52 protein-coding genes (1 of these 52 only partly in view) are annotated in these 55,164 nt (G+C 67.7%); 25 read left to right on the top strand and 27 right to left on the bottom strand.

The annotated features are described in order from the left end of the window. From ACF8LI_RS15195 to ACF8LI_RS15175, 5 genes are all read right to left on the bottom strand, one after another. Positions 1 to 952 carry the 5' portion of a 2-hydroxyacid dehydrogenase gene (locus tag ACF8LI_RS15195; protein ID WP_392413200.1) on the bottom strand. The gene continues 35 nt to the left of window position 1, outside the view, so 952 of the gene's 987 nt are visible here — the first part of the coding sequence; its start codon is at positions 950 to 952; its stop codon lies beyond the left edge, outside the window. A gap of 105 nt (positions 953 to 1,057) precedes the next feature. After that, positions 1,058 to 2,017 (bottom strand): Bug family tripartite tricarboxylate transporter substrate binding protein, encoded by a 960-nt coding sequence (locus ACF8LI_RS15190; RefSeq protein ID WP_392413198.1) that lies wholly within the window; start codon positions 2,015 to 2,017, stop codon positions 1,058 to 1,060. A gap of 58 nt (positions 2,018 to 2,075) precedes the next feature. After that, positions 2,076 to 2,987, bottom strand: coding sequence for a 5-dehydro-4-deoxyglucarate dehydratase (kdgD, locus tag ACF8LI_RS15185; RefSeq protein ID WP_016448682.1), 912 nt, complete (start codon positions 2,985 to 2,987; stop codon positions 2,076 to 2,078). Between the two features lie 45 nt (positions 2,988 to 3,032). Further along, positions 3,033 to 4,010: a tripartite tricarboxylate transporter substrate binding protein gene (locus ACF8LI_RS15180; protein ID WP_012202191.1), complete on the bottom strand. Its 978-nt coding sequence runs from the start codon at positions 4,008 to 4,010 to the stop codon at positions 3,033 to 3,035. A 148-nt stretch (positions 4,011 to 4,158) separates the two neighbouring features. Beyond that, the gene (locus ACF8LI_RS15175) at positions 4,159 to 4,947 is read right to left on the bottom strand and encodes a FadR/GntR family transcriptional regulator (RefSeq protein ID WP_392413197.1); all 789 of its coding nucleotides are present in this window, start codon (positions 4,945 to 4,947) and stop codon (positions 4,159 to 4,161) included. An 82-nt stretch (positions 4,948 to 5,029) separates the two neighbouring features. Between ACF8LI_RS15175 and ACF8LI_RS15170 the strand changes: the two genes are divergently transcribed. From ACF8LI_RS15170 to ACF8LI_RS15115, 12 genes are all read left to right on the top strand, one after another. Further along, entirely contained in the window at positions 5,030 to 6,346 is a 1,317-nt protein-coding gene (locus tag ACF8LI_RS15170; RefSeq protein WP_392413196.1) for a glucarate dehydratase family protein, read from the top strand. Between the two features lie 50 nt (positions 6,347 to 6,396). Then, positions 6,397 to 7,395, top strand: a complete 999-nt coding sequence (locus ACF8LI_RS15165; protein WP_252652236.1) for a tripartite tricarboxylate transporter substrate binding protein — start codon at positions 6,397 to 6,399, stop codon at positions 7,393 to 7,395. Positions 7,396 to 7,569: 174 nt separating this feature from the next. Beyond that, on the top strand, positions 7,570 to 9,135 hold the full coding sequence (garD, locus tag ACF8LI_RS15160) for a galactarate dehydratase (RefSeq protein WP_043792259.1): 1,566 nt from the start codon (positions 7,570 to 7,572) through the stop codon (positions 9,133 to 9,135). Positions 9,136 to 9,205: 70 nt separating this feature from the next. After that, complete coding sequence (locus ACF8LI_RS15155; protein WP_046238973.1) at positions 9,206 to 10,192, top strand: YihY/virulence factor BrkB family protein; 987 nt, start codon at positions 9,206 to 9,208, stop codon at positions 10,190 to 10,192. 123 nt (positions 10,193 to 10,315) lie between these two features. Further along, positions 10,316 to 11,254, top strand: a complete 939-nt coding sequence (locus tag ACF8LI_RS15150) for a LysR family transcriptional regulator (protein ID WP_016448675.1) — start codon at positions 10,316 to 10,318, stop codon at positions 11,252 to 11,254. A 220-nt stretch (positions 11,255 to 11,474) separates the two neighbouring features. Further along, on the top strand, positions 11,475 to 12,338 hold the full coding sequence (locus tag ACF8LI_RS15145; protein ID WP_016448674.1) for a branched-chain amino acid ABC transporter permease: 864 nt from the start codon (positions 11,475 to 11,477) through the stop codon (positions 12,336 to 12,338). Further along, entirely contained in the window at positions 12,339 to 13,313 is a 975-nt protein-coding gene (locus ACF8LI_RS15140; RefSeq protein ID WP_012202200.1) for a branched-chain amino acid ABC transporter permease, read from the top strand. It abuts the gene before it with no gap. Continuing rightward, complete coding sequence (locus ACF8LI_RS15135) at positions 13,300 to 14,064, top strand: ABC transporter ATP-binding protein (RefSeq protein WP_013800137.1); 765 nt, start codon at positions 13,300 to 13,302, stop codon at positions 14,062 to 14,064. The genes ACF8LI_RS15140 and ACF8LI_RS15135 overlap by 14 nt, the downstream gene beginning before the upstream one ends. After that, complete coding sequence (locus tag ACF8LI_RS15130) at positions 14,051 to 14,758, top strand: ABC transporter ATP-binding protein (RefSeq protein WP_349614698.1); 708 nt, start codon at positions 14,051 to 14,053, stop codon at positions 14,756 to 14,758. The genes ACF8LI_RS15135 and ACF8LI_RS15130 overlap by 14 nt, the downstream gene beginning before the upstream one ends. 177 nt (positions 14,759 to 14,935) lie before the next feature. Then, entirely contained in the window at positions 14,936 to 16,111 is a 1,176-nt protein-coding gene (locus tag ACF8LI_RS15125) for an ABC transporter substrate-binding protein (protein ID WP_016452145.1), read from the top strand. A 129-nt stretch (positions 16,112 to 16,240) separates the two neighbouring features. Then, complete coding sequence (locus ACF8LI_RS15120) at positions 16,241 to 16,522, top strand: type II toxin-antitoxin system RelE/ParE family toxin (RefSeq protein WP_016452144.1); 282 nt, start codon at positions 16,241 to 16,243, stop codon at positions 16,520 to 16,522. A gap of 42 nt (positions 16,523 to 16,564) precedes the next feature. After that, the gene (locus tag ACF8LI_RS15115; protein WP_026062357.1) at positions 16,565 to 16,864 is read left to right on the top strand and encodes a HigA family addiction module antitoxin; all 300 of its coding nucleotides are present in this window, start codon (positions 16,565 to 16,567) and stop codon (positions 16,862 to 16,864) included. A gap of 92 nt (positions 16,865 to 16,956) precedes the next feature. On the opposite strand, the gene ACF8LI_RS15110 is transcribed toward ACF8LI_RS15115, so the two are convergent. The 4 genes from ACF8LI_RS15110 to ACF8LI_RS15095 form a co-directional block, all read right to left on the bottom strand. Beyond that, positions 16,957 to 17,730, bottom strand: coding sequence for an SDR family oxidoreductase (locus ACF8LI_RS15110; RefSeq protein WP_016448669.1), 774 nt, complete (start codon positions 17,728 to 17,730; stop codon positions 16,957 to 16,959). A 145-nt stretch (positions 17,731 to 17,875) separates the two neighbouring features. Beyond that, positions 17,876 to 18,682 (bottom strand): IclR family transcriptional regulator, encoded by an 807-nt coding sequence (locus ACF8LI_RS15105; protein WP_016448668.1) that lies wholly within the window; start codon positions 18,680 to 18,682, stop codon positions 17,876 to 17,878. Between the two features lie 44 nt (positions 18,683 to 18,726). Next, a complete protein-coding gene (locus ACF8LI_RS15100; protein WP_373791478.1) occupies positions 18,727 to 19,500 on the bottom strand; it encodes a ferredoxin--NADP reductase in 774 nt (257 codons plus the stop codon). A gap of 260 nt (positions 19,501 to 19,760) precedes the next feature. Then, the gene (locus tag ACF8LI_RS15095; protein WP_043780301.1) at positions 19,761 to 20,696 is read right to left on the bottom strand and encodes a LysR family transcriptional regulator; all 936 of its coding nucleotides are present in this window, start codon (positions 20,694 to 20,696) and stop codon (positions 19,761 to 19,763) included. 93 nt (positions 20,697 to 20,789) lie between these two features. Here ACF8LI_RS15095 and ACF8LI_RS15090 point away from each other — a divergent pair, with 93 nt between their 5' ends. Then, the gene (locus ACF8LI_RS15090) at positions 20,790 to 21,581 is read left to right on the top strand and encodes an SDR family NAD(P)-dependent oxidoreductase (protein ID WP_392413191.1); all 792 of its coding nucleotides are present in this window, start codon (positions 20,790 to 20,792) and stop codon (positions 21,579 to 21,581) included. 17 nt (positions 21,582 to 21,598) lie between these two features. Here the strand turns inward: ACF8LI_RS15090 and ACF8LI_RS15085 are convergent, their stop codons facing one another. From ACF8LI_RS15085 to ACF8LI_RS15070, 4 genes are all read right to left on the bottom strand, one after another. Further along, the gene (locus ACF8LI_RS15085) at positions 21,599 to 21,880 is read right to left on the bottom strand and encodes a DUF3325 domain-containing protein (protein ID WP_278537384.1); all 282 of its coding nucleotides are present in this window, start codon (positions 21,878 to 21,880) and stop codon (positions 21,599 to 21,601) included. After that, positions 21,877 to 23,586: a PepSY-associated TM helix domain-containing protein gene (locus ACF8LI_RS15080; RefSeq protein WP_392413188.1), complete on the bottom strand. Its 1,710-nt coding sequence runs from the start codon at positions 23,584 to 23,586 to the stop codon at positions 21,877 to 21,879. Before ACF8LI_RS15080 ends, ACF8LI_RS15085 begins: the two co-directional genes overlap by 4 nt. Beyond that, positions 23,583 to 23,909 (bottom strand): DUF3649 domain-containing protein, encoded by a 327-nt coding sequence (locus ACF8LI_RS15075; RefSeq protein WP_013800146.1) that lies wholly within the window; start codon positions 23,907 to 23,909, stop codon positions 23,583 to 23,585. Before ACF8LI_RS15075 ends, ACF8LI_RS15080 begins: the two co-directional genes overlap by 4 nt. Before the next feature lie 161 nt (positions 23,910 to 24,070). Continuing rightward, a complete protein-coding gene (locus tag ACF8LI_RS15070; RefSeq protein ID WP_013800147.1) occupies positions 24,071 to 24,931 on the bottom strand; it encodes a LysR substrate-binding domain-containing protein in 861 nt (286 codons plus the stop codon). A 159-nt stretch (positions 24,932 to 25,090) separates the two neighbouring features. Here ACF8LI_RS15070 and ACF8LI_RS15065 point away from each other — a divergent pair, with 159 nt between their 5' ends. From ACF8LI_RS15065 to metC, 4 genes are all read left to right on the top strand, one after another. Beyond that, a complete protein-coding gene (locus ACF8LI_RS15065; protein ID WP_046239474.1) occupies positions 25,091 to 25,627 on the top strand; it encodes a cysteine dioxygenase family protein in 537 nt (178 codons plus the stop codon). A gap of 131 nt (positions 25,628 to 25,758) precedes the next feature. Beyond that, positions 25,759 to 27,330, top strand: a complete 1,572-nt coding sequence (locus ACF8LI_RS15060; RefSeq protein ID WP_043792265.1) for a rhodanese-like domain-containing protein — start codon at positions 25,759 to 25,761, stop codon at positions 27,328 to 27,330. 191 nt (positions 27,331 to 27,521) lie between these two features. Then, positions 27,522 to 28,520: a tripartite tricarboxylate transporter substrate binding protein gene (locus tag ACF8LI_RS15055; protein WP_097204596.1), complete on the top strand. Its 999-nt coding sequence runs from the start codon at positions 27,522 to 27,524 to the stop codon at positions 28,518 to 28,520. After that, a complete protein-coding gene (gene metC / locus ACF8LI_RS15050; RefSeq protein WP_392413185.1) occupies positions 28,520 to 29,749 on the top strand; it encodes a cystathionine beta-lyase in 1,230 nt (409 codons plus the stop codon). Before ACF8LI_RS15055 ends, metC begins: the two co-directional genes overlap by 1 nt. 4 nt (positions 29,750 to 29,753) lie before the next feature. Here metC and ACF8LI_RS15045 read toward each other — a convergent pair whose 3' ends face one another. After that, entirely contained in the window at positions 29,754 to 30,824 is a 1,071-nt protein-coding gene (locus tag ACF8LI_RS15045; protein ID WP_392413183.1) for an NAD(P)H-dependent flavin oxidoreductase, read from the bottom strand. A gap of 34 nt (positions 30,825 to 30,858) precedes the next feature. Next, a complete protein-coding gene (locus ACF8LI_RS15040; RefSeq protein WP_289815026.1) occupies positions 30,859 to 32,061 on the bottom strand; it encodes a YbfB/YjiJ family MFS transporter in 1,203 nt (400 codons plus the stop codon). A 102-nt stretch (positions 32,062 to 32,163) separates the two neighbouring features. Here ACF8LI_RS15040 and ACF8LI_RS15035 point away from each other — a divergent pair, with 102 nt between their 5' ends. Further along, positions 32,164 to 33,087, top strand: coding sequence for a LysR family transcriptional regulator (locus ACF8LI_RS15035; protein ID WP_074921248.1), 924 nt, complete (start codon positions 32,164 to 32,166; stop codon positions 33,085 to 33,087). 3 nt (positions 33,088 to 33,090) lie between these two features. Here ACF8LI_RS15035 and ACF8LI_RS15030 read toward each other — a convergent pair whose 3' ends face one another. The 6 genes from ACF8LI_RS15030 to ACF8LI_RS15005 form a co-directional block, all read right to left on the bottom strand. Further along, positions 33,091 to 34,446, bottom strand: a complete 1,356-nt coding sequence (locus ACF8LI_RS15030) for a HipA domain-containing protein (protein WP_392413181.1) — start codon at positions 34,444 to 34,446, stop codon at positions 33,091 to 33,093. A gap of 7 nt (positions 34,447 to 34,453) precedes the next feature. Beyond that, positions 34,454 to 34,753, bottom strand: coding sequence for a helix-turn-helix domain-containing protein (locus ACF8LI_RS15025; RefSeq protein ID WP_016448653.1), 300 nt, complete (start codon positions 34,751 to 34,753; stop codon positions 34,454 to 34,456). 170 nt (positions 34,754 to 34,923) lie between these two features. Further along, the gene (locus ACF8LI_RS15020; protein ID WP_392413179.1) at positions 34,924 to 36,573 is read right to left on the bottom strand and encodes a YifB family Mg chelatase-like AAA ATPase; all 1,650 of its coding nucleotides are present in this window, start codon (positions 36,571 to 36,573) and stop codon (positions 34,924 to 34,926) included. Positions 36,574 to 36,739: 166 nt separating this feature from the next. Beyond that, the gene (locus ACF8LI_RS15015; protein WP_065345412.1) at positions 36,740 to 38,122 is read right to left on the bottom strand and encodes a tripartite tricarboxylate transporter permease; all 1,383 of its coding nucleotides are present in this window, start codon (positions 38,120 to 38,122) and stop codon (positions 36,740 to 36,742) included. A 1-nt stretch (position 38,123) separates the two neighbouring features. Continuing rightward, positions 38,124 to 38,549, bottom strand: a complete 426-nt coding sequence (locus tag ACF8LI_RS15010; protein WP_016448616.1) for a hypothetical protein — start codon at positions 38,547 to 38,549, stop codon at positions 38,124 to 38,126. Between the two features lie 41 nt (positions 38,550 to 38,590). Continuing rightward, positions 38,591 to 39,880 (bottom strand): hydroxymethylglutaryl-CoA reductase, degradative, encoded by a 1,290-nt coding sequence (locus tag ACF8LI_RS15005; protein WP_392413177.1) that lies wholly within the window; start codon positions 39,878 to 39,880, stop codon positions 38,591 to 38,593. Between the two features lie 118 nt (positions 39,881 to 39,998). Here ACF8LI_RS15005 and ACF8LI_RS15000 point away from each other — a divergent pair, with 118 nt between their 5' ends. Next, positions 39,999 to 41,405, top strand: a complete 1,407-nt coding sequence (locus ACF8LI_RS15000) for a PLP-dependent aminotransferase family protein (protein ID WP_013800164.1) — start codon at positions 39,999 to 40,001, stop codon at positions 41,403 to 41,405. Here the strand turns inward: ACF8LI_RS15000 and ACF8LI_RS14995 are convergent. After that, the gene (locus ACF8LI_RS14995) at positions 41,393 to 42,412 is read right to left on the bottom strand and encodes a LysR family transcriptional regulator (RefSeq protein WP_063327740.1); all 1,020 of its coding nucleotides are present in this window, start codon (positions 42,410 to 42,412) and stop codon (positions 41,393 to 41,395) included. The genes ACF8LI_RS15000 and ACF8LI_RS14995 overlap by 13 nt on opposite strands. 205 nt (positions 42,413 to 42,617) lie before the next feature. On the opposite strand from ACF8LI_RS14995, the gene ACF8LI_RS14990 reads away from it, so the two are divergent. From ACF8LI_RS14990 to aldA, 4 genes are read left to right on the top strand one after another with little or no spacing between them, the layout of a single operon-like run. Further along, positions 42,618 to 43,913: an MFS transporter gene (locus ACF8LI_RS14990; RefSeq protein WP_392413175.1), complete on the top strand. Its 1,296-nt coding sequence runs from the start codon at positions 42,618 to 42,620 to the stop codon at positions 43,911 to 43,913. A 29-nt stretch (positions 43,914 to 43,942) separates the two neighbouring features. Then, on the top strand, positions 43,943 to 45,130 hold the full coding sequence (rhmD, locus tag ACF8LI_RS14985) for an L-rhamnonate dehydratase (RefSeq protein WP_392413173.1): 1,188 nt from the start codon (positions 43,943 to 43,945) through the stop codon (positions 45,128 to 45,130). Between the two features lie 11 nt (positions 45,131 to 45,141). Beyond that, positions 45,142 to 45,951, top strand: a complete 810-nt coding sequence (locus ACF8LI_RS14980; protein WP_392413171.1) for an HpcH/HpaI aldolase/citrate lyase family protein — start codon at positions 45,142 to 45,144, stop codon at positions 45,949 to 45,951. Between the two features lie 16 nt (positions 45,952 to 45,967). Further along, positions 45,968 to 47,401: an aldehyde dehydrogenase gene (gene aldA, locus ACF8LI_RS14975; RefSeq protein ID WP_071953831.1), complete on the top strand. Its 1,434-nt coding sequence runs from the start codon at positions 45,968 to 45,970 to the stop codon at positions 47,399 to 47,401. A 21-nt stretch (positions 47,402 to 47,422) separates the two neighbouring features. On the opposite strand, the gene ACF8LI_RS14970 is transcribed toward aldA, so the two are convergent. Then, complete coding sequence (locus ACF8LI_RS14970) at positions 47,423 to 47,938, bottom strand: MarR family winged helix-turn-helix transcriptional regulator (protein ID WP_392413169.1); 516 nt, start codon at positions 47,936 to 47,938, stop codon at positions 47,423 to 47,425. A 102-nt stretch (positions 47,939 to 48,040) separates the two neighbouring features. Here ACF8LI_RS14970 and ACF8LI_RS14965 point away from each other — a divergent pair, with 102 nt between their 5' ends. Next, positions 48,041 to 49,018 carry a tripartite tricarboxylate transporter substrate binding protein gene (locus tag ACF8LI_RS14965; RefSeq protein WP_016448605.1) on the top strand — a complete coding sequence of 326 codons (978 nt, stop codon included), beginning with the start codon at positions 48,041 to 48,043 and terminating at the stop codon, positions 49,016 to 49,018. A gap of 85 nt (positions 49,019 to 49,103) precedes the next feature. Next, the gene (locus ACF8LI_RS14960; protein WP_212645501.1) at positions 49,104 to 50,432 is read left to right on the top strand and encodes a sulfatase; all 1,329 of its coding nucleotides are present in this window, start codon (positions 49,104 to 49,106) and stop codon (positions 50,430 to 50,432) included. 68 nt (positions 50,433 to 50,500) lie between these two features. Here ACF8LI_RS14960 and ACF8LI_RS14955 read toward each other — a convergent pair whose 3' ends face one another. The 4 genes from ACF8LI_RS14955 to ACF8LI_RS14940 all read right to left on the bottom strand — a co-directional run. Further along, complete coding sequence (locus ACF8LI_RS14955; protein ID WP_392413167.1) at positions 50,501 to 51,364, bottom strand: DUF4034 domain-containing protein; 864 nt, start codon at positions 51,362 to 51,364, stop codon at positions 50,501 to 50,503. A gap of 439 nt (positions 51,365 to 51,803) precedes the next feature. Beyond that, positions 51,804 to 52,109 carry a hypothetical protein gene (locus tag ACF8LI_RS14950; protein WP_392413166.1) on the bottom strand — a complete coding sequence of 102 codons (306 nt, stop codon included), beginning with the start codon at positions 52,107 to 52,109 and terminating at the stop codon, positions 51,804 to 51,806. A gap of 104 nt (positions 52,110 to 52,213) precedes the next feature. Then, positions 52,214 to 52,540, bottom strand: coding sequence for an Imm58 family immunity protein (locus tag ACF8LI_RS14945; protein WP_249343439.1), 327 nt, complete (start codon positions 52,538 to 52,540; stop codon positions 52,214 to 52,216). A gap of 4 nt (positions 52,541 to 52,544) precedes the next feature. Continuing rightward, positions 52,545 to 55,164: RHS repeat-associated core domain-containing protein (locus tag ACF8LI_RS14940; RefSeq protein ID WP_392413165.1), on the bottom strand; the 2,620-nt coding region annotated here is incomplete at its 5' end.

The raw sequence follows: 55,164 nt of genomic DNA, 5'->3' as shown, positions 1-55,164 counted from the left end.
ACCACGGCACCTCGGCCTCGGGCCGGCCCGTGGCGATGAATTGCGCCAGGTTGCGCAGCACGAGGTCGGCCATGGCGCGGCGGGTTTCATGCGTGCCGCTGGCGATGTGGGGCGCAAGCACCACGTTGTCCTGCGACAGCAGCTCGGCATGGGGGCGTGGCTCGTCCTCGAACACATCCAGGCCCGCGCCCGCGATGCGGCCCTGCTGCAGGGCCTGGACCAGGGCGGCCTCGTCGACCACGCTGCCGCGTGCCACGTTGATCAGAAAGCCCTGCGGGCCCAGAGCGTCCAGCACCTCGGCGTTGACCAGGTGCTGCGTGCCGTCGCCGCCTGCGGCCGTGATGACGAGGAAGTCGGCCCAGCACGCCAGCTCCAGCAGCGAGGGCTGGTAGAGGTGGGGCGATCCCTCGACCGGGCGGCGGTTGTGATAGGCCACCTCCATGTCGAAACCGGCCGCGCGGCGCGCCACGGTGGAGCCGATGCGGCCCATGCCGAAGATGCCCAGGCGCTTGCCGCTGGCACGCGTGCGGATGCCGAAGCGGCCCTGGCTCCAGTCGCCCCGGCGCACGAAGCGGTCGGACTCGCTCAGGCCACGCGCGGCGTCCAGCAGCAGTGCGAAGGCCATGTCGGCCACGCAGTCGTCGAGCACGCCGGGCGTGTAGCCCACGCGGACGCCCTGGCGCAGCAGGGACTCGCGGTCCAGCGCGTCAAAGCCCACGCCGAAGCTGCTCACGAAGCGCAGCCTGGGCAGGGCCTGCACCACGCTCGCGGGCACGCCCATGGCGGCCGAGGTGACCAGGTATTCGAACTGCGCGCCGTGCTCGGCGAGGAAGCGCTCGCGGTCGGGCTGCTCGGACAGCAGCGTCACCTCATAGGCCTGGGCCAGCTCGGCATCGAGCTGGGGCAGCGGCATCTTGCCGAACTGGAGAACGCGTGGACGGGAGGTCGCCATGCCTTGGAATCCTTGGAACTTGCGGGGGCTGGAAGCCCCGGTGAAAAGGGCCTGCGGTGCGCAGGCCAGCGGGAACGGCCAGGGGGCCGGCCCGTTGTTTCTAGCTCAATCAGCGGTGATTTTTCGGGTCTGGATGAGCTGCTTCCAGCGCTCCGATTCCTGGGCCTGGTAGCGCGTGAATTCCTCGGGCGTGTTGCCCACGATCTCCAGGCCCTGCTCCACGAAGCGCTTGCGGATGTCGGGCTGCTGCACGGAGGCGATGGCGGCCTTGGCCAGCTTGGCCTTCACATCGGCGGGCAGGCCCTTGGGTGCGGCCAGTCCTTGCCAGGAATAGACCTCGGCGCCTTTGACGCCGGCCTCGGCCAGCGTGGGCACATCGGGCAGCACGGGCGAGCGCTGGCTGCCGGTCACGGCGATCGCATGCAGCTTGCCGCTGCGCAGATGGGGCAGCACGGCGTTGACGTTCTGGAACGAGAAGTCCACCTGGCCGCCGATCAGGTCGGTGATGGCCGGGGCGCCGCCCTTGTAGGGAACGTGCATGCCTTCGGTGCCGCTTTGCTGCCAGAACAGCTCGGCCGACAGATGGTCCGAGGAGCCGTTGCCCGAGCTCGCGAAACTGATCTTGCCGGGGTTGGCCTTGAGCGCGGCGATGACCTCGGCCACGGTGCGGGCCTTCTGCGCGGGGCTGGCCACGAGCACGTTGGGCGCCTGCACGGGGATGGTGATGTAGTCGAAGTCCTTGCCTGCGTCATAGGGCACGTTCTTGACCAGGTGCGGCGTGACCACGAAGGGGCCCAGCGAGGCCACCAGCAGCGTGTAGCCATCGGCCGCTGCGCGCTTGACGGCGCCTGCGCCGATGGTGCCCGTGGCGCCGGGGCGGTTTTCCACCACGAAGGGCTTGCCCAGCTGCTCGCCCATGCTCAGGGCCATGGCGCGCGCCACGGTGTCGGTGGAGCCGCCGGCCGGGAAGGGCACGATGATGTTGACGGCCTTGTCCGGAAAGCTGCCGGCCGCCTGCGCCGTGAGGGCCAATGCGGCACCCAGCGCGATCAGAATCTTTTTCATGTTCTTGTCTCCTGGGGGGCGCAAGGGCCGGACTGGCCCCTGCGCCCGGTCTTGTGGCTTATTGGGGGCCGAGCTTGTCGATCAGGGCCTTGAGCTCTTCCAGCTCGGAGGGCTTGAGGTCCGTCAGCGGGGCGCGCACGGGGCCGGCGTCGTGGCCCACCAGCTTGGCGCCGGCCTTGATGATGCTCACGCCGTAGCCTTCGACGCGGTTGCGGATCTTCAGGTAGGGCATGAAGAATTCCTTGAGCAGCTTGTGCTGCGTGGCCATGTCGTCGGTGCGCACGGCTTCGTAGAACGCCATCGCCGTCCTGGGGATGAAGTTGAAGACGGCCGAGGAGTACACCGGCGTGCCCAGGGCCTTGTAGGCGGCCGCATAGACCTCGGCCGTGGGCAGGCCGCCCAGGTAGGCGAAGCGGTCGCCCATCGTCATGAAGATGGAGGACATGGTCTCGATGTTGCCCATGCCGTCCTTGAAGCCCACCAGGTTGGGGCAGCGCTCGGCCAGGATGGCCAGCGATTCGGGCGTGAAGCGGGTGCGGTCGCGGTTGTAGACGATGACGCCGAACTTCACGCTCTTGCAGACCTGCTCCACATGGGCGATCAGGCCTTCCTGGCCGGCTTCGGTCAGGTAGTGGGGCAGCAGCAGGACGCCGTGGGCGCCCAGGCGCTCGGCCTCCTGGGCGTGTGCGATGGCCGTGCGCGTGGGGCCGCCGGCGCCCGCGATGATGGGCACCTTGCCGCGGCAGGTGTCCACGGCGGTCTTGATGATCTGGCCGTATTCCTCGCCGTACAGCGAGAAGTACTCGCCCGTGCCGCCGGCCGCGAACAGCGCGCTGGCGCCGTAGGGGGCCAGCCATTCGAGGCGGGCCGCATAGCCCTTGGCATTGAAGTTGCCGTTGCTGTCGAAGTCCGTCACGGGGAAGGACAGCAGGCCGGAACTCATCACGTCTTTGAGGTCTTGGGGGGTCATGGTGCTCTCGGGAATAAGGTGGGGAAGAAAGAAAAAAGGGTGGAATCAGTCGAGCTTCAAACCGGCTGTTTGAACCACTTTTTGCCAGCGCTGGCGTTCGGTGGTCAGGAAGCGCGCGGTCTCGGCGGGGTTCATGGTCACGACCTCGGCGCCCTGGCCCGTGAGGCGGGCGCGCACCTCGGGCGAGCGGATGGCGGTGATCAGGGCCTCATGCAGGCGCTGGACCACGGCCTCGGGCGTCTTGGCGGGAACGACCACGCCTTGCCAGGTGCCGGTCTCGAAGCCGGGCACGCCCTGCTCGGCGATGGTGGGTACGTTGGCGGCCAGCGGCATGCGCGTGCCCTTGGACAGGCCCAGCAGCTTGAGCTTGCCGCTTTGCACATGGGGGTAGGTGGCCAGCATGCCGTTCATCAGCACCTGGGTCTGGCCTGCCACCGTGTCCTGGATGGACTGCACGCCGCCCTTGTAGGGCACGTATTCCCAGCGCGCGCCCGTGGCGCGCGCCAGTTCCACGCCGGCCAGGTGCGGGGCGCTGCCCGTGGCGGTGACGGCAAAGCTCAGGTCTTCCTTCTTGGACAGGGCCACCAGCTCCTGCAGGTTGTTGGCCGGCACCGAAGGATGGACCACCAGCAGGTGGGGCGAGTAGGCCAGCATGGCCGTGCCGCGCAGGTCCCGGGACAGGTCGAAGGACAGCTTGGTGTAGAGCGAGGGCGAGATGGCCAGCGCACCCAGGTCGCACAGCATCAGCGTGTGGCCGTCGGGCTGGGCCTTGGCCACCATGTCGGCGCCCAGGTTGCCGTTGGCGCCGGGCTTGTTCTCGATGACCACGGGCTGCTTGAGTTCTGCCGACAGCAGCGGGCCGATGGCGCGCGCAATGATGTCCGAGCTGCCGCCCGGCGGGTAGGGCACCACCAGGCGCAGCGGGCGCGTGGGCCAGTTGCTCTGGGCCAGCGCACCGGCGCCGGAGGCCACTAGGGCGGTGGCGCCAGCGGCGCGCAGGAACTGCTTTCGGCTCAGGGTCATGCTCTTGTCTCCAGGTTTTATGTTGTCAGTTGTCGTACAACTGAAACCGATTTTTAACCGAGATCTGCAAGCAGTGATAAAGGGTTTTCCCTTGGTTGTCTGAATTCCCGTGACAAAGCCATTGGCCCCGAAAGGCCCATGGGAGCACTCAGGCGGCGCTGGTCTTTTGCGCCAGGCGCAGGCGTTCGCGGCTGTTGGTCAGGTGGATGCGCATGGCCGCGCGGGCCGAGTCGGCGTCCTGGCGCTCGATGGCGGCGAGGATTTCCTCATGCTCGCGGTTGACGCGGCGCAGGTAGTCGGGGTCGCGCTGGGGCTGGTGGATGGAGGCGATGCGCGTGCGCGGAATCAGCTGGGCGCCGAAGTGCCGCAGGATGTCGCCGAAGTAGCGGTTGCCCGTGGCCTCGGCGATCTGGGTGTGGAAGGCCAGGTCATGGGCCACCGTGTCCTCGCCGCGCGCAAAGGCGATCTCGAAGGCCTGCAGCGCCATGCGTATGCCCTGCAGCTGCTCGGGGTTGCGGCGCAGCGCGGCCAGGCCGGCGCTTTCGGTCTCCAGGCTGATGCGCAGCTCCAGCACGGCCATCACGTCCACGGCGGCCGTCAGCTCGTCGGCATTGAGCATCAGCGTGGATGCGGGCTGGGCGGCGCGCACGAAGGTGCCTATGCCGTGGCGCGTCTCCACCAGGCCCGAGGCCTGCAGGCGCGACAGCGCCTCGCGCACCACGGTGCGGCTGACTTCGTAGGTCTGCACCAGCGACGACTCCGTGGGCAGCTTCTCGCCTTCGGCCAGCAGGCCGTTGCGGATCTTGCTCGCGAACTCGTCGAACAGCAGGGCGGCCAGATTGCGGCCGCTGCGACCGGACTTTCCTCGCAGGGGAAGCTCGATCGTTGGGGGTGATGCGGGAAATCCCTTTGCCGAACTTTCCATGGTGCTGATCATAATCGCTCCAAGTTGTACGACAACGTATCACAAGACGTCCACGCCATCGAGTTTTTTTGATCCTTCTGAACCTGCATTCCAGATGAGCACCACCCACGCGACCCACGCGATCCGCCACATACGCATCACGCCCATTGCCTTCCGCGATCCGCCGCTGCTCAATGCGGCCGGCATCCACGAGCCCTGGGCGCTGCGCTCCATCATCGAGATCGAGACGGCCTCGGGCCTGGTCGGCATCAACGAAAGCTACGGCGACCAGCCCATGCTCGATGCGCTGGCCAAGGCCGCGCCCGCGCTGGTGGGGCTGTCGCCCTGGGCGCTCAACGAGATGGAGGCCCGCGTCGCGGCCCTGGTGGCGCCGCCTGCGCTGACGGCGTCGGAGTTCCTGGGCCAGCAGGTGTCGCTGGCGCCTGGCACGCATGTGTCCAAGACCGTGGCCAAGGTGGTCAGCGCCTTCGAGGTCGCCATGCTGGACCTGCAGGGCCAGATGGCGGGCGCCCCCATCGTGGACCTGCTGGGCGGCGCCGCGCGCGACAGCGTGCCGTTCTCTGCCTACCTGTTCTACAAGTACGCCGAGCACATCGACAGGCCCTATGGACCAGATTCTTCGCCCGACGCCTGGGGCGAGGCCCTGGCGCCGCAGCAGCTGGTGGAGCAGGCGCGGCGCATGATTGCGCAGTACGGCTTCCAGAGCATCAAGCTCAAGGCCGGCGCGCTGCCGCCCGAGCAGGAGGCGGCCGGCATCCTGGCGCTGGCCGATGCCTTTCCGGGCACGCCGCTGCGCATCGATCCCAATGGCAACTGGACGGTGGAGACCAGCCTGAAGATCGTGCAGCAGCTGCAGGGCGTGCTCGAGTACTACGAGGACCCGGCGCCCGGCCTGGACGGCATGGCCGCCGTGGCACGCGAGTGCGATGTGCCCCTGGCCACCAACATGGTGGTGACGGACTTTGCCGAGTTCCGCCGCAATGCCGACATGGGCTGCCCCGTGAAGATCGTGCTCAGCGACCACCACTACTGGGGCGGGCTGCGCGCCACGCAGCGCCTGTCCACGCTGTGCCGCACCTTCGACCTGGGCCTGTCCATGCACAGCAATTCCCACCTGGGCATCAGCCTGTTGGCCATGACGCACCTGTGCGCCAGCGTGCCCCTGCTGACCTATGCCTGCGACACGCACTACCCCTGGCAGGACGAGGAAGTCGTCGAGGGCGGCCGGCTGCAGTTCGAGCAGGGCAGCCTGCGCGTGCCCACGGCGCCCGGCCTGGGTGTGCGGCTGGACCGCGAGGCCCTGGCCCGCCTGCACGACAACTACCTGCACTGCGGCATCCGCAACCGCGACGACCTGGGGCAGATGCGCAAGTACGACCCCGCGTTCACCGGCCACCAGCCGCGCTTCTGAACCCGCTTTCACACCATTCCAACGACAAGCCCTTCCCGGAGACAAGCATCATGCAACGCCGCACACTCATCCAACATTCCCTCGCCAGCGCCCTGCTGCTGGGCACGGCCCTGGCCGCCATGCCGGCCGCAGCGCAGGGCAACTGGCCCACGGGCAAGCCCATCACCTACCTGGTGCCGTTCCCGCCCGGCGGCAATACCGATACGCTGGCGCGCGTGATCGCCCAGCCGCTGAGCAAGGCCCTGGGCACGCCCGTGGTGATCGAGAACAAGGGCGGCGCGGGCGGCAGCGTGGGCTCGGCCATTGCGGCGCGCGCCCCGGCCGATGGCTACACCATCCTGGGCGGCACCATCAGCTCGCACGCCATCAATGTGAGCCTGTACGCCAAGCTGGACTACGACCCGGTCAAGTCCTTCACGCCGGTGGCCATGCTGGGCTCGGGCCCGCTGGTGCTGGTGGTGCCGGCCTCCAGCCCCTACAGGACGCTGGCCGACGTGCTGGCCGCCAGCAAGGCCAAGGCAGCGGCGGGCGGCCTGACCTCGGCCTCGCCGGGCAGCGGCACCTCCAACCACATGGCGCTGGAGCTGCTGGGCTACCAGACGGGCGTGAAGTTCACCCATGTGCCCTACAAGGGCAGCGGCCCGGCCGTGCAGGACGTGATCGGCGGGCAGGTGGACATGATGTTCGACACCGCCCTGGTCGTCGGCCCCCATGTGCAGGCCGGCAAGCTGCGTCCCATCGCCGTGACCAGCTCGCGGCGCCTGGAATCCCTGCCCGATGTGCCCACCATCGCCGAGGCCGGCGAGAAGGGCTTCGACATGGGCTCCTGGCAGGCCGTGTTCGCTCCCGCAGGCACGCCGGGGCCCATCGTGGAGCGGCTGCATGCGGAGATCATGAAGATCGTGGCCACGCCCGAGGTGCAGGCGCGCCTGAAGAACTTCGGCATGCTGCCTTCGCAGATGACGCCGGCCGAGCTGGGCGAGTTCCAGAAGGCCGAGGTGGTCAAGTGGGGGAAGGTGATCAAGGCTGCTGGAATAAAGGCAGAGTGACCCCCTGAGGCGCTTCGCGCCTTCCCCCTTCTCGCTTCGCGGAGGGGGACAACGCCGTCGGCTGGGCGCCCCCGCCGCGAGGCGGCTCTTGCTCGGCGTTCCTGAGTTGGGACGTGACGGTTGCGAGGGCTGCACTCCGATTGCGACAGGCCCCTAGAAAATTGAGACATTGCCATGAGTACCCCACTTCCTCTTTCCATCCGCATGCATCCGGCCGACAACGTGGCCATCGTGGCCAATGACGGGGGGTTGCCTGCGGGCACGGTGATGCCCGGGGGGCTGGTGCTGGTCGACAAGGTGCCGCAGGCGCACAAGGTGGCGCTGGTGGACATTGCAGAGGGCGGCGAGGTGCGCCGCTACAACGTGGTGATCGGCTATGCGCTGCAGGCCATTGCCGCAGGCAGCTGGGTGCATGAGCGGCTGCTGCGCATGCCGGGGGCGCTGTCTCTTGAGGGGTTGCCGATCGCCACGGTGCAGCCGCCCGAGCTGCCGCCGCTGACGGGCTACACCTTCGAGGGCTACCGCAATGCCGATGGCACGGTGGGCACGCGCAACATCCTGGCCATCACCACGACGGTGCAGTGCGTGGCCGGGGTGCTGGATTTCGCGGTGGGCCGCATCAAGGCCGAGCTGCTGCCGCGCTATCCGAATGTGGACGATGTGGTGGGCCTGGAGCACAGCTATGGCTGCGGCGTGGCCATCGATGCCGTGGGCGCCGAGATTCCGCAGCGCACGCTGCGCAACATCAGCCACAACCCGAATTTTGGCGGCGAGGTGATGGTGGTGAGCCTGGGCTGCGAGAAGCTGCAGCCCGAGCGGCTGCTGCCGCCGGGGTCCTTCCCCATCGTCGATGAGCGCGAGCCCGCGCTGGACGTGGTCTGCCTGCAGGACGAGGCGCATGTGGGCTTCATGTCCATGGTGGACTCCATCATGGGCCGCGCCAGGGTGCATCTGGAGCGGCTGAACGCGCGCCGGCGCGAGACCGTGCCGGCCAGCGCCCTGGTGGTGGGCGTGCAGTGCGGCGGCAGCGATGCGTTCAGCGGCGTCACGGCCAATCCGGCCGTGGGCTTTTGCACCGATTTGCTGGTGCGCGCAGGCGCCACCGTGATGTTCAGCGAGGTGACCGAGGTGCGCGACGGCATCGACCAGCTCACCTCGCGCGCCTCCAGCCCCGAGGTGGCCCAGGCCATGATCGAGGAGATGGCCTGGTACGACGCCTACCTGGACAAGGGCCGCGTGGACCGCAGCGCCAACACCACGCCGGGCAACAAGAAGGGCGGCCTGTCCAATATCGTCGAGAAGGCCATGGGCTCCATCATCAAGAGCGGCACGGCGCCCATCACCGGCGTGCTGTCGCCGGGCCAGCGTCTGGCCGACCGGGGCATCCAAAGCGGCCTGGTCTATGCAGCCACGCCGGCCAGCGACTTCATCTGCGGCACGCTGCAGCTGGCCGCCGGCATGAACCTGCATGTGTTCACCACGGGCCGGGGCACGCCCTACGGCCTGGCCCAGGTGCCCGTGATCAAGGTGGCCACGCGCAGCGACCTGGCGCGGCGCTGGCATGACCTGATGGACGTGAACGCGGGCCGCATCGCCGAGGGCCAGGCCAGCATCGAGGACGTGGGCTGGGAGATGTTCCGCCTGATGCTGGACGTGGCCAGCGGCCGCAGGAAGACCTGGGCCGAGCAGTGGAAGCTGCACAACGCCCTGGTGCTGTTCAATCCAGCGCCCGTGACCTGAGCCGCGCGCACAGGCCCCTGTCGGCACAGGCTGACAGGGCGCCGGTGCGCCGCTGCGCACAATGGGGGCCATGCCCTCAGATACCCCGGAAACTCCCCCCGCCTCGTCCTGGTCCGCACGCCTGGACCGGCTGCTGGAACTGAACCCGCTGCGCGCCATGTGGAACGCCGTGCAGCTGTGGCTGGACGCCGATGGCCTGCGCATGAGCGCCGCCATGTCCTTCTACGGCATCCTGAGCCTGGCCCCGCTGCTGCTGCTGCTGGTCGGCGTGCTGGGCTGGTGGGTGGACCGCAGCTATGTGGAGCACCAGCTCATCGACCAGGTGCAGGACGTGATCGGCGAGCGCGGCGCCCAGGTGGTGCGCGGCGCGCTGGAAAGCGCCCAGCGGCCCGACGAGGGGCGGCTGGCTTCGCTGTTCGGCTTCATCCTGCTGATGTCGGGCGCCACCGGTGTCTTCGTGGAGCTGCAGTCCGCGCTGGAAAGGCTCTGGACCTCCAACGGCGAGCCGCCGCCGCCCAAGGCCGTGTGGTGGCGCATGGCCGCGCTGCGGCTGCGCGGCCTGACCTATGTGCTGGCGCTGGGCTTCTTGCTGCTGGTGTCCATGGCCCTGTCCACGGCCATCCAGCTGATCACCAACTGGGCCGGCACCAAGCTGCAGATGCAGCCGCTGGGGCCGCTGGTCAGCCTGATCAACGAGTGCGTGTCCTTCGGCATCACCGTGCTGCTCTTCGTGGGGCTGATGCGCATAGGCGGCGGCCCCAAGCCCCGGCTGCGCTATCTGATCTTCGGTGCCATCATCGGCGCCCTGCTGTTCACGCTGGGCAAGCAGGCCCTGGCCTGGTACCTGGCCACGGCGGCAGTGGTCTCGGCCTATGGCGCGGCGGGCTCGCTGGTGGTGCTGCTGATGTGGATCTACTTTTCCTCGGCCATCCTGCTGCTGTCGGCCGCCACGGCCAAGGCCTTCAGCGATGCCGGCGTGCGCTTCACCCACCCTATCCGCTGGGCGCCGCCCGCCGAGGCGGCCAGCGCCGGGGACACTCCGGGCGGCAAGGGCTGAGTTCCCGCATTTCGACGAAGATGAACGCCTGCGCCGCGGCCCGCAAAGCCGCGGCGCAGGCGTTTGGGCAATGGAACAATGCATCAAAGTCCCCTGGCACCAAGGCCGGGGGCCAAGGACAAGATGGACCGATTGCAGACCATGCGGGTATTCCAGACCGTGGCCGACGAGGCCGGGTTTTCGGCGGCGGCGCGGCGCCTGGACATGTCCGTGCCCACGGTCACGCGCCTGGTGGCCGACCTGGAGCAGCACCTGGGCACGCGGCTGCTGCAGCGCACCACGCGAAGCGTCTCGCTGACCGAGGCTGGCGAGGCCTACCTGGAGCGCGTGCGCGGCATCCTGGCCGATGTGGAGGACGCCTTCAGCCTGGCCCAGGCGCACACGCTGGAGTTGTCTGGCGCCGTGCGCGTGCTCACGCCGCCCGTGTTCGCCGAGCATGTGCTGGCGCCGCTGGTGGCGGACTTCCACCGCCTGCATCCGCGCATTTGCATCGAGGTCTTCGTGGAGTCGGCCAGCGAGGCGGCCGTGGGCGAATACGACATCACCTTCGTCAATGCCGAGGAGGGCTACGACGGCAACGTGGTGGCCCGGCCCATCGTCACCACCTGCGGCCTGGCCTGCGCCGCGCCCGAGTACCTGGACGCCCATGGCGTGCCTGTCGTGCCCGAGGACCTGGCCGGCCACCAGTGCCTGCTGCGCCGGCGCATCCAGGGCCGCTCCGACATGCTGCGCATGCGCCGGCTCGACGGCAACGCGGGCGAGGTCGAGGTGGCCGTGCGCCCCGTGCTGGTGGCCAACCACACGGGCACGCTGCTGCGCGCCACGCTGGACGGCGCGGGCATCAGCACCCAGCCGCTGGACCTGATCGCGCGCCACCTGCGCTCGGGCCGGCTGCGCCATGTGCTGCCCGAATGGACCACGGGCCGATTCACGCTCTACGCCACCCTGCCCACGCGCAAGTTCATGCCGGCGCGCGTGCGCAGCTTCCTGGACTTCGTGGCCGAGCACACGCAGCGCTCCATGCAGGGCCTGCCCGAGAACCTGCCGGCGCTGTCCATCTAGCGTTCCCCGCTCCTGCCGGCCTGCGCCTGTCATCTAGGTTACTGCCGCAGCGGTTTGCGCCTCGGGGTTTCCCAGGTGAATTCCGCTGTGCGGAATCTTCGGGTTGATGGTGCACGGCACCGCCTCCTAAGCTGGTTCACAGCAAACAAGGAGGCAAGGCAATGCGAGAACAGACCCTGGTCCGGTGGCGGCCACCGGCGGCGGCAGGCGGGAGGCGGTGATGGACGTCTTCCTGCAGCAAGTGCTCAACGGACTGACCCTGGGCGGCATCTATGGCCTCGTGGCCCTGGGCCTGACCCTGGTCTACGGCATCCTGCACGTGCCCAACTTCGCGCACGGGGGCTTCTACATGATCGGCGCCTTCGTGGCCTTCCAGGCCATGGTGGCCTGGAGCTGGGGCTACTGGGCGGCCATGCTGGTGGCGGCGGTGGCGGTGGCGGTGCTGGGCATCGTCAGCGAGCGGCTGATCTTCCATCCGCTGCGCAAGGCCTCGCCCCTGCATCCCAAGATCGCCTCCATCGGGCTGCTGCTGTTCCTGGAGGCCGGAGCCCAGGCGCTGTGGGGCGCGGACTTCCAGCGCATGCCCACGCCCTATACCTCCATCGTGGAGATGGGCGGCATCACGGCGCCTGCGCAGCGCCTGCTGATCATCGTCGCGGCCTTTGCGCTGATGGTGGCGCTGCACCTGTTCCTGACGCGCACCACCACGGGCTCGACCATCATCGCCATGGCCCAGAACCGCGAGGGCGCATCGATGGTGGGCATCGACGCCAACCGCGTATCCATGCTGACCTTTGCCATCTCAGGCGTGCTCGCGGCCGTGGCGGCCACGCTGTATGCGCCCATCAACCTGGTCTATCCGGCCATGGGTCACCTGGTCATCACCAAGGCCTTCGTGATCATCATCCTGGGCGGCATGGGCAGCATCCCGGGCGCCGTGCTGGGCGGGCTGATCATCGGCTTTGCCGAGAGCTTCGGCGCCTACTACATCTCCACCGACTACAAGGACATCATCGCCTTCGTGCTGCTGGTGGTGATCCTGTCGCTGCGCCCTCAGGGCCTGTTCGCCAAGAGGAGTCATTGAATGAACGGATTCATCGACTCCCGCGTTGCCTGGGGCCTGCTGCTGGCCGCCGGCATCGCCTTTCCCTGGCTGGCGGGCAACGACTACCACCTCACAGTGATGAGCACGGCCTACATCTTCGCCATCGCCACGCTGGGCCTGAACCTGATCACGGGCTACACGGGCCAGCTCAATCTGGCGCATGCGGGCTTCATGGCCGCGGGCGCCTATACCGTGGGCATCCTCACGGTGGACCATGGCTGGCCGTTCTGGGGCGGGCTGGTGATGTCGGGCGTGGTGTGCGCGGTGCTGGGCTACCTGATCGGCATCGTCTCGCTGCGCCTGAAGGGGCACTACTTCTCGATCTTCACGCTGTGCGTGGGCTACATCATGTTCCTCGTGATCGAGAAGTGGGAGGGCCTGACCCACGGCACGGTGGGCATCATGGGCATCCCCGCGCCCGAGGCCCTGGGCGCGCTGAGCTTCGAGTCGCCGCTGGCGCTGTACTACCTGGTGCTGGCCTTCCTCGTGGCCTCGGTCTGGGTGATGCGGCGCATCGTCCGGTCGCTGCTGGGCCGCACCTTCATGGCCATCCGCAACAGCGACGAGCTGGCCGAGGCGCTGGGCATCAACCTCATGCGCAACAAGGTGCTGGCCTTCATGCTGAGCGTGGTCTACGCGGGCGTGGCGGGCGGCCTGTACGCAGGCTTCGTGCGCTTCATCGGTCCCGACATGGCCGGCGTGCACCACACCTTCGACATGATGATCTTCGCCATGGTCGGCGGCATGGGCACGGTGCTGGGGCCGCTGCTGGGCGCCATCGGCATGCCCTGGATCACGCAGTACCTGCAGTTCCTGCAGGAGTACCGCTTCATCGTCTTCGGCCCGATTCTCGTGATGCTGGTGATCTTCATGCCCTACGGCGTGGTGGGCAGCTTCACCGCATGGCGCGCGCGCCGCAATGCCAAGGAGGGCAAGCCGCATGCTCAAGATTGACCACCTGACCAAGACCTTCGGCGGGCTGGCTGCCGTCAACGATGTCAGCACCGTGATCGAGGAAGGCCGCATCAACGCCATCATCGGCCCCAACGGCGCGGGCAAGACCACGTTCTTCAACCTGATCAGCTGCGTGCACAAGCCCACCTCGGGCACCATCACCTTCAACGGCCAGGACGTGACCTCGCTGCGCACCGACCAGGTGGCGAAACTGGGCGTGGCGCGCACCTTCCAGACCACGGCGCTGTTCGACCGCGCCACGGTGCTGGACAACCTCATCGTGGGCCACCGGCTGCGCACGCGCTCAGGCCTGTGGGACGTGCTGCGCGGCTCCAGCCGCCTGCGCGAGGAAGAGCGCGTGTGCCGTGAAAAGGCGCGCGACGCGCTGGACTTCGTGGGCCTGTCGCATGTGGCCGGCCGCATTGCGGGCGACATCACGCAGGAGGAGCGCAAGCGCGTGGCCTTCGCGCTGGCCCTGGCCACCGACCCCAAGCTGATGCTGCTCGACGAGCCTGCCGGCGGCGTCAACCCCGAGGAGACCGAGGGCCTGGCCGAGCTGATCCGCAAGCTGGTGCGCCACGGCATCACGGTGGCGCTGATCGAGCACAAGATGGGCATGATCATGAGCCTGGCCGACAAGATCCTGGTGCTCAGCTACGGCGAGAAGATCGCCGAGGGCACGCCCGAGGAAATACGCCGCAACCCCGCCGTCATCGATGCCTACCTGGGGAGCGAGCATGCTGAAGTTTGAGAACGTGTCGCTGCGCTACGGCAGCTTCCTGGCGCTGGACGGGGTCAGCCTGCATGCCGACCGGGGCGAGCTGGTGGTGCTGCTGGGCGCCAACGGCGCGGGCAAGAGTTCGCTGTTCCTCACGGCCAGCGGCATCCACAAGGCCGTGGGCGGCTCCATCGTCTGGAATGGCAAGGAGCTGGCCGGCAGCAAGCCATCGACCATCGTGCAGTCCGGCGTGGTGCAGTGCCCCGAAGGGCGCAAGCTGTTTCCCCAGATGTCGGTGCTGCGCAACCTGCAGCTGGGCGCCTACGTGCACCGCCGCGACCCCGGACCCAGCCAGAAGACGCTGCAGGAGGTGATGGAGCTGTTTCCCATCCTGCGCGAGAAGCAGCACGACCCGGCCGGCTCGCTGTCGGGCGGCCAGCAGCAGATGGTGGCCATCGGCCGCGCCATGATGGGCCGGCCCCAGGCCCTGCTGCTGGACGAGCCCTCGCTGGGCCTGGCGCCCCTGGTCATCAAGCAGATGTTCGAGGCCATCCAGCGCATCAACGCCGCTGGCACCACCGTGCTGCTGGCCGAGCAGAACGCCTATGCGGCGCTGAAGATCGCGCACCGCGCCTATGTGATGGAAAGCGGCCGCATCGTGCGCGAAGGCAAGCCGGCCGAATTGCTGGCCGACGACTCCATCCGCAAGGCGTACATCGGCGCATGACATGACACTGCACCCCCTGAGCCGCTGCGCGGCTTCCCCCTCTCTCTCGCTTCGCGAGGGAGGGGGACGACGCCCTCGCTGCGGGGCGGCCCTTGCTCGGCGCCCCTGGTCTGGGCTGCGCCGGATTTATGCGTTGCGTCAGCAGCGATTCGTTCTTCACTATCCAAGGAGACAGACATGACAGCATTCGCACCATTGACCCGCCGCAGGGTGGGCACGCTGGCCCTGGCCTGCGCCGCCGTGGCCGCCGCCGGCCCTGCATTGGCGCAGGAGGTGGTCAAGATCGGCTACTCGGGCCCGCTGTCGGGCGGCGCTGCCCAGTACGGCAAGAACGTGCTCGACGGCATGCAGATGGCCGTCTCCGAGATCAATGCCGCAGCGCCCGAGATCGGTGGCAAAAAGGTCAAGATCGAGATCGTGCCGCTGGACGACAAGTACAACCCGTCCGAGACCGCGATCAACGCCCAGCGCCTGGTGCAGCAGCACAAGACGGCGGCCATCCTGGTGCCGCATTCGGGCGGCATCTTCGCGCTGCAGACCACCAACGAGCGCAGCAACTTCATCGTGCTGGCCTACAGCTCGGTGCCGCAGATCACCAACCGGGGCAACAAGCTGACCCTGCGCATCCCGCCCGAGTTCACCTCGTACATCGACCCGTTCTCCAAGTACGTGATGGGCCGCTTCGGCAAGAAGGTGGCCCTGGTGGGCGCCGACCACGACTACGCCAAGGCCTGGGTCGCCGCCTTCAAGCCCGGCTGGGAAAAGCTGGGCGGCACCGTGGTGGCCGAGAACGCCATGAGCTACAACCGCGCCACCGACTTCTACAGCGGCGTGAGCAAGGCCCTGGCCGAGAAGCCCGACGTGCTCTTCGTGGGCGGCGCCTCCGAGCCCACGGCCCTGGTCGTCAAGCAGGCGCGCGAGCTGGGCTTCAAGGGCGGCTTCGTGGTCATGGACCAGGCCAAGCTCGACGAAATGGCCCGCGTGGTCGGCGGCTATGCGCCGCTGGAAGGCGCCATCGGCGTCATGCCCGTCTCCGAGGACACCAAGCCCGAGAACAAGGCCTTCGTCGAACGCTTCGGCAAGGTCTACCCGGGCCGCATCCCCGGCTCGGAGGCGCAGTGGAACTACACGGCCGTGCACGCCACCGTCAAGGCCATGCAGCTGGCCGGCTCGGCCTCGGACACCAAGGCCATCCACGCCAAGCTCGACGAGGCCTACAAATCCCTGCGCCCCGACGTGAACCCCGGCGGCGTCAAGGGCGTGGATGACCGTGGCGGCACGTTGACCACGGAACGCGGTGCGGCCGTGCGCGACGGCAAGATTGAGGCGGTGATGACGGTGGCGAACAAGTAGAGCGCCGCTCAGTTTTTCGACCGAAAGCGCCTGGTGCCAGCTTGATCTGGCCCAGGCGCTTTCTTGTGGACTCAGTTGCCTGGTACTTACGTTTGACGTTACTGACGCGACGCGTTATTATTTGCTTCCATGACGATCCAGTCATTCAAGTGCCCCGACACCGAGCAACTGTTCCAGCAGAGGCGGGTGCGTCGGTGGAGCAGCATTGAAGTGGTCGCGCTGCGCAAGCTTCGGATGCTGCATGCCGCTCATGTGCTTCAGGACTTGAGGGTCCCGCCCGGAAACCGGCTGGAGGCGCTGCACGGAGATCGCAAGGGGCAGCACAGCATCCGCATCAATGACCAGTGGCGCGTGTGCTTTGTGTGGACCCATGAAGGCCCGAGTCAGCTGGAGATCGTCGATTACCACTGAAGCGAAAGCGTTGATCCTGGATCTGGCGCAGGAGTGCTGACCATGAACAAACCTTTGAACCTCCCCACGCCAGGCGAAATCCTGGCCACTGAATTCCTGGAGCCCATGGGCCTGACGCAATACCGCCTGGCCCAGGCCATCCATGTCCCGCAGACACGCATCGCGGCCATCGTCAAGAACGGCCGCTCCATCACGGCGGATACGGCGCTGCGCCTGGCGCGCTTCTTTGGCACGTCCGTGGAGTTCTGGATGAATCTGCAAAGCCAGTACGACGCCGATATCGCGCGCGAGGCCATAGGCGACGAACTGGAGTCCATCGAGCCCTTTGCTCTGCAGGCTTGAAGAAGACATGCTGAGTCGCTGCGCAGCGGCTCACGTAAGAAAGGCCCCTGCACCGCGGTACAGGGGCCTTTCTCATTGCAGGGCTGCGTTGTTTACAACAAGCTCGCTCCACCATCCAGCACCAACGCCTGCCCCGTCATGTGCCGCGATGCATCGGACGCCAGGTAGACCACGGCGCCCTTGAGGTCCTCCTCGCCGCCGATGCGTCGCAGCGGGGCGCGGGCGATGAGCTGGTCGCCGAGCTTGTCGATGAGGCCGTTGGCCAGCTTGCTGGGGAAAAAGCCCGGGCAGATGGAGTTGACGCGGATGCCGTAGTGGCCCCATTCCGAGGCCAGGGTGCGCGCCAGGTGCACGGCGGCCGCCTTGGAGGTGTTGTAGGCCACGGTGTTCATGCCGGGCGGCGTGCCCTTGAAGGCCGCGACCGAGGCCGTGATGATCACGTTGCCCCGGCCCTTGGGGATCATCACGCGCCTGGCCACTTCTCGGGTGAGGAAGAAGGGCGCGGAGACGTTGAGGTTCATGACCTTGTTCCAGGCCTCGTCCGGGTATTCCTCGGCCTTGGCGCCCCAGGTGGCGCCCGCGTTGTTGACGAGGATGTCGATGTCGCCGCAGCGCGCCAGCACGTCCTCGACCAGGGCGGGGATGGTGTCGAACTTCTGCAGGTCGTTGGTGAAGGTCTCGACCTGGTAGCCCAGGCCCTGCAGGTGGGCCTTGGCCTCGGCCAGTTCATCGGACTTGCGCGCCGTGATGGCGAGGCGGGCGCCCATCTCGCCCAGCGCCTCGGCCATCTGCAGGCCCAGGCCGCGCGAGCCTCCGGTGATCAGGGCGGTCTTGCCCGTGAGGTCGAACAATGCTTTCACGCTCATGCTGTATGTCTCCTGGCTTGGGTTTCTGGTGGTTGAGCAACACCTGCATGCTAGGGCGCCGGCACCGTGCACGCTGTCGTCTTGGCTACTTTGCCGTGCTGCGCCGTGCTGAGCGGTACCGCGCGGGCACCTGCGGGACAGGCGTTCAGGCCCTGTCGATGTCCTGCTGCAGCCGACGCACCATGCGCTGCAGCGCGGGCACGCCGTCCTGGCGCAGCGCGTCGGCCGTGACGAAGCGCGAGGGTCCGCCCAGGCTGACGGCCATCAGCGGCAGGCCGCGCCCCGGCGAGAAGGCCAGGGCGATGGCGTTGACCTCGGGCTGCCAGTCGCCGAACGAGCGCGACAGCCAGGGCTGGGGCTGGTTGCCTGCCTCCGGCCATAGCGGCAGCTGGGCCTGTGCGGCGGCCCATTGCTCGGGCGCGTGAGACTGCAGATAGTCCAGCGCGCGCTGGCGCTCGGACGCGGGGCTGGCGGCCAGCCAGGCACGGCCCACGGCCGTGGTGGCCAGGGGAATGCGCGAGCCCATGTCCAGGTCGCGGTGCATGAAGCGCGCGCTGGGGCAGTGCTCGATGTAGACCATGTTGTGCCGGTCGCGCGTGGCCAGGGCCACCTCGGCATCGGTGGCGGCCGCCAGCTTGCGCATCAGCGGGCGCGCGATCTGGCGCACGTCCAGGCGCGAGAGCATGGCGCTGCCCAGCGCCAGCGTGGCCGTGCCCAGGCGGTATTTGCCCTCTTCGGGCACATGGATGAGGTAACCCAGCGTGGTCAGCGTGTGCGTGAGGCGCGAGACCGTGGACTTGGGCAGTCCGCAGCGCCTGGCGATGTCCTGGTTGCCCAGCAGCTTCTCGCCGGAGCGAAAGCACGACAGCACGTCCAGCCCGCGCGCCAGTGCGACGATGAAGTTGCGGTCTTCGTCGCCTGGCGGGGCTGAAGGAAGGGAGGAGGGCGGCATGCGCCGATTATCGGCAGCCGCCCCGCCACGGGGTGTCGTGGGCTTTACTTCTCGACGAAGGCGCGCTCGACCACGAAGTCGCCGGGCGTGGTGGTGTTGCCTTCCTTGAAGCCGCGGTGCTCCAGCAGCTCCTTGAGTTCGTTCAGCATGGCGGGGCTGCCGCACAGCATGACGCGGTCGGTCTCGGGGTTGAGCTCGGGCAGGCCGATGTTCTGCGGGAAGGTTCCGGCCGTGATCTGGTTGGAGATGCGGCCCTGGTTGCGGAAGGGCTCGCGCGTCACCGTGGGGTAGTAGACCAGCTTGTCCTTGACGATTTCGCCGAGGAATTCATGCTCGGGCAGTTCCTTCTCGAACAGCTCCTGGTAGGCCAGCTCGTTGGCATGGCGCACGCCGTGCACCACGACCACCTTCTCGTAGCGCTCGTAGGTCTCGGGGTCGCGCGCCACGGCCAGCCAGGGGGCCAGGCCCGTGCCGGTGCCGATCAGGTACAGGTTCTTGCCGGGCAGCAGGTAGTCGATCAGCAGCGTGCCCGTGGGCTTCTTGCCGACGAGGATGGTGTCGCCGACCTGGATGTTCTGCAGGCGCGAGGTCAGCGGACCGTCGGGCACCTTGATCGACAGGAACTCGAGGTGCTCCTCGTAGTTGGGGCTGGCGATGGAGTAGGCACGCAGCAGGTTCTTGCCGTCGACCTTCAGCCCGATCATCGTGAAATGGCCGTTGGAAAAGCGCAGCGCGGTGTCACGGGTGGTGGTGAAGGAGAAAAGGCGGTCGGTCCAGTGGTGGACGGACAGCACGCGTTCTTCAAGAAAAGCACTCATGTTGGCAATACGGTGAATTCGGGGCAGGCAGTGCCCGCCGGGACGTTGCAATGAGAGGTCAGTGCCATTCAGGCACGCGGTGGCGGGAAGCACAGGGGGCAGGCGCGGTGTGCGCGTTGCCGCTGCTTCGTGGCGGCCGGTGACCGGGGCAAGGTCGCTATTGTCCGGTAAATGGCGTCAAAAGGGGCAGGCGCGAACCTTTGTCTTGATACGGATTAGTGATAAGCAAAATGACGCTGGCTGAATCGCTGCAGCGCTCGCTAGGGCTTTTCGGCCGGGCCAGCGCCAAGCGTCCAGGGCAGGACCGCTTCGGCCAGCCAATCCATGAGCACGCGCACGCGGCGCGGCAATTGGCGGCGCTGGGCGTAGATCAGGTACAGCGGCATGGGCGGCGGCGGGTGGCGGGGCAGCACCTCGACCAGTTCCCCTGCGTCCAGCAGCGGCTGCACGGCCAGGCGCGGAACCTGGATCAGGCCCAGGCCGGCCTGGCAGGCCGCGAGATACGCCTCGGCGTTGTTCACGGTGAGCGCGCCCGCCATCGGCAGGTACCGGGGCTGGCCATCCTCCTCGTACTCGAAGCCCAGCGGCCGCGCGCCCAGCGTGCGCTGGTAGTGCACCAGCCGGTGACCGCCCAGATCCTGCAGCGTGGCGGGCAGCCCGTGGGCCTGGACATAGCCGGGGCTGGCGCAGGTGGCCAGCGCCACCAGGCCCAGAGGGCGTGCCACCAGGCCGGGCTCGTCCACGGGGCCCAGGCGCAGCACGCAATCAAAGCCTTCGCGCACCAGGTCCACGCGGCGCTCGGTGCAGCTCAGCTCCAGCTCCAGCGCCGGATGGCTTTGCAGCAGTTGCGGCAGCAAGGGCATGACGACGTGGCGCGCCAGGCCCGTGGTCATGTCCAGCCGGACCTTGCCCTGCAGCGGCGCGTCGCCGGCCTGCTGGAACTGGCCCTGGAACTCGTCCACGTCGGCCAGCAGGTCCTGGCAGCGTTCGTAGCAGGCCTGGCCGTCCTGGGTGAGCTGCACGCGCCGCGTGGTCCGGTGCAGCAGCCGCGTGCCCAGCCGCGCCTCCAGTTGCTGCACGGCCTGGGAGACGCTGGCCTTGGGCAAACCCATGCTGTCGGCCGCACGCGTGAAGCTGGCCATCTCGGCCACGCGGCTGAAGATCTGCATCTGCTCCAGAAGCTTGATTGTTTGCATGAGGCGAACAAATAAATCAGAAACAGCCAATTTATCCAAAAATCGACCTTCAATACAGTCGCTGTCATTGCAAACCACCTAACGAGGTCCGCCATGACAGCTTCTCCTTCGACCGCTTCTTCCCCTGCCGCCCGCCGCATCGTCCTCATCACGGGCGGCAGCCGCGGCCTGGGCCGCAATACGGCCGGGCACCTGGCGCGCCAGGGCCTGGACGTGGTGCTGACCTACCGTGAGCGTGCCGACGAGGCCCAGGCCGCCGTGGCCGCCATCGAGGCGCTGGGCGGGCGGGCCGCCGCCCTGCAGCTGGACGTGGCGCGCAGCGCGGGCTTTGCGGACTTTGCGGCCCGCGTGCGCCAGGCGCTGGCCGATACCTGGCAGGCCGACCGCCTCGATGCGCTGGTGCACAACGCCGGCATCGGCATCAACGCGCCATTCGCCACCACCACCGAGGCGCAGTTCGATGAATTGGTCGCCATCCACCTGAAGGCGCCGTTCTTCCTGAGCCAGCACCTGCTGCCCCTGCTGCGCGATGGCGGCAGCATCATCCATCTGTCCAGCGGGCTCACGCGCTTCACCCAGCCGGGCTATGCGGCCTATGCATCCATGAAGGGCGGGGTGGAGGTGCTGACGCGCTACCTTGCGCGCGAACTGGGGGCGCGCGGCATTCGCGTCAACACGGTGGCGCCGGGCGCGATCGCCACGGATTTTGGCGGTGGCCGTGTGCGCGACGATGCGCAGATGGGCGCCGCCCTGGCCAGCCAGACGGCGCTGGGCCGCGTGGGCCAGCCCGACGACATCGGCCCCGTGATGGCCGCCCTGCTGCAGCCCGGCATGGGCTGGGTGCAGGGCCAGCGCGTCGAGGCGTCGGGCGGCATGTTTCTCTGAAGGCGCCGGGAGGGCCGTCAGCGCAGCCGCTCGCGCGCCACCATGGACAGCAGCACGATGGCCGCTGCGGTGGCGATGTGGCCGAACCAGGCCACCAGCCCCAGCGACCAGGGCTCCACCTGCAGCGCCGCCCACAGCGACAGCGCCAGCAGCACCCAGCCGGCCGCGCGCAGGCGCCGTGTGTGGGCAGATGGCAGTTCCTTGCCGAACAGGTCGCTCTGGTGGCGGTCCATGGCCAGGGCCAGGCAGGCGAAGGCGCCCAGGGCCAGCAGCTGACAGAACAGATGGGCCATGCTCATGCGCTGGTCTCCGCTGCGGCGGCCACTGCCGTGGCGGCTGCTGCAGTGGCTGCCTTGGGCGCGGGCCGGGCGGCGCGCACCGGTTTGGCCTTGGGCTGGTGGCGCTGGGTGCGCAGGGCCAGATGGGCATGCAGTGCGGCCAGGGCCAGCAGCATGAGGTCCATGCCCGCGAACACCCAGTCGCCCGCGCGCAGGCTGGTGATCAGGCCGCGCTCCGTGGTCAGCGCGTTGACCACTGGCAGCAGGGCCAGGGCGGCGGCGCCGGCCCACAGCAACTCGATCCAGGCCCGCTTGGCGGGCCGGCCCATCGCCCAGAACAGGGTGGCGCCCCAGGCGATGAACATGGCGTGCACCTCCCACTCGGCGCGCTGCGCCATCTCCACCGGCAGCAGGCGATTGGCCCAGAGCATGCCGGCCATGCCGATGGACAGGCCGGCGATGGTGGCGATGTTCAGCCGTTCCACGAGCCGGAAGCCGAAATGCGGCCTGTCCGGATCAGGCAGCTTGCTGCGCCGCTTCACGTTCCACAGCACCAGTCCCGTTCCCACCATGGCCGTGCCCGCAAGGCTGACGATGAAGTACAGCCAGCGCGTGGGCAGGTCGCCGAAGCGGCCCATGTGCAGCGCATAGAGCACGCCGCGCGTCTCGGCGGCGGCGCCCACGCTGTCCTGGGCCTTGAGCAGTTGGCCGCTGACGCCGTCGAACGTCATGAACTGCGGGCTGATGGAGACGCGGCCGTTGTCGCCGCGCACCACGACCACGCTGGCCTTGGCATCGCCGGGCAGGTTGACGTTCAGGCGCTCCACCTGGCCCGCGCCCCAGCGCTGCTCGGCCTGGCGCACCATGTCGGCCAGCGGTGCCAGGGGCGCGGCCTGCCCCGAGGGCTTGCCAGCCGGAACGAAGGCGCTGAGCTGCTGGCCTGCCACCACGCGCTGCTCGGGCGTCATGGTGGTGGCCAGGCTGGCCCAGGGCATGTACATCAGGGCCAGCGTCACCAGGCCGGTGTACGTGATCATCAGGTGAAAGGGCAGGCCCAGCACGGACAGCGCGTTGTGCGCGTCCAGCCAGGAGCGCTGGCCCTTGCCCCAGCGGAAGGTGAAGAAGTCGGCAAAGATCTTCTTGTGCGTGATCACCCCGCTGACGATGGCCACCAGCATGAACATGGCGCACAGCCCCGCCAGATAGCGGCCCCAGAGCACGGGCATGTAGTGGAACTGGAAGTGGAAGCGGTAGAAGAACTCGCCGCCGCGCGTCTCGCGCACCGGGCCTTCGAGGCGCGTGCCGGTGGCCGGGTCGAAGCGGCCGTTCTCGAAGCGGCGCCTGGCGCCCTTTTCGGTCTGCGGCGGGCTCCAGAACACCGTGGCCACCGTGCTGCGCGCATCGGGCAGGTTGATCAGCCATTGCGGGCTTTGCGGCGCCACATGCGCCATGGCGTCGCCGATCCGCTGGGCCACGAGCGCGGGCTCGCTCGCCTGGCTCTGGTGCGGCTGCTCGGGCTGCATCCACTGCGTGATCTCGTTCCTGAAATAGCTCACCGTGCCCGTGAGGAACATGGCGTAGAGGAACCAGCCCAGCAGCAGGCCGACCCAGGTGTGCAGGTCGGACATGGTCTGGCGGATGCCGGGTGCCTTGGCCGCTTTCGCAGGCTTGGCGGGCTTGCCTGCCATGTTCGTGGTGTCCGCGGTGTTCGTGGTGTTCGTGTTCATGCGCCCAGCCCCTTGCCCCAGGTCCACCACGCGGCAGGCGCCAGCACCAGGGCGGCGACCAGCAGGCCGGCCCAGGCGCGCGTGGCGCTGCGCACGGCAAACACCCAGATCACCGCGCCCGCGTAGACGGCAAAACTCAGCAAGGTGCCCGAGATCGCCGCCTGCGTGCGGTCTGCGGGCAGGGCCAGCACGGCCACGCTGGCCAGCGCCGCCACGGCGTAGCCGCCAAACAGCGCGGCGAGGATGCGGGAGATCAGCGGCCCGTAGTCACGGAACCAGTCACGGAACCAGTCATGGGTGCGGGCAAGAGTGGGAGATGGCATGGCACGGGGCCTGGAAAGGCTCGAAAAACGCCGGCCGGAGGGGGCGGCGGTGGCGCGGATGTTATTTGAGAATAAGTCCCATTACAAGCGGTGCAGTCAAGTGCGCCGCCACATCCAGCGCCGCCACATCCAGCGCTGCTGCGTGCCAAGCGCCCCGGCGCTCAGCCCGCCGGCTGGCGCATGCGGGCCTGAAGGTTCTCGAAGATCTGGCGTGTCACGGGGCTGATCACATGGCTGCGGATGTACAGGCGGTAGGCCAGGTCCGGCAGCGGCGGCATGCCGTCGCCCGCGCCCAGCACGCGCAGGCCCGGGTCGAGCTGCTCCACGCCGCGTGCCGTCACGCCCAGGCCGGCGCGCAGCGCTGCGCGTATGCCCACCAGGCTGGTGCAGGTGTGGCGCGGCGTCCAGGCAATGCCGGCCGCATCCAGCGCATCGCAGCCCAGGCGCCGGAAGATGCTGGGCCCGTCGGCCATGACCAGGGGCACGGGCTTGCCCGGGTCATGGGCATAGCCCGCGCCGCACAGCCAGACCGTGGGTGTGGAGCGCAGGGCAAAGCCCTCGAAGCCTTCATCCTCGCGGTTGGAGATGGCCAGGTCCAGCTCGCCCTGCTTGAGCGACTCCATCAGGAACGGGCTGCGCCCCACATGGATGTCGATCTGCATGCCCGGAAAGTTCAGCGCGATCTCCTGCAGCACGGGCGGCAGCATGTTGTCGGCCGCGTCGTGCGGTGCGCCAATGCGCACCAGGCCCTGCACCTGGCGGTGCTGCAGGTTGCGCAGCGCCTCGTCGTGGATGGCCAGCATGTGGCGCGCATAGCCCAGCAGGCGCTGGCCGTGGTCGGTGAGGCGTTTTTGCCGGCCCTGCTTCTCGAACAGCGCGTGGCCGATCTTCTCCTCCAGCCGCTGCATCTGCTGGGTGATGGCCGATTGCGTGCGGCCCATCTGCACGGCGGCGGCGGCAAAGCTGTCGTGGCTGGCAATGGCGGCCAGGGTGCGCAGCAGGTCCAGGTCAAGCGTCTCCATACTTCAATTTTATTGAAGTATTTGTTGAGGGTGCGTGGATTGTTGCGGGCCGGACGCCTCACTACAGTGGGCTTCAACGACGACAAGGAGTCCCCTTTGAACACCACCACCACCATCACCGAACAGCGCAGCGCCGCCGTGACAGCGGCCATCGACCACATGAAGCAGGCCATTGGCGAAGGCGCTGCCACGCGCGCCAGCCTGGACGCCGTGCTCCAGCAGCTGCTGGGCCTGGCCGCGCGCCGAGACTTCTGGCAGCAGGCCGACTACGCCGCGCCCGAAGAGGGCGAGCACCAGGCGCGCTACCTGATCGCCGAGGACGCCGACCAGAGCTATGCGCTGTACCTCAACGTCATGCGCCCGGGCAAGCGCATCGTGCCGCACAACCACACGACCTGGGCCTGCATTGCCGCCGTGGAAGGCACGGAGCACAACCGCGTCTACGAGCGCACCGACGACGGCTCCGTCCCCGGCAAGGGCACGCTGCGCGAGACGGATCTCGTGGTGGTGGCGCCAGGCCAGGGCATCGCCCTCATGCCCGAGGACATCCACTCCGTGGAGATCCAGGGCGAGCAGGTCATCCGCCACCTGCACATGTACGGCCGCGCGCTGGAGACGCTCAACGAGCGCACCAGCTACGACCTGGCCGCCGGCACCTGCCAGACCATGGCCATCGGCGTGCAGACGCGCCGCTGAGCCCCGGCCTTCCGGCCGCTACCTCCCGCTTCCTGCCTTTTCCCTGTCCATGCCGCAGCGCGCCCCACGGGGCGCGCGTGGCAGGGCTTTGCCCGAAATTCCTTGCCGATCTTTTTCCCGGACCGCATGCAATGACCGCATCCATTGACGCCCACACCCTCAAATCCTGGCTGCACGACGGCCAGGAGATCGCGCTGCTCGACGTGCGCGAGCACGGCCAGTACGGCGAGTCGCACCTGTTCTACGCCACGCCCCTGCCCTACAGCCGGCTGGAGCTGGATGTGCCCCGCCTGGTGCCGCGCAGGCAGGTGCGCGTCGTCACCTACGACGGTGGCGAGGGCGATGCCAGCGCGGGCGTGGCCGGGCGCGCCGCGCGCCGCCTCGAAGCCCTGGGCTACACCCAGGTGTCTGTGCTGGAAGGCGGCACCCAGGCCTGGAGCGCGGCAGGCTACACGCTGTTCGCCGGCGTGAACCTGCCCTCCAAGACCTTTGGCGAACTGGCCGAGCACGCCTACGGCACGCCGCGCATCACGGCCCAGCAGCTGGCGGCGCGCCAGGCGGCGGGCCTGCCCCTGGTGGTGCTGGACGGCCGGCCCGTCTCCGAGTTCCACAAGATGAACATCCCCGGCGCCATCTGCTGCCCCAATGGCGAGCTGGCGCTGCGCGTGAGCCGCCTGGTGCCCGATGCGGCCACGCCCATCGTGGTCAATTGCGCGGGCCGCACGCGCTCCATCATCGGCGCGCAGACCTTGATCAACCTGGGCATTCCCAACCCCGTCTACGCGCTGGAAAACGGCACCCAGGGCTGGTACCTGGCCGACCTGCCGCTGGAGCATGGCGGCACGCAGCGCTATGGCGACGACTCGGCCAGCAGCGCGCTGCAAGCACAGGCCCGCGCCCTGGCCGAACGCTTCGACGTGCCCGAGGTCGATGCCGACACCGTGCGCGCCTGGAGCCAGGATGCTGCGCGCACGCTGTTCCTGTGCGATGTGCGCACGCCCGAGGAATTCAAGGCCGGCTCGCTGCCCGGCGCCCAGCACACGCCCGGCGGCCAGCTCATGCAGGCCGGCGACCAGTACGTGGGCGTGCGCGGTGCGCGCCTGGTGCTGTTCGACAGCGATGGCGTGCGCGCCCCCGTGGTGGCCAGCTGGCTGCGCCAGCTCGGCCATGACGCCTGCGTGCTGCGGAGCGGCCTGTACAGCGGCCTGGACCTGGCACCGGCCCAGCTGCCCCAGGCCCCCGCACTGGCAGGCATCGCGGTGCAGGCCCTGCACGAACGCATGCGCCAGGACGAGGTGGCCGTGGTCGATCTGCGCGCGGGCATGAAGTACCGCGCAGGCCACATCGCCGGGGCCCGCTGGTCCATCCGCCCGTGCTTGGCCAGCGATCTGGCCGGCGAGACGCGCCAGATCGTGCTGGTGGCCGACGAGCCCGGCATGGCGCAATGGGCCGCGCTGGAGCTGCAGGGCGCCGCGCCGCTGCTGCTCGAAGGCGGCCTGGCCGCATGGCAGCAGGCCGGCCTGCCCGTCGAGGCCACGCCCGACAGCCCCACCGACGCCGAATGCATCGACTACCTGTTCTTCGTGCACGACCGCCACGACGGCAACAAGGAAGCGGCACGCCGCTACCTGGCCTGGGAGACGGGCCTGGTGCCGCAGCTCGATGCCCAGGAACTGGCCGCCTTCCGCCTGCCGAGTGCATGAAGCTCCCCCTGAGCGGCTTCGCCGCTTCCCCCTCTCTCGCTGCGCGTGAGGGGGACGGCACCCTCGCTGCGGGGGCGGCCCTTGCTTGGTGCCCCTGGCCAAAGTCGCGTCAGTTGCAAAGGCAGCGCCATATATCGCTGACTTGCCGTAGAGCGACATAAATCAGATCACATAACGACAGGAGACAAGACATGTTCGCAACTCTCAACCTTGCCAGGATGCTGGCCGCCAGCCTCGCGGCCCTGGCCATGCTCTCGCAGGCCACGGCCGAGCCGCTGGCCGCACGCAACGGCTATCCGGCCCAGCCGATCCGCTTCATCTCGCCCTTCCCGCCGGGCGGCGGCAACGACGCCAGCACGCGCTGGGTCACCACGCGGCTGACCGAGGCCACGGGCCAGCCCTCCGTGGTGGAAAACCGGGGCGGCGCGGGCGGCAACATCGGCGCCAAGGCCGTGGCCGAGGCCAAGCCCGATGGCTACACCGTGCTCACGGGCCAGGTCTCGCTGATGGCGGTGAACCCCGCGCTCTACAGCGCGCCGGGCTTTGATCCGCTCAAGAACTTCGTGCCCATCACGCAGATCAACGCGGCGCCGCTGGCCATCGTGGTCGCCTCGGCCTCGCCCCTCAAGAGCTTTGCCGACCTGGTGGCGCGCAGCAAGGGCGAGCCGGGCCGCGTCACCTATGCCACGCCCGGCAACGGCACGCTGTCGCACCTGGTGGGCGTGGTGCTGTCCAAGGAAAACGGCGTGCCCATGACCCATGTGCCCTACAAGGGCGCGGGGCCGGCCATCAACGATCTGCTGGGCCAGCAGGTCGACGTGCTGATCACCTCCACCTCGTCCGTGGCCGGCATGATCCAGGCGGGCCAGGTGCGTGCGTTGGCCGTCACCAGCCCGCGCCGCATCGGCGTGTTCGGCAAGGTGCCCACGCTGGAGGAACTGGGCCTGCGCAATGCGCGCTTCGAGGACTGGTACGGCTTCTTCGCACCCGCCGGCACGCCGCCCGAGCGCGTGGCCTATCTGCACGACGCCATCGTGCGCACCCTGCAACTGCCGGAAGTGACCAAGCTGGTCGTCGATGGCGGCAGCGAAGTCGTGGCCAATACGCCCGAGGCCTTTGCCGCCCAGCTGCGCCAGGACATGGAGCGCTGGTCGCGCGTGGTCAAGCTCTCGGGCGCGAAGATCGACTGATGGCTGCCGAACACGCCCCCGTGCCTGGCGCATCCGCCCCTGACGCCCCCGCGCTGGACCTGCAGACCCGGCTGCTGCATGCGGGCAAGCGCCCGGCCTATGCGGGCGGCACGGCCGTCAACCCGCCCCTGGTGCGCGCCAGCACCGTGCTGTTCGAGAGCACGGCACAGCAGCGCGAGATGCGCGAGCGCCGCGCCGGCGAGCGCATCTTCAGCTACGGCGCGCGCGGCACGCCCACCGGCTTTGCGCTGGAAGATGCCGTCAGCGAGCTGGAAGGCGCCCACCGCACGCGGCTGCTGCCTACCGGCCTGGCGGCCATCGCCATGGCCCTGCTCAGCTACCTGCGCCCCGGCGACCATGTGCTGCTGACCGACAGCGCCTACCAGCCTGTGCGCCACCTGGCCGGCCAATGGCTACGGCCCTACGGCATCGAGTACGACTTCTTCGCGGCCGATGGCAGCGACGCCCAGGCGCGCATGCGCCCCAACACCCGCATGGTCTATGCCGAATGCCCGGGATCGCTGGTCTACGAAATGTGCGACCTGCCCGCGCTGGCGGCCATGGCCCATGCGCGCGGCGCCCTGGTCGTGGCCGACAACACCTGGGGGTCGGGCTGCCAGTACCGGCCGCTGGCGCTGGGGGCCGATGTCTCGGTGATGGCAGCCACCAAGTACCTGTCGGGCCACTCCGACGTGATGATGGGCACCGTGGCCACCACCGAGGCCGCCTGGGAGCCGGTGGCCGCGCGCTGCGATGCCTTCGGCATGGCGGTCAGCCCCGACGATGCCTGGCTGGTGCTGCGCGGCATGCGCTCGCTGGCCGCACGGCTGCAGATGCACGAGGCGCATGCGCTGGAGGTGGCGCACTGGCTGCAGCAGCACCCGGCCGTGGCCACCGTGTTCTGCCCCGCGCTGCCCACGCACCCCGGCCATGCGCTGTGGCTGCGCGACTGCCAGGGCACCAACGGCCTGTTGTCTCTGGAGCTGCAGCCCGGCACCGCCGAGGCCGCCGTGGACCGCTTCATCGACGGCCTGCGCCTCTTCGGCATCGGCGCCTCCTGGGGCGGCTACGAGAGCCTGGCGACGGCCGCGCACATGGCGCAGGCGCGCAGCGTCACCGACTGGAGTGCGCGCGGGCCCGTGGTGCGCCTGCACATCGGCCTGGAGTCGCCGCGCGACCTCATCGCCGACCTGGAGCAGGGGCTGGCGGCGCTGGACATGCCTGCCTGAGCGATCAGGCCCTCTGAGCGCGCGCCAGTTCGCCGGCCAGCGTCTGCACCAGCGCAGCGGCCGGCATCTCGCGCGCCAGCGGCGCACCCTGGCCCGCCCAGTGGGCTGCGTAGTCGGAGCTGCCCTGGGCGGATGCCGCCTGGTGCAGCGCCTTGCCCGCGTCGTAGACGCGCGGGTAGTCGGGCAGGGGCTGGCCATGGCTGGCGCCCAGCGCATGCAGCCGGTTGACCATGCCGCGCGCCGGCCGGCCCGAGATGGCGGCGGTGATGCCTGTGTGGTGGGCGCGTTCGCTGCGCAGCTCGGCACGGTAGGCCGGGCTGGCGGACGATTCAGGGCAGAGGATGAAGGCCGTGCCCAGCTGCGCCGCGCAGGCGCCCAGGCCCAGCGCGGCCGCGATGCCTTCGCCATCCATGATGCCACCGGCCGCGATCACCGGCAGGGCCGTGTTGCGCGCCAGCACGCGCACCAGGGCGAAGGTGCCCATCATGCGGTCCTGCGCGGGATCGAACGTTCCGCGGTGTCCCCCGGCCTCCACGCCCTGGGCCACGATGGCATCGACACCGGCCTGCTCCACCTGGCGCGCCTCGTCCAGCGACGTGGCGCTGGCCAGGGTCACGACGCCGGCCGCGCGCAGCGCGTCGATGAAGCCCTGCTCAGGCAGCCCGAAATGAAAGCTCACCACGGCGGGCCGCTCCTGCAGCAGCATGGCCTGCAGCGCGGCGTTACCGACGGCGGTGGCGTAGATCTCGTTGAGCGTGGCAGGCGGCGTGGCGCCAAAGCGCGCGAACTCGGGCGCCAGATGGGCCAGCCAGGCGGCCTCGCGCTGCGCATCGGCCCGGGCCGGCCGGTGGCAGAACAGGTTGACGTTGAAGGCGCCCGAAGTCAGCGCGCGCGTCTGCACGATCTGCTGGCGTGCCTGCTCCGTGCCGCTGGCGCCAATGCCCAGCGAGCCCAGGCCGCCGGCCTCGGTGACGGCGGCCGCCAGCGCGGGCGTGGACGTTCCGGCCATGGGGGCCTGGATGATGGGATGGCGCATGCCCAGGCGGGCCATCCACGCGGTCTTTGCGGTGCTCATACGACTCCTTGTTTCCTGCCACGAATCCGCGCACTCATGCGGCGGCCTGTCGGCGCGCGCTGGCGCGGCTGGCGGCGATCATCAGCGTGCCCAGCAGCAGCGACACGCTGCCGATGACGAACAGGCGCTGGTACGAGCCCAGGCCCGCATAGCTCCAGGCCATGAAATACCCCGACACGGCCTGCATCAGCGCAAAGGCCGCCGTGGCATAGCCCCACATGCGCTTGTGCTGCACGGGGCCGATCAGCTGCATCAGGTAGCCCGAGGTGATGGCCGCCATGCCCGGCGACAGCGCGCCCACCAGGAAGGACGAGGTCGCATGCCCCGTAAATCCCACCCAGAACAGCGGCATGGCAATGGCCAGGGTCTTGACCGCATAGGCGCCCGTGGTCGTGCCCCACCAGCCAAAGCGCGTGGCGCACAGCGAGGCCACCAGCGGCCCGGCAATGGCGCCCAGGCCGAACACGGCCCACTGCGTGGAGGCATAGGCATCGCCCAACTGCAGCTCGCGCGCCAGGTAGTCCACCCAGAACACCGTGTGCGGCACAAAGCCGAAGGCGTCCGTCATATAGGCCAGCATCACCAGCACCACGGGCAGCGTCCACAGGGGCGCGGCGGGCACGGGCCGGGCATGGGGCGTGATGGCGATGGGCGCAGGCACCGGCAGCCGCCGCACATGGCGCCAGCCCAGCCAGCCGGCCCAGGCGCAGACCGCCGCCAGCGCCCACCAGACGGCGCCCAGGCTCTGGCGCGCCAGCAGCGGTATCAGCGTGGCCGACAGCAGGGCGCCGGCACCTATGCCGCAGAACATCAGCGGCCCCAGGGCCGCACGCCGCTGCAGGGGGGTGGCCGCCAGGGCCACGGAGGGGCCCAGCACCATCAGGATGGCGCCGCCAATGCCCGAGATGCAGCGCCAGGCAAAGAACCAGGGCATGGGCAGAGGCCAGGCGCAGGCCGCAAAGCTCAGCGCCAGGGCCACCCAGCACCACAGCAGCACGCGCAGCGCGCCCAGGCGTTCGGCCAGCGGCGCGGCCGCCAGCGCCCCGATCAGATAGCCCAGCAGGTTGGCCGCGCCCAGATAGGCCACCTGCTCGCCGCTGAACCAGCCGGCATGCACCATCTGCGGCATCAGCGCCGTGTAGGCAAAGCGCGCCAGGCCGACGCCGCTGAGCGTGGCCATGAAGCCGGTCAGCAGCAGGGAAGTTTCGTTGCGTTGGATCACGGGAGTGGGCGCCATGCGGGGAGGATGGGCATACCTTAAGCCGCCGGAATCATCATGTCCAATGATTCAAAATGATGGCATCGATCTCGATTGAAGATGAATGCCACTGGAGCCGCGATGCAATTGAAGTCCCTGCGCATGTTCCTGGCCGTCTGCGACAGCGGCAGCTTCGGCGCTGCCGCGCAGCAACTGCACACCGTGCAGTCCAACGTGACGGCCCATGTGAAAAAGCTCGAGGACGAGGCCGGCGTGCAATTGCTGGAGCGCAGCGCGCCCGTGCACGCCACGCCTGCCGGCCGCCTGCTGGAGCAATACGCGCGGCGCATGCTGGCCGACCACGACGAGGCGCTGGCCCTGCTGCAGGGCAGCGCCCGGGCCGCAGGCGCGCTGCGCATAGGCTCCATGGAAACCACGGCCGCGCTGCGTCTGCCGCCGCTGCTGGCGCGCCTGCACCAGGCCCGGCCCGGCCTGGACCTGGAGCTGCGCACGGCCACCACGGCCGAGCTGCTGGCTGACCTGCTTGCCGGGCGGCTGGACTGCGCCTTCGTCTCGGGCATGCCGCCCCAGTCGCGGCTGCAGGGCTGGAAGGTTTTCGAGGAGGAACTGGTGCTGGTCACCGCCTTCGCGCTGCCGCGCTTTCCCGATGCCGCCCAGCTCAGCGCCGTGCCCTTCCTGGCCTTCCGCCAGGGCTGCAGCTACCGCCAGCGCATCGAGCTGCTGCTGGCCGCGCGCGGCGTGGCGGCACGCATCATGGAAATGGGGTCGCTGGACGCCATCCTCGGCTGCGTGGCCGCCGGCATGGGCTACGGCCTGCTGCCGCGCAGCGTGGTCCAGGCCCAGCAGCACCGCTTCGGCGTGCACATCACGGCCCTGCCCGGAGCACTCGCCCAGGAAGTCGCCCGCGTGGAAACCTGGTTCGTCGTGCCCGCGCGCCAGGGCTGGTCGCCTGCGCTGCATGCGTGCGTGGAGGTGCTGGGGATCGAGGGTGTGCAGGGCGAAGAAGCCCTGGGCATGGAAGCCGTCCCGGCAGCGTCTGCCTGAAACTCAGAACAGATCGGAAGGCAAGGCTGCTGCCTTCTGGGCGATGTCCACCAGTCTTTGGGCCTGGGTGGTCGCATAGGCGGCGATGCGCTGGGCGAAGGCGTGTTCTTCTGGCGTGTAAGGCGATTCGCGCAGAACCTTGGTCGCCGCACCAGGGGCTGCCTTGGCCATGCGCTGGGCTTCACGTGCGAGCAGCCTGCGGTCTATTGCACACAGGTGCGCGAAATGCGCAAACTCGAAGGGTGTGAGTTCCTCCAGCGCAAAGCAGTCGCCGAAGGCCATCGCCAGTTCCTGGGACACATCGGGATACTGGGCCACGCTGACGAGGTCGTACCAGGGTGCGGTCGCCAGGCCCTGCGGCAGCACGTGGAAGGAGAAGTTCTTGCCATGTGCGTCGCCATTGCCGATCAGTATCTGGAACAACGCCCATCGGATCATTGCCAGCTTGTCCGCAGCCTTCGCCACCGAGTGCTCCAGTAGACCGAACAGCCGGGGAAAGCTCATGCCGTCGCGGTATAGCCGGGCATCGCCCACGCTGCCGATGTGGTGCTCGTACTTGTAGCTGACGGGAAGATCGCCCGCTTGGCATGCATCGATGATGTGGGTGCGCAGGACCCGCCTTTGTGGCGCCTGCCGCACGCGGTCAAAGCGCCTGACTGCCAGCACCGGCTGTGGCACGTGCAGCATCTGCACCTCGGCTGCAGGCAAGCGCATGGCCGCTGCCAGGCGCATGCAGAAATGCTCGTTCACCACCATGTGCGGCACCGCGCTGTCGCGCGGCTGGGGTTTGAGGATGTGGGTGGACGGAACGTTGTCGGGAAGGAAGATGGAGCCCTCCTGCACGCTCTCGCCTTCCACGTGCACGGGCAGCTTGTCCTGGTAGCCGGCCACCGACATGCGCACTTTGCCATCCCACTCGATGAAAGGGCGTGTCTCTCGGTCTGCAATGCGTTGGGAGAGTTCTGCGGTCGATATGGTACGAGCGGCATTGGCGGCCTGTGGATCGGGCCTGCTGCCATCGGCCTGAAACCGGAAGGCCCCGGTGGTCTCGGCGCCGAGGGCGCGTATCAGACCGAAGATGTTGCCCTTGCCTATGCCCTGACTTCTGGCCACCACATCCAGCGCCGCGCCTTCGGGCAGCAGGTTCTCGATGAAACGCCGGATGGAGCGCGAGTCGTAGCCCCCTTCGGGAGGGGCCAGCGGCAGGCAGGGCGCCAAGTAGAAAGGCCGTTCATGCTCCAGCCATGCAGGCGCATACCGCAGTCCCCAAAGATCGTTGTGCGGGTCATGGGTCACATCGGCCACGTGCGTGCCGACATCGTTCCACAGCGAAAGCGAAAGCGACGGCGGCGTGGCCATGTGCGCTTCAGGCCCGTGGAAGTCGTGCCATCAGGGCGTCCTGCTTGGGCGCGATGACCATGGCGAGACCCAGCCCGTCGAGTACGGCCAGCAGCTTGTCGGAGCCCACGCCGCCCTTGCCGTTCTCCAGACGGGAGAGCAGATCCAGCGACACGCCGCACAGGGCTGCCGTGTCATCGATGCGCAGGTGCTGGGCCTTGCGCATGGCACGGATCTGGGCGCCGAGCCTGGACAGGTCAGCGATGACCACGGCCCCGGGCTGCAGGGGATCCTGCTGCGGGCCGTTCATGGGCGTGGAAGACGGCATGGATGGATTGGCTTTATTTCTGATATTCCGAAATTCTAGGATTTCTTAGGGAATTTTCAAAACAATTTCCAATATTCCGAAATTCAGGAGTACTTCGTTTCATTCAGGAGGAAATTTCGGAATATCAGAAATAATTCCGGCAACCATGCAACCGCGTCCAATGCAGATCCTCATGAAGGCAACCGCAACACCCTCCGATACTGCATGGCCTCCGCCACATGCCCTGTCTCCACTGCCGCGCTGCCGGCCAAGTCGGCAATGGTGCGCGCCACCTTGAGCGCGCGGTGGGTGCTGCGGGCCGACCAGCCCAGGCGTGCGGCGGCCTTGTGGGCGAAGGCCAGGGCCTCGGGCGACAGGCCCAGGTGGTCGTCCAGGGCCTGGCCCTGGAGCTGGTGGTTGGCACTACCCTGGCGCTGCAGGGCCAGCGCGCGGGCCTGGACCACGCGCTCGCGCACGGTGTCGCTGGCCTCGCCAGAGCGCGCGGCCAGCAGCTCCTGCGGGGGCAGGGCACCGACTTCCACATGCAGGTCGATGCGATCCAGCAGCGGGCCGCTGATGCGCGCCTGGTAGCGCGCCACCTTGTCGGGCGTGCAGCGGCAGCGCTGCACCGTCGATCCCCAATGGCCGCAGGGGCAGGGATTCATGGCCGCGACGAGCTGGAAGCGCGCGGGGAATTCGCAGCGCTGGGCGGCTCTGGCGATGGTGATCTGGCCGGTCTCCAGCGGCTCGCGCAGCGCCTCCAGCGCGCTGCGTGCGAACTCGGGGAATTCGTCCAGAAACAGTACTCCGTGATGGGACTGCGAGATCTCGCCAGGGCGCGGCGGCGAACCTCCTCCGACCAGGGCCACGGCACTGGCCGTGTGATGCGGACTGGCCGTGGGGCGCTGGCGCCAGCGCTCGGGCGTGAAGCGGCCGGCCAGGCTGGCGATGGCGGCGGCCTCCAGCGCCTCGTCATCGCTCATGGGCGGCAGCAGGTCGGCAAAGCGCTGGGCCAGCATGGACTTGCCCGAACCCGGCGGCCCCACCAGCAGCAGGCCGTGGCCTCCGGCCGCAGCGATTTCCAGCGCGCGCCGCGCCTGTGCCTGGCCACGCACCTCGGCCAGGTCCAGGCTGCTGCGCACTGGGGCAGCGGGCTGAGGCTGCACCGCATGCCAGCCCGGGCCGGAGCATGTCTGGGTGTCGCCTGCTGCCGGCAAGGCGTCGGTTTCGTCGGTTTCGTCGGTCTCGCCGGTGTCCTCGCTTTCGTCGCTGCAGCAGGCACCGTCCGTGTCCTGCTCCGTCTGCACCAGGGCATTGGCCGAGCGAGTGATGAAGCGGCGCACCACGTCCAGCAGGTGGTGCGCGCAGAACACCTGGGCCGATGGCACGAAGGCCGCCTCCTGCGCGCTGCCCGGCGGCAGCACCAGGCGGGCGCCGTCCTGCTGGCGGTGCAGGGCCAGGGCCGTGGCCAGCGCGCCGCGCACGGGCCGCAGCGCACCCGACAGCGACAGCTCGCCCGCGAATTCATACTCGGCCAGTGCATCGCCATTGATCTGCCCGCTGGCCGCGAGAATGCCCAGCGCAATCGGCAGGTCGAAGCGCCCCGAATCCTTGGGCAGGTCGGCGGGTGCCAGGTTGACGATGATGCGTTTGTTGCTCGGGAACTCCAGCCCGGAGTTCAGCAGTGCCGAGCGCACGCGTTCACGCGCTTCCTTGACCTCGACATCGGCCAGACCCACCAGCGTGAACGACGGCAGGCCGTTGGCCAGATGCACTTCCACGGTGACACGCGGGGCGGCCAGCCCCAGCAGCGCACGACTTTGAACCAGGGCCAGACCCATGGGCACCTCGCAGGAACGACAGACACAAAGCCAGACACAAAGGAAGAGGCCGCCAGCGGTGCGGCGGCCTCGGTGACCCAGTATGGCAACGGCCTTGGGCCTTGTGGGCGGCGGGTGCGGCGCTGCCCCCAAATCTCAGAATGTTCTGACCCTTGCGGCGCAAAAATCAGAACAGCTTCACCAGCGCCGGCACGCTCAGCACGGCCGTGTAGTAGCCCATGAACTGCACGCCGGTGTTGAAGCCGAAGCCGCGTGACAGCAGGCCGCCGAGCAGGCCCATGGTCAGGATCACGAGCAGGCCCAGCAACTGGCCTTCCCAGACGCTGATGACGATGATCAGGCCCACGAAGGTGGCGATGATGGCCTCGTGGCTGACCCGGCGCGAGACGAACAGCGCCGCGCTGCGCGCGAAGTTCATGGCGAAGGGGTAGGACACGATGGCCGCCAGCAGCACGGCCAGCATGCCGTAGCCCAGGAACTCCCAGTGGCTGAGCAGGTTGTGCAGGTTGTTCACCTGGCCCGTGGCGGCATCGACGGTGAAGCGCGGCGGCGCGTTGAACAGCGGCGCTGCGGGGCCGGCGGCCACGGGGCTCAGCGGCAGGCCGAAGGCGATCAGCGGGATCAGCGCCTCGGCAATGTAGGTGGCCTCGGTCACGCCGTTGCGCGCGCTCAGCACCGTGGTCAGGCGGTGGTAGGCATGCTTGATGCGCGAGCCCACCAGCTCGCCCAGCACCACGGTCATGGCCACGGGGCTGAAGACGAAGGTGGCGCTGGAGATGGTGGCCGTGGCCAGGGTCCAGCGCGTCTGCACGCGGTCGAGCACCTTGAGCGGGTTGGGGAAGTAGCCCGACCAGCCCTTCACGTCGGGCGCCAGGTTGAACTGGCGCACCTTGTCGCGCAGCATGCGCTGGCGGCCTGCCGGCGAGATCACGGTGAACAGGTCGGCGATCAGCGGCCCGATGGCAATGCCCAGGAAGTAGCTGATGCTGAGCTTGACCTCGTATTTGGCGGTGAGGCTTTGCAGCGCAATGATGACCACCACGAACGGAATCAGCAGCATGACCGAGGCCCAGCGCCCCGCCGAGAAGTAGGCGATGAGGAGGGCGGCGGCCAGGAAGATCCAGGGCGCCGTCTTGGTGATCATGCTGCCGAAGGGCGCCAGCATCACGGCGAACAGCACGGCCAGCGGCACGGCGACAAAGGCCGCGACGATGCCGCCCGAGACCATCTTGCGCAGCGCGATGTGGGGCACGCCCAGCTTGCGCAGCATGTTGGCGTCCTGCAGCAGCGGCGTGGCCAGCGTGTCGCCGGGAATGCCCAGCAGCGCCGTGGGCACGGCATGCGTCATGTGCTTGGCCACGGCGCCGGCCAGGAAGAAGGTGAACACGCCGGCGGGCGGCACGCCCAGCAGCACCACCAGCAGGGTGAGCGGGGCCAGCGTGGTGGTCTCGTCCGTTCCGGAGACCAGGCCGATGGCGGCGAACACCACGGCGCCTATCAGTCCCATGGCGGCTGCGACGGCGATGTCATTGGTCAGCAGGGTTTCCATCTCATGCCCTCCCGGCCTTGTCGGCGAACAGCTCGTAGAGCTTGAGCTCCTTGAGTTCCTGCACCACGGCGGGCGGCAGGTCCTGCACCGTGCCCAGGCCTCCGGGCTGGCGCGCCAGCTCCTCCAGCACTTCGCGGCGCCATTCGGGGTCGTTTGAGGTGTCCAGCTCGGTCACTTCCCGCTTGGGCGGAAAGGCGCGTGCGCAGATCACGCCGGCGATCACGCAGCCGGCCAGGCCCGCGAGCATGGCGTAGGCGTGGGCCAGCTGGCGCGACTCGACCACCGTGGCCAGCCAGCGGCTGGCCAGGTAGAAGCCCAGCACGCTGATGCCGGTGCCGATGGCAATCGCCCAGGCCAGGTGGCGCAGGTCCACGGTGTCGCCCCAGACCTCGGCCAGCCGCCAGTCGGCGGGATCCTTGCTTGTCATGTGTGTCTCCTTGGTTTTTTGTTTGTGGGGCTGCGCGCTGGTCAGGCCCTGGCGCGCAGCGCGGCCAGCACTTCCAGCGCGCGGTCGGTGCGCACGTCGTGCTCGGCGGCCAGCTGGCGCGCCACGGCATCGACCTCGTCGCCCGTTGCGCCGGCCACCAGGGCGATGTTGCGGGCGTGCAGGGCCATGTGGCCGCGCTGAATGCCTTCGGTGGCCAGGGCGCGCAGGGCGCCCAGGTTCTGCGCCAGGCCCACGGCGGCGGCGATCTCGCCCAGCTGCTGGGCGGACTGCAGGTCCATGATCTTCAGCGCCAGGCGTGCCAGCGGATGGGTCTTGGTGGCGCCGCCGACCAGGCCCACCGGCATGGGCAGCTCGATGCTGCCGACCAGGGCGCCGCCGGCATCCTTTTCCCAGCGCGTCAGCGAGGTGTAGCTGCCGCTGCGGCTGGCATAGGCATGGGCGCCGGCCTCGACCGCCCGCCAGTCGTTGCCCGTGGCTACGATGACGGGGTCGATGCCGTTCATGATTCCCTTGTTGTGCGTGGCCGCGCGGTAGGGGTCGATGGCGGCGAAGGTATAGGCGTCCAGCACGCCTTCGATGATCTCCTCGCCGCTGCGCTCCTGCGTGGCCAGGGTCTGCGGCGTGAGCCGCACGCGGGCGCGGGCCAGCCGCAGGTCGGCCAGGTTGGACAGGATGCGCAGCCGCACGCTGCCGCCCGTGATCTGCTCGACCAGGGGTGCCACCGATTCGGCCATGGTGTTGACGGTGTTGGCGCCCATGGCGTCGCGCACGTCCACGATCAGGTGGACCACCAGCATGGGGCCGCGCGGCGTGTCGGGGAAGACATGGACCTCGATGTCCTTGCAGCCGCCGCCCAGGCCGATCAGCACCTTGTCGCGGCTGTTGGCGCGCTCGATGATCTGCGCACGCGCCTGCAGCACGGCCAGGCGCGCGCCGTGCGGATCGGTCACGCCCAGCACCTGGATCTGGGCGCGCATCAGCGGCAGCGTGCTGGAGGTCTGAAAGCCCCCGTCCTCGCGCGCCAACTTGGCCATGTACGAGGCGGCGGCCACCACCGAGGGCTCCTCCACCGCCATGGGCACCAGCACGTCGCGGCCGTTGACGCGGAAGTTGCCGGCCACGCCCAGCGGCAGCTCGAAGCTGCCGAACACGTTCTCGATCATGCCGTCGGCCAGCGCCAGGGGCAGGGCGCCGGGGGCGGCGAGCAGGGCGCGCTCGGCATCGGACAGGCCGCAGGCATCGGCCAGGAAATCCCGGCGCTGGGCCGGTGTGAGGGCACGGAAATTGGGCAGGCGCGAATCGGCAACCATGGAAGACATCTCCTCGAATCAAAACTCTGGTCGCCGGACTGTAGGAAAACTGTACCGCTTTCAAAAGGTACAGTTTCGGGGAACAGTACCATCGCACTGCAACATGAACGGAGGGCGCATGGCAGACACCAGAGGGCGCTCGGCCCCCATTGCCGAGAAGCTGGCCGACCTGATCGGCCAGCAGATCGCCGACGGCGTGTACCGCCCCGGCGACAAGCTGCCCTCGCTGCGCGAGCTGGCGCAACTGCACCGCTATGCCAAGAACACCGTGGTCTCGGCCTTCGACCTGCTGGTCTCGCGCGGCATCGTGGAGCCGCGCCGAGGCTCGGGCTTTTACGTGCTGGGCACGGGGCGCGGTGCCCAGCGCACCGATGAGGACGCGGGCCAGCTGGGTCGGGCCATGGACATCGTCTGGCTGATGCGCGAGCAGCTCAAGACCCAGCCCGACTGCGTGGGCGTGGGCGACGGCTTTCCGCCCGTGGAATGGCTGGCCGACATGCGGCTGGACCGCTACCACCAGAAGGTGGTGCGCACGGGGCTGGGATCGCTGTTCCGCTACGGCAGCCGCTACGGCTATGCGCCGCTGCGCGACAGCCTGGTGCGCAAGCTGGGTGACTTCGGCCTGCAGGCCACGCCGGGCCAGCTGGTGCTGACCCATGGCGCCAACGAGGCCATGGACCTGGTCATCCGCTACTTCGTGCCGCCGGGGGCCACCGTGCTCGTGGATGAGCCCGGCTACTACCCGCTGTTCGGCAAGCTCAGGCTGGCCGGCGCCCATGTGGTCGGCGTGCCGCGCCTGGCCGACGGGCCCGACGTGGCCGCGCTCGAATCACTGCTGGCCCAGCACCGGCCGCGCCTGTTCTTCACGCAGTCGCTGGCCCACAATCCCACGGGCTCGGACATCTCCGCCGCCAAGGCCTACAAGGTGCTGCAGCTGGCCGAGCGCCACAACCTGCTCATCGTCGAGGACGATCCGCTGGCCGACTTCAAGCCCACCTCGGCCGTGCGCCTGTCCACGCTGGACCAGCTGGAGCGCACCATCTACATCGGCAGCTTCTCCAAGTCCTTCTCGGCCGCGCTGCGCGTGGGCTTCATCGCCTGCAACGACGCGCTGGCCAGCGACCTGGCCGACCTCAAGGCGCTGATCCATGTCAGCGGCTCCGAGTACTGCGAGCGCATGGTGGACGTGATGCTGCGCGAAGGCCACTACGAGCGCCACCTGGTGCGCCTGCGCCACAAGCTGGGCCAGGCCACGGCCCAGGCGCTGGGCTGGCTCGATGCCCATGGCTGCGAAGTCTTTGCGCGCAGCCCGCAAAGCCTGTACCTGTGGGTGGCCTTCCCCGGTGTGCAGGACTCGCTGCGGCTGGCCGAGCAACTGGTGCCGCGCAAGCTCAGCATGGCGCCGGGCCGTGTCTTCCATGTCGATCCCTCGGCCGTATCGCGCTGGTCGCGGTGCAACGTCAGCGCGATGCTGGATCCGAGGTTCCAGGCCGCGATGGGGCAGGTGCTGGCTCAACCCGCCTGAGCCAGCCCCCGGGCCTGCGCACGCAGCAGCGCGATGAAGCGCTGCTGCTCCTGCGTGGGCGCGTCGTCGGTGCGGGTGAGGATGCCGAAGGGCGCCATGGGCACGTCGATGCAGACCGGCAGCGCCCTGACCAGGCCCATGCGCAGATAGTCCTTGAGCGCGGATTCGGACAGCAGCATCACGGCATCGGTCAGCTGCACCAGTTGCTGCATGGAGTACACCGAGCTGCATTCGATGATGTCGGCCGGCGCGGGCAGCTCCAGGCGCTGCAGCAGCTGGTCGAGCGCGATGCGCGCGGGGCTGGAGGCCGGCTGCAGTATCCAGGGCCAGTCGCCGACAAGCTCTTGCCAGCCCAGCTTGCGCCGGCGTGTCAGCGGATGGCCGCTGCGCACGACGACCAGCAGCCGCTCGTTGCCCAGTTCCTCGAAGCTGTAGCTGCTGCTGTGGGCTGCAGGGCTGCGCCGCGCAATGGCCATGTCGATGCGCCGCTGGTCCAGCAGACGCAGCACCTGGTCGCTGGTGTCGCCCATGATGCGCAGGCGCAGCTGCGGGCTTTGTGCCTTCATGCGGGCCACGGCCGTCATCACCAGGTCGGGTGCGGCGCCCATGATGGTGCCGATGGACAGGTAGCCGTAGCCGCCCTGGCGGCGCGCGGCCAGGTCCTCGGCGCAGCGGTCCAGGCTGTTGAGCGAGGCCTCGGCAAAGCGCACCAGCTGCGCGCCCAGCGCCGTGGGCCGCATGCCGCGCGGCAGGCGCTCGAAGAGCTGGCAGCCGAACATGTCCTCGATCTCGCGCAGCATGCGCGTGGCCGCAGGCTGGGACATGGCCAGGCTCAGCGATGCGCGGTGCAGGTTCAGGCTCGATCCCAGCGCCACCAGCATGTGCAGGTGCTTGTAGCGCAGACGGTTGAGCAGGCTGCGGTGCAGCACGGGCGGGGCGGATTCGGGCGTGTTCGCAGGCATAAGCACAAGGTATCGGATGTGACCGAAATTCGATTTGTTGAGCATCGATCATGCGCCGTACATTGGCCCTGCGACAAGAAAAAACAGACCCAATCCAGGAGACAAGACATGCACAGCCCATCGCCCGTTTCATGACGCGCTGACGCGACCGGCACCCAAGCCGCAGCCGCCTCTCGCCTTCCGAAAAAGCACGCCTTCCGCGCCCCCATTTTTGCGGGCGTGATGGCTCTCCATCGCCTTCAGGACCGTCATGAAAAAACTCCCCGCTCCCCTGCTCGCCAGGATCTCCTGGCGCCTGCTGCCCTTTTTGCTGCTCATGTACATCATGGCCTTCCTGGACCGGGCCAACGTGGGCTTTGCCAAGGTGGCCTTCCAGGCCGATACCGGCATCAGCGATGCGGCCTTTGCCTTTGGCGCGGGCGTGTTCTTCGCGGGCTATGCGCTGCTGGAGGTGCCCAGCAACCTGATCATGCACCGCGTGGGCGCCCGCATGTGGATGTGCCGGATCATGGTCACCTGGGGCCTGGTGTCGGCGGCCATGATGTTCGCCCACGACCAGACCACGTTCTACGTGCTGCGCTTTTTGCTGGGCGTGGCCGAGGCGGGGTTCTTCCCCGGCGTCATCCTGTACCTGACCTACTGGTTCCCGGCAGCGCACCGCGCGCAGGCCATGGGCTTTTTCTACTTTGGCGCGCCGCTGGCCTTCATCTTCGGCAGCCCGCTATCGGGCCTGCTGCTGGAGCTGGACGGCATCGGCGGCTGGCACGGCTGGCAGTGGCTGTTCGCGGTGGAGGGGCTGATGGCCGTGGCCGTGGGCATCTGGGCGTATTTCCACCTGGACAACCGCCCCGCCGACGCCACCTGGCTCGGCCGCGAGGACAAGGCGCTGCTGCAGGACATCCTCGACAGCGAAGAGCGCGCCAAGGGCGGCCACGGCCACAGCCTGCTGGCCGCGCTGTGCCAGCCGCGCGTGCTCTACCTGGCGCTGATCTACCTGCTGATCCAGGCCAGCGTCTATGGCGTGGTGTTCTACCTGCCCAGCCAGGTGGCGGGCCTGCTGGGCACCAAGGTGGGCCTGCTGGTGGGCGTGGTCTCGGCCATTCCCTGGCTGTGCGCGCTGCTGGCCGCCTGGTGGATTCCGGGCCATGCCGAGCGAACAGGCCAGCCGCGCGGCATCGCCAGCCTGACGCTGGTGATGGCTGCCCTGGGCATGGCTGCATCGGTGAGTTTCTCCAGCCCCCTGCTGGGTGTGGCCGCGCTGTGCCTGGCGGCGGCCGGTTTCATCGCCGTGCAGCCCGTGTTCTGGACCTTTCCTGCCAACACGCTGGCCGGCGCTGCGGCCGCTGGCGGCATCGCCTTCATCAACTCCCTCGGCGCCGTGGGCGGTTTCATCGCCCCCATCGTCAAGAACTGGGCCGAGGGCTTTTTCCACTCCCCGGCGGCGGGCCTGTACCTGCTGGCCGGCACCACGCTGCTGGCTGCGGCCCTGGTGATGGGCGTGCGCGCACGCCTGGCGCCGGCCCTGGCCGCACCGTCGGCCGCCTGAACCACTTGCACACGGAGCACAACCATCCCATGACACAGATCCCCACCATCAAGCAGGTGCGCGCCTTCACGCTCAAGGGCGGCGGCGCCGACTACCACGACCAGTCCGACGGCCACTGGATCGACGACCACATCGCCACGCCCATGGCCAAGTACCCCGAGTACCGGCAAAGCCGCCGCAGCTTCGGCATCAACGTGCTGGGCACGCTGGTGGTGGAGATCGAGGACAGCGCCGGACGCGTGGGCTTTGCCGTGACCACGGGCGGCGAGCCTGCGGCCTACATCGTCGAAAAGCACCTGGCGCGTTTCCTCGAAGGCGCCCGGGTCACCGACATCGAGCGCATCTGGGACCAGATGTACCTGTCCACCCTGTACTACGGCCGCAAGGGCATCGTCATCAACACCATCTCGGGCGTGGACCTGGCGCTGTGGGACCTGCTGGGCAAGGTGCGCGGCGAGCCAGTGCACCAGCTGCTGGGCGGCGCCGTGCGCGACGAGCTGCAGTTCTACGCCACGGGCGCGCGGCCCGACCTGGCGCAGAAGATGGGCTTCATCGGCGGCAAGATGCCGCTGCACCACGGCCCGGCCGAAGGGGAGGAGGGCCTGCGCCGCAACCTGCAGGAGCTGGCCACCATGCGCGAGCGCGTGGGCCCGGACTTCTGGCTCATGCTGGACTGCTGGATGAGCCTGGATGTGAACTACGCCACGCGCCTGGCCCAGGGTGCGCAGGCCCATGGCCTCAAGTGGATCGAGGAGGCCCTGCCGCCCGACGACTACTGGGGCTACGCGGCCCTGCGCAAGAACGTGCCCACCGGCATGCTGGTGACCACGGGCGAGCACGAGGCCACGCGCTGGGGCTTTCGCCAGCTGCTGGAGATGGGCTGCTGCGACATCATCCAGCCCGACGTGGGCTGGTGCGGCGGCGTCACCGAGCTGCTCAAGATCTCGGCCCTGGCCGATGCCCACCAGGCCTTGGTCATTCCGCATGGCTCCAGCGTCTACAGCTACCACTTCGTGGCCACGCGCCACAACAGCCCGTTTGCCGAGTTCCTGATGATGGCCCCCAAGGCCGACGAGGTCGTGCCCATGTTCCATCCGCAGCTGCTGGGCGAGCCCGTGCCCGTCAACGGCCGCATGCGCCTGTCGGCGCTGGACAAGCCTGGCTTCGGCGTGGAGCTCAATCCCGAGTGCGCCTTGCACCGCCCGTACACGCACTGAAGGAGCCCGCCATGCAACTGCCTGCCAACCCCTTCAAGGCCGCGCTGCGGCGCGCCGAGCCGCTGTACGGCATCTGGGCCGGCTTTGCCACGCCCTATGCGGCCGAGATCATCGCCACCACGGGCTACGACTGGATGCTGGTCGATGGCGAGCATGCCCCCAACACCGTGCCCACGCTGCTGGGCCAGCTGCAGGCCGTGGCGCCCTATGCCACGCACCCGGTGGTGCGTGCCGTGCAGGGCGACACCGTGCTCATCAAGCAACTGCTGGACGTGGGCGTGCAGACGCTGATGGTGCCCATGGTGGAGACGGCCGAACAGGCGCGCGAGCTGGTGCGCTCCATGCGCTACCCGCCCCATGGCGTGCGCGGCGTGGGCGGCGGCCTGACGCGGGCCACGCGCTGGGATGCCGTGCCCGACTACATCCGCACGGCGCATGAACAGCTGTGCCTGATCGTGCAGATCGAATCGCCCCGGGGCGTGGCCAACGCCGCCGAGATTGCGGCCGTCGATGGCGTGGACGCCGTCTTCATCGGCCCGGCCGACCTGTCCACGGGCATGGGCCATGCGGGTGACGCCAGCCAGGGCGAGGTACAGGACGCCATACGCCGCACCGTCCAGGCCACGCTGGCTGCCGGCAAGGCCTGCGGCATCCTCGCGCCGCGCGAGGAAGATGCGCGCCGCTATGCGGACTGGGGCTGCCGCTTCATCGCCGTGGGCATAGACATCAGCCTGCTGCGCCAGGCTGCGCTGGCCAACCTGGGGCGCTATCGCGCCACCCAAGCCACGGACCAGGCAGCCCCTGCATCCCGCACCTACTGAACCCAAGGAGAACTCCATGGCATCCCCTACCGTGCTGCGCAATTTCATCGCCGGCAGCTTCACCGACAGCGCCGAACTGCATGAGGTGACCAACCCCGCCACGGGCGCGGTGCTGGCGCGCTCGCCCCTGTCCAGCCAGGCCGATGTGGACCGCGCCATCGCCGCCGCGCGTGGCGCCCACAGGGCCTGGGCGCGCCGCCCGGCCGTGGAGCGCGCGCAGTACCTGCGCCGCGTGGCGGCCCGCATCCGCGACAACGCCGCGCGCATTGCGCGCACCATCACCGAGGAGCAGGGCAAGACCCTGGGCCTGGCCGAGGTGGAGGTGAACTTCACCGCCGACTACCTGGACTACATGGCCGAATGGGCGCGCCGCATCGAGGGCGAGGTCATCACCAGCGACCGGGCCAACGAGCAGATCTTTTTGCTGCGCAAGCCGCTGGGCGTGGTCGCGGGCATCCTGCCCTGGAACTTTCCCTTCTTCCTGATCGCCCGCAAGATGGCGCCGGCCCTGCTCACGGGCAACACCATCGTCATCAAGCCCAGCGAGGAAACGCCCATCAACTGCCATGCCTTCACCGAGCTGCTGGCCCAGTGCGAGCTGCCGGCCGGCGTGTTCAACGTGGTCTATGGCCAGGGCGGCACGGGCGCTGCGCTGGCCGGCCATGCGGGCGTGGACATGGTCAGCTTCACGGGCAGCGTGGCCACGGGCGAGCGCATCGCCGCAGCCTCCGCGCCCCACATCACCAAGCTCAACCTGGAGCTGGGCGGCAAGGCCCCGGCCATCGTGCTGGCCGATGCCGACCTGGACCTGGCCGTGCGCGCCATCCGCGACTCGCGCATCATCAACACCGGCCAGGTCTGCAACTGCGCCGAACGCGTCTACGTGCAGCGCCAGGTGGCTGACGAGTTCACGGCCCGCATCGCCCAGGCCATGGCAGCCACGCGCTACGGCGACCCGATTGCGCGGCCCGACGTGGAAATGGGCCCGCTGATCAACCAAAAGGGCCTGGACAGCGTGCAGGCCAAGGTGCGCCAGGCCATCGCCGACGGCGCGCAACTGGTCACGGGCGGGCAGGCCGCAGACCTGGGCGCGGGCTTTCACTTCCAGCCCACGGTGCTGGCCGGCTGCCATGCCGGCATGGAGATCATGCGCAAGGAAATCTTCGGCCCCGTGCTGCCCATCCAGGTGGTGGAGGACCTGGACGAGGCCATCGCCCTGGCCAACGACTGCGAATACGGGCTGACCTCGTCGCTTTACACGCGCGACCTGTCCAAGGCCATGCAGGCCATGCGCGAGATCGACTTCGGCGAGACCTACATCAACCGCGAGAACTTCGAGGCCATGCAGGGCTTCCATGCGGGCGTGCGCAAGTCGGGCGTGGGCGGGGCTGATGGCAAGCACGGCCTGTACGAGTACACGCACACGCATGTGGTGTACCTGCAGGGGTGATTGACCTCCTGGGCCTTGGCGTCAGGGCGCTGCCGGTTTCTTGCGGTTGCGCGGCGCCTTGGGCGGCGGGCTGCTGGCCTCCAGCTCCCGCGCCCGGGCGCGGATGCGCGCAAAGGCGCTGGCCATGGCCTGCAGCTCGGGCTCGGGCACGGCGTCCATGAGCTCGCGGTTGATGGCCTGCACCTGCGGGAACAGCTCGGCATGCAGGGCGCGGCCCGTGTCGCTCAGGCGCAGCAGTGCGCGGCGCGCATCGCCCACCTGGCTCTCTTTCCACACCAGGCCCTTGGCCAGCAGCGCCGTGACCGCGCGCGAGGTGCGCGTGCGGTCCAGCTGCGCCTGCTCGGCCAGCTGCGAGGGCTGCAGCTGCCCGGCCTCGGCCAGCAGGCAGAGCATGCGCCACTCGCGCCGCGTGATGCCGTAGCGCCCCTCGCACAGGCGCACCACGCGGCTGCCAGCGGCCGCCTGCAGCCGCGCCAGGTGGTAGAGGAACATGTCGTCGAGCACGGCGGGGTGGCGCCAGCGGTGGAGGTCGGTCATGGACTCGCGGGCCGGTTTCGGGTTTACGCTAGGGATGATGGATTAGATGCATTGTCGGCGGCCTGCGTACATTGGCCGCAAGACAACGACAAGGAGACAAGTATGCCCAGCCCCCTCGCAGCCCTGGCGCGTGCCGCCCTGGCTTTGGTCGCCGCCGGCCTGTGCGCGGCGCCCGCCCTGGCCCAGGAATGGCCCAAGGCCAAGCCCATCCGCATCGTCGTGCCCAATCCGCCGGCCGGCCCGTCCGACATCTCGCTGCGCCCCGTGGCCGCCGCCATGCAGGCGGCGCTGGGCCAGGCCGTGGTCGTGGACAACAAGCCGGGCGCCAACGGCAACATCGGCGCGGCCGAGGTCGCGCGCTCCGCGCCCGATGGCTACACCTGGCTGTGGGCCATGGACCCCGTGCTCACCGTCAACCCCCATGTCTACAAGAACATGGGCTACAAGGCCGACGCGCTGGAAACCCTGGTCGTGGCCGCGCGCTTCTCGCAGACCCTGGTCTGCGGCCCGGGCACGGGCTTCAAGTCCGTCAAGGACATGGTGGCCGCCAGCAAGACGCGCGAGCTGACCTATGCCTCGGGCGGCGCGGGCTCGCCGGGCCACCTGGTCATGGAATCGCTGCTGGCTACCTCGGGCGCCAAGATGGTCCATGTGCCCTACAAGGGCCCCGCGCCGGCCATGCAGGACCTGCTGGGCGGCCAGGTGGACTGCGGCTTCCTGGCCGGCCCCACGGTCTTGCCCCAGGTCCAGAGCGGCAAGCTGATCGCCCTGGCCACCTCGGGCAAGACGCGCTCGGCGCTGGCGCCCGAGCTGCCGACCATTGCCGAGTCGGGCTTTCCCGAGTTCGACGGCACCTTCTGGATTCTGCTGGCCGCACCCAAGGGCGTGCCGCCTGCCGTGCAAAAGCGCTTTGTCGACGCCATGAACGAGGCCATCCGCGCACCCGAGCAAAAGGAACGCGCCAAGGCCCTGGACATCGAGATGGTCGGCTCCACCGTGGCCGAGGCCCAGGCGCGTGCCAAGGGACAGTCCGCGCAGTGGGCCGCCCTGGTCAAGCGCATCCACCTGACCAACGACTGAAGCCGCCACCAGGGCCTGTGGCCCTGAGGCACCGCCGTTTTGGCGATACTCCCTTTCCCAACGCATCCACTGTCTCCTGGCTCCCATGGCAACCCAGCGCCCCAATCTGATCTTCATCCTGGCCGATGACCTCGGCTATGCCGACCTCGGCTGCACGGGCGCGCGCGATGCGCACAGCCGCGCCACCGATGTCTCGCCCCGCCTGGACGCCATGGCCGCGCAGGGCATGCGCTTCACGCGCGGCTATTCCAACTCGGCCGTGTGCTCGCCCACACGCTTTGCCCTGGCCACGGGCCGCTGGCAGTACCGCCTGCGCGGCGCGGCCGAGGAGCCGATCGCCAGCGTCCACGGCGACAAGGTGCTGGGCCTGCCGCCCGACCATCCCACCGTGGCCTCGCTGCTGCGCGACGCCGGCTACGCCACCGCCCTGGTCGGCAAATGGCACCTGGGCTACCCGCCGCATTTCGGCCCGCGCATGTCGGGCTACGAGGAGTTCTACGGCTTTCACGCAGGCGGCGCCGACTACTTCGCCCACTGCGACCCGCGTGGCCGCCCCGACTTCTGGATCAACGAGGAGCCGCACGAGGAAGAGGGCTATCTCACCGACCTGCTGAGCCGCCGCGCCGTGGACTTCGTCGAGCGCCAGACGGCCGACAAGCCCTTCTACCTGTCCCTGCACTACAGCGCTCCGCACTGGCCCTGGCTCACGCGCGACGACCTGGAGGAATCGCGGCGCATCGGCGGCTTCGGCAAGCACACCGACGGCGGCACCATCGAGACCTACCAGCGCATGATCCACCACATGGACGAAGGCATTGGCTGGGTGCTGGATGCGCTCGAGAAAAAGGGCATGGCCGAGAACACGCTCATCGTCTTCACCAGCGACAACGGCGGCGAACGTTTCTCCAACAACTGGCCCTTCATCGGCCAGAAGATGGACCTGCTCGAAGGCGGCATCCGCGTGCCCCTGCTGGCGCGCTGGCCTGACCGCATGCCGGCAGGCGCCGTCAGCGACACGCCCAACCTGACCATGGACTGGTCGGCCACCTTCCTGGCCGCCGCGGGCGTGGACGGCCACGCCGACTACCCGCTGGACGGCGTCAGCCTGCTGCCCCTGATGGAAGACGGTACCTGGAACCCCGAGCGCGACCTGTGCTGGCGCATGAAGCACCGCGCCCAGCGCGCCCTGGTGCGCGGCGACTGGAAATACCTGCAGATCGAAGGCGTGGAATACCTGTTCAACGTGGCCCAGGACCCGCGCGAACGCGCCAACCTGCGCGACCGCGAGCCCCAGCGCCTGGCCGAGCTACGCGCAGCCTGGCAGCAATGGGATGCTTCACTGCCGCCCATTCCGGAAGAAGCCAAGGTGTCGCTGGTGTTCAGTCGGCAGGATCTGCCTTCGGCGACGTTTTGAGGGTGTGTGTGCCCGCAGGCTGTGGGCGATAAAACAAGGCAGGCCTTTGGGCCTGCCTTGTTTCCTGATTACTGGTACGTCCTGACCATGCCCGCCCGTGCGGCCTCCGAGTTTTCGCACATGTCCTTGGCCTGTTTGTAGAGGGCCTGGGCCTTGCTCTTGTCCTTCTCCATGACTTCGTAATGGCTGGCCTTGGCAAGCACCAGGTTGTATTGGAGATAGCTGGCGCTGGCCGAAGGCAGCGACTTCACGGCCTGTGACACCATTTGGTCCAGGCCCTCCAAGGACCCCCCCCAGCGCGGGCTCAGGTAATTGAGGGCATTGACGCGGGCCGCCAGGTTCTTGGGATCGGCCTGATCGGCCGCCTGCAGCCACTGCGCCGCAGTACGTCCACCCACCTGGTTTTCCATCGCGGCCAATCCAATCAGCATCGTCTGCGGCAAGGCCGAGCGGGCATCCAGCGCCATGGCCTTTTGCAGATACGGCTGGGCCTTCGCGCTGAGCTGCTTGACAGTGTTCCACTGGCTGCCCGTCACACTGGAAGCCGGCGCCTCACCACGGGCGCCAAATGCCTTGTTGCCGTAATAGAGGCCCGCATTGAGCTGTGCAAAAAACGACTTGGGCTGCTGATCCGCCCACATGCGCATCACGTTCTCTTCCTGCAGGCTCAGTTGCTGCAGTCCCAGCAGATCCCGCATGGTCAACAAGTCCCCGCCCGAGGAAGAAAGATTCTTCTTGTGCCTGCGGGCCAGTTCCTTGTCCAGCGCCTCGAACTTGAACTCGCTGAGCAGTGCAGCCCTCTCGGACTCTTCCAGAGTGGCATTGCCATCGGGAATCAGCGGGCACTGCGCGGCATAGGTGGCAGTGGCTGCGGAGAGAGACAAGGTGGCGAGCAGGATGCGGATCAGGGTTTGGGTGGGTTTTGCGGTCATGTGTCCCTCTTGGAAATGGTTGTGCTATTTAATGATTTAAAACTAATAAGCCAATATTTATTTCTCCAAACTCCTGTTTAAATCAAAGTGCTATGAGAAATAGAAGCAGAACAATAAAAAATGGAAGAAGATATGCTGTAAGGAACATTATTGCATCGCCATTCTTCCAGAAGAGCTTGTAGCCATGCTCGTACAAGAATGCTAAGAAAACTGCAGTCTGAAATAAATTCCCAATAAGACTGAACTTGGAATTGTATAAGTTAGAAGATATAAGAAGAAATAGCGTGATGTAAAATAATATTGCAAATACCCTAGTCATTATTCCGTAAAACCAGTTATGGAATTAGATTGATTCATGAATAGATAATCGGAAAGCAATCGCTGAAGCAATGAAGGGTTCAAGAGCTATTTGCAATATTAATTAAATCCCATGGGTCAATTAATCGCCACCGAATATGCTTTTGGCGTTTGTTGAAAAATGAATAATCAACCCAAAAATTCCAAGAATAGCTCCAATCAAACCAACAACGGCACCGCCTCGCGGCAACCATAAAAAAGCCAGAATACCACCGACGACAGCCGTTAAAACACCTATTATCATAACTAACATTCCATATTCATTTTTGTATATTTTCATCACAATTGATTCTTCGTGCATGTAGTTGAACATGTGCATGTTTGATATCCGACGGATGTTCCCCCCATCAACATCGTCTGTGCCTTTGCCGTAGAGTAATGCTTCCATCTGCCCTTTCGTCACCAGGCAGACCCTGTAATAACGCTGTCGTTGCCCAAAAGGGCCTCATATGTCGCTCTCAGAAGTTGACCCCAGGGAGTTTCATATTATTTTTAATATTCAACTTTTACCAATCGGTCCGAAGAGAAAATAAATCTAACATCACCATACCATATTAGATCATTTTCCATTTTTATTTGAGGGTTAACTGCTTTTTTATTGATGGATGAATTCTTTAACTTATATGCAATCTGCTCCATATTCATTCCTCTCCATTCGCGCTCGATGAGTGAAATTACATTATCAATATCTGCACGCGATGATTCACACCCTTGATTTGAGTAAGATAATGTTATTGATTTATCGACAACCGAGTATGCCAAATAAATAATCACCAAAATTAGCGCAATTATCAAGATAAATGATTTGTTTATTTTCATAAAATTATTGACCTGCTTTGGCGGCATCTCTTGCAAAAGTGCGGCAGTGATTGGAATTGAATGGATTCCAATTATATTTTTCTCTATCTTTATTTTCTGAAATTTCTTTTGCGTAGTCAGCGACTTTTTTAGGATCGGCAGAACTACAGGTTAACTTTGCCGGTGTCCCTTTGCCTGATCTCTTTGAAAGCTGCTCCTCCAGATTTCTCATGGACTCATCTGTTGGAACACCATCTTTGCCTATTTTTAGATTAGGCATTGGAGTTTGCCGAACGTTTCCGTCGTCTTGGGGTAGCTTAGAGCCCATAATTCCTTTTGCATTTGGGTTGTATCTACCGTATTCGAAGTATTGTGTCTTCCCTGAAGTATCATATGTCAACACACCACTATGCCCACCAAGCCATGTGCTTGTTTTACCTTCGGCGTACTCAACCGGATAATCTGGAAAATTAACAACGCAGGCTTGCTGTAAGCCTAACGAATCTATCCACCCCGTGGGATTTACAGGGTAGATATAGTGATTATTGCCTCCCATCAACCCAATCGGGTCCTGATTGATATAACTCCCCACCACCGGATCGTAATACCGATGCCGGTTGTAATACAGCCCCGTTTCCCTGTCATGGTGCTGCCCTGGCAGCCGGATTGCCTGGTGGATGCCTTGCGGGTTGTATTCCTGCAGCACATTGCCCCAAGGGTCCAGCTTGGCCGCCCAGGCGACTAGCCCCCGTTGGTCGGTCAGCGCCATGGGCGTGCCCAGATGGTCGCAGTGGTAGTGGTGGATGGCGATGCGGGCGTGCTGTTCTTTTTCCTGTTTCTGCAGTTGGGTCTGCATGCCGGTGAGCAGGCGGGCCGTGCCCTCGGCCTGTTCGCCCAGCATCGCCGGGGCGCCGGGCGGCAGGCCGTGGTCCAGGGTGTGGCGCAGGTGGCGGGCCGCGTCTTGCTGCATGTCGCGCGGCATGGCGTCGAGCATGGTTTGCATCAGGGCCAGGGCCGGCGTGTGGTTGGGGTCGTCCGGGTCGGGCAGGCCTGCGGTGATGGCTTGCACCAGCAGGTGGGGCTCGTCTTGGGGGTCGCCGCTGGCCGTGGTGCTCAGGCGCACCAGGGGGGTGAAGCTGCCGGGCTCGTAGATGGTGTGTTCTATGTGGCGCGTGTCATCGCCATGCTGCAGGCGCTCGGTGTGGATGAGGCGGTCGCCGTCCCAGCCGTAGTAGTGGGTGCGGGTGGGCAGTTCCGTGTCTGCGCTTTGCACTTGCTGCTTGAGCCTGCGGCCCAGGGCGTCGTAGGTGTAGCGGCTGTGGTGGCGCAGTTGCTCGGCGTTGCCCTGGATCTGGCTGCTGCGCACGGCGATGAGTTGGTGTGCTCCGTCGTAGTGCAGTTGCTGCTGGCTGTGGTCTGCATGCATTTGCGCGATGCGGTTGCCGCAGGGGTCGTAGCGCCAGACGCGGTCTTCGCTGAAGCCGATGCGGTTGTCTTCCCAGCGCTGCACGGGGCCTTGCCGCTGGCCTGCAAGGTGGCCCAGGCCCATGAGGTTGAAGTCGGTGTGCCGCCAGTGGGCGTGGACCTGGGCGGCCCAGCTGTCCTGGGTGTTCGTCTGGCCCGGTGCACCGGGTGCACCGAGTGCTGGCAGGCGGTTGCCGGCAGGGTCGATCTGCCAGCGGGCGGTGGTCTGGGGGTCCTGGCTGTCGGTGGCCGCCCTGAGGCGCCCGGCGCTGTCGTAGCCGTAGCGCAGCAGTTGTGCGGCCTGGCCCGGGGCGCCGGCCTGTTCGATGGCAACGAGCTGGCCCAGGCTGTCGTAGTGGTAGCGGCGGCCAAGGATCTGGCCTATGAGGGGCTGGACGAGGTGATCCCTGCCTTCCGTGCTTTGCAGGCCTGTGGTGCCCAGGGCCGTGAGGCGGCCCATGCTGTCCCATTGGCGTTGCACCTGCAGGGGGGGGTGTGCGTCTGCATCTGCTTCTGCTGCGGGAGTGGGTGGGTGCAGGCTGCGGCGGACTTCGCGGTGCAGGGCGTCGCGTTCGAAGTCGATGAGGCCGGCGCCGTTGAGCTGCAGTCCGTGCACATGGCCTGAGCCGTAGGTGAGCCAGGCGATCTTTCCCAGGCCTTGCAGCTGGCTGTGCTGGCGTGCGCCCAGCGCGTCCAGGGTGTGGGCGATGCGGTGTTCGTATTCGATCTGGTCTGCGCCGCCGTCCTTACCTGGGTGGTAAAGCTGCTGCACTTCTGCGGTGATGCGGTCCAGGGCATCGCGTTCCAGTGCTATGCGGCTTTGCAGTTGGATGGTGTTCTCTGCGGTGTGCTGCCAGACGCTGGCGGCCATGAGGCGTCCGGCCGCATCCCATTCGTAGCGGTGGGTCTGGGCCGGCGCATGGGCCGTGGCGGGCAGCTGGCGTTCGACCAATCTGCCGCCTTCGTCCCAGCGGTAGTGGCTGCTGCTTTGCCGTGCGGCGTTGCCGTCCGTGGCTTCCATGAGCTGGCCTGCCGCATCCCAGCGGTAGCGCTGCAGCCGCTGGTCGAACCCTTCTTCCTGCACGAGCCTGTCCAGCGCGTCCCAGGCAAAGCGGCTTTGGGCTCCGTTTTCGTTGACGAGACGCGTGAGGCGGCCGGCGCTGTCGTATTCGAAGGCCAGG

The sequence above is a fragment of the Delftia sp. WSY_12 genome (genome assembly GCF_043104645.1).
In the GTDB taxonomy this organism is placed as follows: Bacteria; Pseudomonadota; Gammaproteobacteria; order Burkholderiales; family Burkholderiaceae_C; genus Comamonas; species Comamonas tsuruhatensis.
The sequence above is the reverse complement of the archived record's forward strand: the minus strand, read 5'-3'. Positions and strand labels throughout refer to the sequence as shown.

Excerpts from the sequence above, each read along its gene's own strand:
- ACF8LI_RS15190 (WP_392413198.1), bottom strand. The coding sequence starts at position 2,017 with ATGAAAAAGATTCTGATCGCGCTGGGTGCCGCATTGGCCCTCACGGCG.
- metC (WP_392413185.1), top strand. The coding sequence starts at position 28,520 with ATGGCTGCCGAACACGCCCCCGTGCCTGGCGCATCCGCCCCTGACGCC.
- ACF8LI_RS15065 (WP_046239474.1), top strand. The coding sequence starts at position 25,091 with ATGAAGCAGGCCATTGGCGAAGGCGCTGCCACGCGCGCCAGCCTGGAC.
- ACF8LI_RS15000 (WP_013800164.1), top strand. The coding sequence starts at position 39,999 with ATGGCAGACACCAGAGGGCGCTCGGCCCCCATTGCCGAGAAGCTGGCC.
- kdgD (WP_016448682.1), bottom strand. The coding sequence starts at position 2,987 with ATGACCCCCCAAGACCTCAAAGACGTGATGAGTTCCGGCCTGCTGTCC.
- ACF8LI_RS15030 (WP_392413181.1), bottom strand. The coding sequence starts at position 34,446 with ATGGCCACGCCGCCGTCGCTTTCGCTTTCGCTGTGGAACGATGTCGGC.
- ACF8LI_RS14955 (WP_392413167.1), bottom strand. The coding sequence starts at position 51,364 with ATGACCGCAAAACCCACCCAAACCCTGATCCGCATCCTGCTCGCCACC.
- ACF8LI_RS15135 (WP_013800137.1), top strand. The coding sequence starts at position 13,300 with ATGCTCAAGATTGACCACCTGACCAAGACCTTCGGCGGGCTGGCTGCC.
- ACF8LI_RS15105 (WP_016448668.1), bottom strand. The coding sequence starts at position 18,682 with ATGCCGCCCTCCTCCCTTCCTTCAGCCCCGCCAGGCGACGAAGACCGC.
- ACF8LI_RS14950 (WP_392413166.1), bottom strand. The coding sequence starts at position 52,109 with ATGGAAGCATTACTCTACGGCAAAGGCACAGACGATGTTGATGGGGGG.
- ACF8LI_RS15165 (WP_252652236.1), top strand. The coding sequence starts at position 6,397 with ATGCAACGCCGCACACTCATCCAACATTCCCTCGCCAGCGCCCTGCTG.
- rhmD (WP_392413173.1), top strand. The coding sequence starts at position 43,943 with ATGACACAGATCCCCACCATCAAGCAGGTGCGCGCCTTCACGCTCAAG.
- ACF8LI_RS15020 (WP_392413179.1), bottom strand. The coding sequence starts at position 36,573 with ATGGGTCTGGCCCTGGTTCAAAGTCGTGCGCTGCTGGGGCTGGCCGCC.
- ACF8LI_RS15060 (WP_043792265.1), top strand. The coding sequence starts at position 25,759 with ATGACCGCATCCATTGACGCCCACACCCTCAAATCCTGGCTGCACGAC.
- ACF8LI_RS14945 (WP_249343439.1), bottom strand. The coding sequence starts at position 52,540 with ATGAAAATAAACAAATCATTTATCTTGATAATTGCGCTAATTTTGGTG.
- ACF8LI_RS15010 (WP_016448616.1), bottom strand. The coding sequence starts at position 38,549 with ATGACAAGCAAGGATCCCGCCGACTGGCGGCTGGCCGAGGTCTGGGGC.
- aldA (WP_071953831.1), top strand. The coding sequence starts at position 45,968 with ATGGCATCCCCTACCGTGCTGCGCAATTTCATCGCCGGCAGCTTCACC.
- ACF8LI_RS15170 (WP_392413196.1), top strand. The coding sequence starts at position 5,030 with ATGAGCACCACCCACGCGACCCACGCGATCCGCCACATACGCATCACG.
- ACF8LI_RS15040 (WP_289815026.1), bottom strand. The coding sequence starts at position 32,061 with ATGGCGCCCACTCCCGTGATCCAACGCAACGAAACTTCCCTGCTGCTG.
- ACF8LI_RS15075 (WP_013800146.1), bottom strand. The coding sequence starts at position 23,909 with ATGCCATCTCCCACTCTTGCCCGCACCCATGACTGGTTCCGTGACTGG.
- ACF8LI_RS14960 (WP_212645501.1), top strand. The coding sequence starts at position 49,104 with ATGGCAACCCAGCGCCCCAATCTGATCTTCATCCTGGCCGATGACCTC.
- ACF8LI_RS15115 (WP_026062357.1), top strand. The coding sequence starts at position 16,565 with ATGAACAAACCTTTGAACCTCCCCACGCCAGGCGAAATCCTGGCCACT.
- ACF8LI_RS15110 (WP_016448669.1), bottom strand. The coding sequence starts at position 17,730 with ATGAGCGTGAAAGCATTGTTCGACCTCACGGGCAAGACCGCCCTGATC.
- ACF8LI_RS14970 (WP_392413169.1), bottom strand. The coding sequence starts at position 47,938 with ATGACCGACCTCCACCGCTGGCGCCACCCCGCCGTGCTCGACGACATG.
- ACF8LI_RS15125 (WP_016452145.1), top strand. The coding sequence starts at position 14,936 with ATGACAGCATTCGCACCATTGACCCGCCGCAGGGTGGGCACGCTGGCC.
- ACF8LI_RS15015 (WP_065345412.1), bottom strand. The coding sequence starts at position 38,122 with ATGGAAACCCTGCTGACCAATGACATCGCCGTCGCAGCCGCCATGGGA.
- ACF8LI_RS15100 (WP_373791478.1), bottom strand. The coding sequence starts at position 19,500 with ATGAGTGCTTTTCTTGAAGAACGCGTGCTGTCCGTCCACCACTGGACC.
- ACF8LI_RS14995 (WP_063327740.1), bottom strand. The coding sequence starts at position 42,412 with ATGCTCAACAAATCGAATTTCGGTCACATCCGATACCTTGTGCTTATG.
- ACF8LI_RS15095 (WP_043780301.1), bottom strand. The coding sequence starts at position 20,696 with ATGCAAACAATCAAGCTTCTGGAGCAGATGCAGATCTTCAGCCGCGTG.
- garD (WP_043792259.1), top strand. The coding sequence starts at position 7,570 with ATGAGTACCCCACTTCCTCTTTCCATCCGCATGCATCCGGCCGACAAC.
- ACF8LI_RS15080 (WP_392413188.1), bottom strand. The coding sequence starts at position 23,586 with ATGAACACGAACACCACGAACACCGCGGACACCACGAACATGGCAGGC.
- ACF8LI_RS15175 (WP_392413197.1), bottom strand. The coding sequence starts at position 4,947 with ATGATCAGCACCATGGAAAGTTCGGCAAAGGGATTTCCCGCATCACCC.
- ACF8LI_RS15130 (WP_349614698.1), top strand. The coding sequence starts at position 14,051 with ATGCTGAAGTTTGAGAACGTGTCGCTGCGCTACGGCAGCTTCCTGGCG.
- ACF8LI_RS14980 (WP_392413171.1), top strand. The coding sequence starts at position 45,142 with ATGCAACTGCCTGCCAACCCCTTCAAGGCCGCGCTGCGGCGCGCCGAG.
- ACF8LI_RS15150 (WP_016448675.1), top strand. The coding sequence starts at position 10,316 with ATGGACCGATTGCAGACCATGCGGGTATTCCAGACCGTGGCCGACGAG.
- ACF8LI_RS15090 (WP_392413191.1), top strand. The coding sequence starts at position 20,790 with ATGACAGCTTCTCCTTCGACCGCTTCTTCCCCTGCCGCCCGCCGCATC.
- ACF8LI_RS15055 (WP_097204596.1), top strand. The coding sequence starts at position 27,522 with ATGTTCGCAACTCTCAACCTTGCCAGGATGCTGGCCGCCAGCCTCGCG.
- ACF8LI_RS15005 (WP_392413177.1), bottom strand. The coding sequence starts at position 39,880 with ATGGTTGCCGATTCGCGCCTGCCCAATTTCCGTGCCCTCACACCGGCC.
- ACF8LI_RS14965 (WP_016448605.1), top strand. The coding sequence starts at position 48,041 with ATGCCCAGCCCCCTCGCAGCCCTGGCGCGTGCCGCCCTGGCTTTGGTC.
- ACF8LI_RS15035 (WP_074921248.1), top strand. The coding sequence starts at position 32,164 with ATGCAATTGAAGTCCCTGCGCATGTTCCTGGCCGTCTGCGACAGCGGC.
- ACF8LI_RS15120 (WP_016452144.1), top strand. The coding sequence starts at position 16,241 with ATGACGATCCAGTCATTCAAGTGCCCCGACACCGAGCAACTGTTCCAG.
- ACF8LI_RS15145 (WP_016448674.1), top strand. The coding sequence starts at position 11,475 with ATGGACGTCTTCCTGCAGCAAGTGCTCAACGGACTGACCCTGGGCGGC.
- ACF8LI_RS15180 (WP_012202191.1), bottom strand. The coding sequence starts at position 4,010 with ATGACCCTGAGCCGAAAGCAGTTCCTGCGCGCCGCTGGCGCCACCGCC.
- ACF8LI_RS15155 (WP_046238973.1), top strand. The coding sequence starts at position 9,206 with ATGCCCTCAGATACCCCGGAAACTCCCCCCGCCTCGTCCTGGTCCGCA.
- ACF8LI_RS15045 (WP_392413183.1), bottom strand. The coding sequence starts at position 30,824 with ATGAGCACCGCAAAGACCGCGTGGATGGCCCGCCTGGGCATGCGCCAT.
- ACF8LI_RS15085 (WP_278537384.1), bottom strand. The coding sequence starts at position 21,880 with ATGAGCATGGCCCATCTGTTCTGTCAGCTGCTGGCCCTGGGCGCCTTC.
- ACF8LI_RS14990 (WP_392413175.1), top strand. The coding sequence starts at position 42,618 with ATGAAAAAACTCCCCGCTCCCCTGCTCGCCAGGATCTCCTGGCGCCTG.
- ACF8LI_RS15070 (WP_013800147.1), bottom strand. The coding sequence starts at position 24,931 with ATGGAGACGCTTGACCTGGACCTGCTGCGCACCCTGGCCGCCATTGCC.
- ACF8LI_RS15140 (WP_012202200.1), top strand. The coding sequence starts at position 12,339 with ATGAACGGATTCATCGACTCCCGCGTTGCCTGGGGCCTGCTGCTGGCC.
- ACF8LI_RS15025 (WP_016448653.1), bottom strand. The coding sequence starts at position 34,753 with ATGCCGTCTTCCACGCCCATGAACGGCCCGCAGCAGGATCCCCTGCAG.